This window comes from Paracoccus pacificus, from assembly GCF_042680785.1.
GTDB lineage: Bacteria > Pseudomonadota > Alphaproteobacteria > Rhodobacterales > Rhodobacteraceae > Paracoccus > Paracoccus pacificus.
Map to the genome: position 1 here is coordinate 1 of NZ_JBHUEN010000022.1, position 55545 is coordinate 55545.

A 55545-nucleotide genomic window follows, 5' to 3' on the forward strand; every position below is an offset into this window, starting at 1 on the left:
CCGTTTTAGATCTTGAATCAGAACTCAAACCCTATGGGAATCCCTTAAATGAAGACGCCCTCTAGGCGGCCGCCGGGCGACAGATCGGGCGGGTCCTGCATGGGCCCGCCCATTTGCATGTCAACGTCCGTCCGGTGCCCCCCGGTGCCCCCGATGCGGCGTCCGTGATCGGCGCTACTATGCCGGACGGGGGGAAAAGCGTGGCGCCGCTGCGCTTTACAGTTGAAAAATCCGCCCGTTCGCGAGACAAAAAGAAAAAAACGGGCAGTGCAGGCAAAACCAATGACACCTCAGACCTCACGGTCGCGGCTTGCCGCAACCGGCCTTGTCGCGCTTGTCGCGCTTGTCGCGCTTTCGGGATGTTCGGGCATTTCATCGGGTTCCTTCGGCGGCCGCAAAACCGCGCTTGAGTGCATGGAACGGGCGATGTTCTTCGAATCCAACCGCTCCAGCCGCGACGGATTGATCGCGGTGGGCAGCGTGGTGATGAACCGGGTCGAGTCCGAGAAGTTTCCGAACACGGTCTGCGGCGTTGTCGGTCAGAAGAACCAGTTCGCGCCGGGGGTGATGACCCGCAAGATGAACTCGAAGGCGCTGCCCGAGGTGCGCGAGGCCGCCCGGGCGGTGCTGGCCGGCGAACGTCATCCGCTGATCGGCAACGCCATGTTCTTCCACGCCCAGGGCTATCGGTTTTCCTATGACAACATGCACTATGTGCTCGTCGCCGGGGGCAACGCTTTCTATGAAAAGCGCAAGAATTACCTTGTGACCCAGCCGGTCCCGCCGCCGCCGATCGACGGCATCCGCTAAGGCGGGGGCAGGACCGGCCGTAACCGATCGGTCAGGCGCCGGTCAGGTGCTGAAACAGGATCGTTGCGCCCAGCCCGACCAGCGCGATACCGCCAAGCATCTCGGCGATGCGGCCAAGGCGTTTGCCGAGAAAACGGCCGGCCAGCATGCCGGTCGAGCTCATCACCATGGTGGCGACGCCGATGGCGACGGCGATCACGATGATGTTGACGTCAAGGAACGCAAGCGACACGCCGACCGCCATCGCGTCGATCGAGGTGCCGACGGCGGTGGCGACGGTCGCCCAAAGCGTCGCTGACGATGCGCCCTCATCCTTATCCCGGTTCTGCGCCGCCTGAAGCACCATGCGGATGCCCACCGCGGCCAGCAGCACGAAGGCGATCCAGTGGTCGATGGCGGCGACGGACTGGCTGGCGGCCATGCCCGCCGCCCAGCCGATCAGCGGCGTGACGGTTTCGACGATGCCGAAAATGGCCCCGGTGCGGATCGCGTTCCTGAAATTGGGGCGCCGTGCGCCGGCGCCTTTTCCGATCGAGGCGATGAAAGCGTCGACAGACATCGAGACGGCGATTACGCCGATGGAAATCGGTGACATGCGGTGTTCCTCTGGGCTGATCCGGGCGATGGATGGACCCCGCCCGCAGAGTCCCACCGCCACGGTCTCGCAAAGCCCTTCGGACCGGTCACGCCACGCGAGAAAACCGCCTCGCGAGTATGTTGACGCGCCTCCGCCATCGCTGGCGGTCGCTACTCCCCGATGGGTGTCTGGTACCGGGGAAAGCGGCGGAGTTCAAGAAAAAAGTCAATAAATACAATTGCAAATCATTCGCATGAAGCCTGCGCACAAGCCCGGATAAGAGGCCGAGCAAAGCCGTAACGAAATGATTTTGCCGCCTTTGCGGCATTGATGGCGTTCCTTCTCACTCGACCCTATCCGTCGCTTTGTCGCATCGGTATGATGGCTGAAACCATGGTGGAGGCGCGTTTGATCCGGACCGGTCCCGACCTGATGATCTGCCGCACGACGGCACGAATCGTGGCGCCCCGAATCGCGGCAGGCCGCCCCGATGGCGGTCGGGTCGTCACGCGGGCGGTTCCGGGACGACCCGCTTCCTTGCCGATTTTCTCAATTTTCGCTTACGGACCAGAAACCCATGTCGACTGAACCCTCCGCGCTTCGCCGTGATCCCCGCCATATCGTCGTGATGGGGGTGTCGGGCTCTGGCAAAAGCTCGGTCGGGCTGGCGCTGTCGCAGCGGATCGGGCTGCGCTATCGCGACGGGGACGACCTGCATCCGGCGCGCAACGTCGAAAAAATGCGCAATGGCCAGCCGCTGACCGATGATGATCGCTGGCCGTGGCTGGACCTGTGCGGGCAGGCGCTGCGCGACGCGTCCGAGGGGCTTATCCTTGGCTGTTCGGCGCTGCGCCGGGTCTATCGCGACCGGTTGCGCCATACCTCGGGGCACGCCGATCTGGCGTTCGTCTATCTGACCGGACCCGAGTCGCTGCTGCAATCGAGGATGCAGGCCCGCACCGCGCATTACATGCCGCCGGCGCTGTTGCAAAGCCAGCTTCAGACGCTGGAAGTGCCTGACGGCGATGAAAACGCCATCACCATCAGCATAGATCAGCCGGTCATGGCGATGGTCGATCAGATCGTCGCATTGCTGCATCTGTCCGGGCCACCGGGTGCCGATGGTAAGGGTCGCTGAACACGATGTCCTTCGATATGGGTGCGCCTTCCACCCGTCACGGCGGCCGGATTGACGAAAAGCGCCGCATCACGCATAGCGGTGAATACCGGGGATGCGACGGCTGCGTCTGCGCGCCGGATCGAAACCCGGTCCACATGCCGCGGATCTGTGTCGCGGAACAACTTATTGCCGGGGATCGGAACTAATTCATGGAAAACGCACCTCATTTCGGGCTGATCGGGCTTGGCACCATGGGCGGGGCGCTTGCGCTGAACATCGCCGAACACGGCTATCCGATCGCCGTGTTCAACCGGACCCCGGCGGTCACCGACAGTTTCATGCAAGAGGCCGGCCCGCTGGCCGCGCGGCTGGTGCCCACCAAGACGCTGGCCGAACTGGTCGCCGCCATCACGCCGCCGCGCGCCATCATCCTGATGGTGCCGGCGGGGCCGGTGGTCGATCAGCAGGTCAAGGCGCTGGCGCCGCTGTTGCAAAAGGGCGATCTGATCATTGATGCGGGCAACGCCAATTACACTGACACCGAACGCCGCGTCGCCGAGGCCAAGGATCAGCCCTATGATTTCATGGGCATCGGCGTCTCCGGGGGCGAAGACGGCGCGCGTCACGGGCCTTCGATCATGGCGGGCGGGACCGTGGCGCAATGGGATCGCGTGGGCGAAATGCTTCAGGCGATCTCGGCCAAATACGAGGGCGAGGCCTGTGCCGCGCTGATGGGTCCGGGCGGTGCGGGTCATTTCGTGAAGATGGTCCATAACGGCATCGAATACGCTGATATGGAGATGATCGCCGAAACCTATGCCCTGATGCGCGACGGCATGGGTTTCGACAGCACCGGGATTGCCGAGACCTTCGAGGCGTGGAACAAGGGGCCGCTCGCCTCATATCTGATCGAGATTTCCGGCAAGGTTGCCCGCGCCGTCGATCCGATCAGCGGCGGGCCGATGCTGGATCAGATCCTTGACGCCGCTGGACAGAAGGGCACCGGCCGCTGGACCGTGATCGAGGCGCAGAAGCTCGCCGTCGCGATCCCGGTGATCGAGGCGGCGGTCGTGGCGCGCAATCTTTCCGCGCAGGTCAAGGCGCGCAAGCACGGCGCCGAGGTTTTCGGACCGCAGCCGCAACCGCTGCCGAAAGGCGCGCTGGATACGACGGTGCTGGAGCAAGCCCTGATCGCGGGCAAGATCCTGTGCTATGCGCAAGGTTTCGACATGCTTTCGCGCGCGGCGGCCGAATTTTCCTGGGATCTGCCGATGCCCACCATCGCGAAAATCTGGCGGGCCGGCTGCATCATCCGCTCGGCCATGTTGAACGACATGGCGACCGCGCTGGAAAAAACGCCGGGAGAAAACCTGATCTTCGCGGCGCCCTTTACCGCGATGGTGAAACAGAACGAGGCCGCGCTGCGTCAGGTGGTGATCGCGGCCACGGCGGCAGGCATAGCGGTGCCGGCGCTGGCGGCGGGGCTGTCGTGGTTCGACAGCATGCGCACGCCGCGCGGTTCGGCCAACATGATACAGGCGCAGCGCGATTTCTTTGGCGCGCACGGCTATGAGCGGCTGGACGGCAAGGACGCGCCGCATGGGCCGTGGTGGACCAACCCGCAAGGCTGAGCAGGTTCGGGATTTCACGGCGCGCGGATCCCGACGATCCGCGCCCGGCACCGTGCCGGGGAAAACCCGGGGCCGATCCGATCCGGGTGCGGCAAAGGGGCGCACACGCGGCGCGCGCGGGGCGTTCCGGCCCTCATTCGCCGAAAGAAAATGCCCGGCTTTTGACCGGGCATCAGGCGTTTATGAGGGTAGGGCGTTCGCCCGCAGACTAGGCGTGGATCGCCCCGTCGCCACAGGCCAAAGCCGCCTCGCGCACCGCTTCCGAGGTGGTCGGGTGGGCGTGGCAGGTCATCGCGACATCCTCGGCCGCGGCGCCGAATTCCATTGCCACGCAAATTTCGTGGATCATCTCGCCCGCGTTCGGACCGATGATGTGGCAGCCGAGGATCCGGTCGGTATCGGCATCGGCGATCAGCTTCACGAAACCCTCGCTTTGGAACATGGCCTTGGCGCGGGCATTGCCGAGAAACGGGAATTTGCCGATCTTGATCTTCCGGCCGGATTCCTTGGCGGCTTCCTCGGTCAGGCCGACGCTGGCGACCTCGGGGGTGGTATAGATCACGCCGGGGATCACGTCATAGTTCACATGACCCTGCTTGCCGGCGATGACCTCGGCGGCGGCCATGCCCTCATCCTCGGCCTTATGGGCCAGCATCGGGCCGGGAACGCAGTCGCCGATGGCATAGATGCCGGGGACGTTCGTCTGCCAGTGATCGTCGATCTTGATCTGCCCGCGATCGGTCATGGCGACGCCCAGAGCCTCCAGCCCCAACCCGTCGACATAGGGGCGCCGGCCGGTGGCGACCAGAACCACATCGGCATCAAGGCTGTGTTCGCTGTCATCCTTGCGCAGCTTGTAGGTGACCTTGCCATTCGCCGCCGATTGAACGGCGGCGCCCATGATGAAGGTCAGACCCTGCTTGCTAAGGATTTTCTGGAACTGTTTCTGCACCTCGCCGTCCATGCCGGGGGTGATGTTGTCCAGATATTCGATCACGGTGACCTTGGTGCCAAGCCGCGCATAGGCCGAACCTAGCTCCAGCCCGATAACGCCGGCGCCGATCACGGCCATGGTTTTCGGAACCCGCGCCAATACCAGCGCGCCGGTCGAATCGACCACGGCGCCCTTGTCATTGTCGACCTCGACCCCTTTCAGCGGCGACGGCTCGGAGCCGGTGGCGATGACGATGGCCTTGGTGTCATAAACGGTGTCGCCGACCTTGACCTTGCCCGGCGCCTCGATCGTGGCCCAGCCCTTGATCCAGTCAATCTTGTTTTTCTTGAACAGGAATTCGATGCCCTTGGTGTTGGTGGTCACGGTTTCGGCCTTGTAGCCCTGCATGCCATCCCAATCGACATCTGGCGCATTGCCGATCAAGCCCATGCGGGCGAAATTGTGCTGGGCTTCGTGCAACATATGGCTTGCATGCAGAAGCGCCTTGGAGGGGATGCAGCCGACGTTCAGACAGGTTCCACCCAAGGTCTCGCGGCCCTCGACACAGGCGACCTTCAGGCCAAGCTGGGCGGCGCGGATTGCGCAGACATAGCCGCCGGGGCCGGAGCCGATCACGATAAGGTCATAGGTGGGCATTGCTTTCGTCCTCATTCAGGAAGTCGGTTGGCAGGATTGCACTGTCTCGAAAATCGTCCGGATCTGGGTCAGCGCAGGTTTGCCGGGGTTCTGCGCTTTGAATTCGTCACTGTCAAACCATACGTCTTCCCGACCCGGGCCGATGGTATTGCCAGACCACCATTCGTAGAAATCGCCACTGACCTGCCGCAACGTAACCTCGGTTTCGTCACGCGAGACCACCAGAAAACAGGCCTCTCCCTCGCCGGGTGAGGTACCGTTCATGAACCGTCGAAGGTCAGGATCCCAACGCTTGGTCTGACGCAGATAAGTTCCGGGGACCAGATCCGTATCGGCCTGCGCTGCATCGGCCCCTATCGCGAAGGCCGATAGGGCCAGCACCGTCGGTAACAGCGTACCCTGCATCAGAACAGCCCCGCAAGCAGCATGATCACGGTGGCCAGCGTCCCGACCCCCCAGATGACCGAGCGCCACGGCGACAGTCCAAAGGCATAGGCGGGCACATAGGCGATGCGCGCCAGAAGATAGACCCATGCGCAAGTCGCCGTCAGCCAGCTCTGGCTGTTCGAAAGCACCACCACCACAACGGCGATGGTGAACAGCAACAGCCCTTCGAAATGGTTGTCGACCGCGCGGCGCAGCCGCCCGGTCATGGGTGAAAATTCGGGTTGGGTATCGCGCGGCCCGGCATTCCAGTCCGCGCCCACATCCTTGTTCATTACCGCCGCCGCAAGGCCGATCTGGATCAGTTGCAACAGCGCCGCCAGCGCAAGAACGGTAAGCTCGGTCGTCATATGTCCTGACCCCTTATTTCGATCGGCGTTCCGTCCGGGACCAGCGCCCAGATTTCACGCATTTCAGCGTTGGTTACGGCGATGCAGCCATTCGTCCAGTCGACCAGACGATGCGCGCCGCCGATCCAGCCCCAGCCGTTCAGCATGCCGTGGATCATGATCGCGCCGCCGGGGTCGTCGCCCCGCGCCTTGGCGGCCGCCACATCCCGCGGTTCGGGATAGGATATATGCATCGACAGATGGGCGATCGAGCCCGCGTTGCGCCAGTCGATGCGATACAGGCCTTCGGGGGTGCGCTCGTCTCCGGCGCGGATCTTGTGGCCGGTGGGCGCGCCGCCGAGGCTGATCGCATAGCTGCGAATGACCTTGTCGCCGCGCGTCAACCGCATCAGCCGCGCCGGTTTGTCGACGATGATGCGGTCCGCCTGCTCGGCTGCCGGTGCCATCCCGGGCGCGGTGCCCGAATGGCTTCGCATGGCGCGCGTATAGCCGGCCGCCGCGACCGGCATCGCCACGGCCAGCACCACGCAAAGCAGGACGGCGCGCCGCATGGTCTCAGGCAGTTTCCAGCAGATGAACCTCGGTCGAGGTGACGCCGGCCTGGCTGTTGAACACGGCCGCCGCGCCGTCCAGATAGGCGCGGGCGCGGGCGCCGTTGCCAACCTGATACAACGCCCATGCCCGCGCATTGCCCTCGCGCCACAGTTGCAGCAGCGACAGACCGTTATTGCCGCGATCCTCGGCGTCATTGTCGAAGGCGGTCTTGAACGTGGCGAAATCGCCGATGTCATAGCGGACCAGCAACTGGTTCATCGAAAGCTCCTTTCAACTGGCCGTCATCGCGGCCCGGATTACATCTTGATCGTGGGTTGAGATCGGAAACAACCCCCTGCGCGCCAGCATCCCCCAGTTTCCCCGGGTGAACTCCAGCCTGTCAGTCAACGCGGCAATCGGCGTCTCGGTTGCAGGAAGCCATGCGACATCAATGCGATAGCCCATGCCGCCCGCGCCCATCTCGGCCTGATAGGGCGGCCGGTCGGCCACGGTGCCGATCGCGGTGAACGCCTTGAGAGACGCGCCATCGGGATAGCTGGTCTTGGGCGAGTAATAGATCAGGGTATCGCCGGGCGCGATGCGTTTCAGGGGCGCAAGCTTGCCGTGGTTCAGCATCGCGAAACCGCCCGCGACGCCGATAAGGACGTGTTCGCGGGAAACGACGCCGATCCAGTGGCGGGGGGCGGTCATGCGGGCGCCTTTTGCAGCGGCTCGATCGGGGTTCCCTGATGAAAGCGCAACCGCCATTCGCCCGATGACCGATCCCAGAGCGAACTGCGATTTGCCCACTCGGTACCCCGGTCATAGCGCACTTCGGAGACATAGGTTACCAGCGCGATCTGCGGCGAAAGCATATGGGTATCGATGTCGTGCAGAACGGTCACGACGCCGGGCTGTTGATCCATGCCCGACAGGATATCGTCGCGCGAATAGCGCCGCCCCGAGCGTCCGAGTTCAAAGAAATCGGGCGCCATAGTGGCCGACAGAAACGCGCGGTCGGCGCGAGATACGGCTTGCCAGACGGCCGGTTCCAGATCGGTGAAACTGGGGGACATCAGGTCGCACATTCCAGAAGTGGCGTTCTGTCTCGAGAAATCAGGGCAGCGACCGACCGCGGGTGGAAGCGAAGCGCCCGCCCGGGGGGGCGGTCGGGCGGGGCCGATCTCCAGAGGCCCTTATGAGCTAATTGACTTGGTGAAGGCTCCAAGTATGCCCCCAATAAGTTCGCCGATCTGTGAGAAAGAGCGTCCAGTCGAGACCTCTTTCACCGCAGCGCCTAGCGTTGTATTTTCTCCACCCAAACTTACGCCTTGTCCAAGAAGCCGAAAGCCGTACGCCGTGATCGCGGGGTTTGTTACGTAAATATGCCCATTTAACGTACGCGAAATATTCGTTGACCGTACGATACCCTCGGCTTCCAGCCAATCGTAACAGGCGACAAAAAAAGGCGCCATCTCGGCATCCAATTCCAATGTATCGTTAGTAAGTTCAGACGGTTGGAGCCCATTCTCAGCAACATGTGCCAAAATGCGCGCGATAACTGCTTCAGACTTTTGAAGATTATCCATCGCGCGCATCCTGTCTGTATTACAGATCCATCAGCAACCGCCGCGGATCCTCAAGCGCCTCTTTCACCCGCACAAGGAACGTCACCGCGCCCTTGCCGTCCACGATGCGGTGGTCATAGGACAGCGCCAGATACATCATCGGGCGGATGACGATCTCGCCGCCAACCACGACCGGGCGGTCCTGGATCTTGTGCATGCCCAGAATGCCCGACTGCGGCGGGTTCAGGATCGGCGAGGACATCAGCGAGCCATAGACGCCGCCGTTGGAGATGGTGAAGGTGCCGCCCTGCATTTCCGCCATGGTCAGCTTGCCGTCGCGGGCGCGCAGACCCAGTTCGGCGATTTCCTTTTCGATCTGCGCGAAGGATTTCTGATCGGCGTCGCGCACGACCGGAACCACCAGACCCTGCGGCGTGCCGACCGCGACGCCCATGTTGACGTAGTTTTTATAAACCACGTCGCCGCCGTCGATCTCGGCATTGACCTCGGGCACTTCCTTCAGCGCGTGGGTGCAGGCCTTCACGAAGAAGGACATGAAGCCCAGCTTGACCTTGTGCTTCTTCTCGAAGGCGTCCTTGTATTCGTTGCGCAGGTCCATGATCGCCTTCATGTCCGCCTCGTTATAGGTGGTCAGCATGGCGGCGGTGTTCTGGGCGTCTTTCAGGCGCCGGGCGATGGTGGCGCGCAGCCGGGTCATCTTGACCCGTTCCTCGCGCGCCGCGTCCTCGGCCGAGGAAGGGGCGCGGGGGATCGAAGCCGGGGCCGGCGGGTCGGACGAAGCGGCCGGTGCGGAAGCCGGCGCCGCGGCCGGGCGCGGCGCGGCCTTGGCGGCGGCCACGTCTTCCTTCATGATCCGGCCATCGCGGCCGGTGCCCTTGACCTCGCTGTCCTTCAGGCCGGCCTCGGCCATGGCCTTTTTGGCGGACGGCGCGTCTTCCACATCATCGCGCACCTTGACCTCTTCGGGGCCGGCGCCGGGCGAGCCGACATCCTCGGCCTTGACGCCATGGGCATCGCTGGTGTCCTCGGGGGCGGGGGTGTCGGGCTCGTCCCCGGCCTTCGGCTTGGCGCCGGATTTGGCGGGCGCGCCGGCGGATGCACCTTCGGTGATGATCGCCAGACGCGCGTTTGCGGCGACGGTTTCGCCTTCCTGCGCCAGAATCTCGGCCAGCACCCCCGAGGCCGGGGCGGGCACTTCGACCGATACCTTGTCGGTCTCAAGCTCGCACAGCATCTCGTCCTGGGTGACGGCATCGCCGACCTTCTTGAACCATGTGGCGACGGTTGCCTCGGTCACGCTTTCGCCCAGCGTGGGCACCATTACGTCGATGTTGTTTCCGCTCATTGCGCTGGTCTCGCTTTCAGTTTCTTCGGCCTTGGCCTTGCGGGGCGTCTGGGCTTTTCCGGTTTCGGCTGGTTCGGTGGAACGGTCGGGGGCAGAGGAGGCGGCAGCCGCCTTGGCCCCCTGTTCATCAAGCATGGCAAGCAAGCCGCCGGCCGCGACGGTCTGCCCTTCCGGCACGACGATTTCGGCAAGCACGCCGGCGCCGGGCGAGGGGACCTCGACGGTGACCTTGTCGGTTTCCAGCTCGCAAAGCATTTCATCGGCGGCGACGGTATCGCCCGGCTTCTTGAACCATGTCGCGACCGTCGCCTCGGTCACGCTTTCGCCCAGGGTCGGGACGCGGACCTCGATGCTCATGCCTTCTGCCTTTCAATGCCGAGCGCGTCGAACACAAGCTGCTCCTGCTCGGCCTTGTGGCGCGAGGCAAGGCCGGTCGCGACCGAGGCCGCCGCCGCGCGGCCGGCATAGCTGGCGCGGCTGTTCTTGGCGCCGATGCGGTTCAGGACCCATTCGATATTCGGCTCGACAAAGGACCATGCGCCCTGGTTCTTCGGCTCTTCCTGACACCAGATGAATTCGGCGTTCTTGAAGCGATCGAGTTCGCGCGACATCGACTGTGCCGGGAAGGGATAGAACTGCTCAAGCCGCAGCAGATAGACATCGTCCAGCCCGGCTTCGTCCCGCGCGGCCAGAAGATCATAATAGACCTTGCCCGAGCAGATGACGACGCGGCGGATTTCGGAATCCGGCTTCAGCGTGGTGGTCGATACGCCCTGTTGGGCATCGTCCCACAGCACCCGGTGGAACGTGCTGCCGGTCAGGAAATCCTTGGCCGTGCTAAGCGCCATCGGGTGGCGCAACAGTGATTTCGGCGTCATCAGCACCAAGGGCTTGCGGAAGCCGCGGCGCAATTGCCGGCGCAGGATGTGGAAATAGTTGGCCGGCGTGGTGCAATTGGCGACGATCCAGTTGTCTTCGGCCGACATCTGCAACCAGCGTTCCAGCCGGGCCGAGCTGTGTTCGGGGCCCTGACCCTCGTAACCGTGGGGCAGGAGCATCACCAGACCCGACATGCGCAGCCATTTCTTTTCGCCCGAGCTGATGAACTGGTCGAACATGATCTGGGCGCCGTTGGCGAAGTCGCCGAACTGCGCTTCCCACATCACCAGCGCATTGGGTTCGGCCAGCGAATAGCCGTATTCGAAGCCCAGCACCGCATATTCCGACAGCATCGAGTCGATGACCTCGTACCGGGCCTGACCGTCGCGGATGTGGTTCAGGGGATAATAGCGTTCCTCGGTGGTCTGGTCGATAAAGGCCGAATGGCGCTGGCTGAAGGTGCCCCGCGTGCTGTCCTGACCGGAGAGGCGCACCGGATTGCCTTCCAGCAACAGGCTTCCGAAAGCCAGCGCCTCGGCCGTGGCCCAGTCGAAACCCTCGCCGCTCTGGAACATCTTCTGCTTGGCTTCCAGAAGCCGCCCGACGGTCTTGTGCAGATCAAAGCCCGGCGGCGGCGTGGTCAGCGCCTGACCGATCTCGGTCATCGCCTTCTTGCTGATCCCGGTCTTGCCGGCGATATATTCCGCCCCTTCGCGCTCCAGCCCCGACCAGCGGCCGTCCAGCCAGTCGGCCTTGTTCGGCTTGAAGTTCTTGCCCATCTCGAACTCTTCGTTCAGATGCGCCTGAAAAGCGGCCTTCATATCCTCGATCTCGCCTTCGGGGATAAGCCCGTCGGCGACCAGCCGGTCGGTGTAAAGCTGCAACGTGGTCTTGTGGCCCTTGATGTTCTTGTACATCGCCGGGTTGGTGAACATCGGTTCGTCACCCTCGTTATGGCCGAAGCGGCGATAACAGAAGATGTCGATGACCACGTCCTTGTGAAATTTCTGCCGGAACTCGGTCGCCACCTTGGCGGCATGGACCACGGCTTCCGGGTCATCGCCGTTGACGTGGAAGATCGGCGCCTCGACCATCAGCGCGATGTCGGTCGGATAGGGCGACGAGCGGCTGAAGCTGGGCGCGGTGGTGAAGCCGATCTGGTTGTTCACCACGATATGGATAGTCCCGCCGGTACGGTGGCCGCGCAGGCCCGACAGGCCGAAACACTCGGCCACCACACCCTGACCGGCAAAGGCGGCATCGCCATGCAGCAGGATCGGCATGACGGCGGTCCGTTCGCGCTGGTCGCCAAGCTGGTCCTGCTTGGCGCGGGCCTTGCCCAGCACCACGGGGTCGGCGGCCTCGAGATGGCTGGGGTTCGCGGTCAGCGACAGGTGGACGATATTGCCGTCGAACTCGCGGTCCGAGGACGCGCCGAGGTGATATTTCACGTCGCCCGAGCCGTCCACGTCGTCGGGCTTGTAGCTGCCGCCCTGGAATTCGTGGAAGATGGCGCGGAAGGGTTTGTTCAGCACATTGGCCAGCACCGACAGGCGGCCCCGGTGGGGCATGCCGATGACCACGTCCTTCACGCCAAGCGCGCCACCGCGCTTGATGATCTGTTCCATCGCCGGGATCAGCGCCTCGCCGCCGTCAAGGCCGAAGCGCTTGGTGCCCATGAACTTGACGTGGCAGAATTTCTCGAATCCCTCGGCCTCGACCAGCTTGTTCAGGATCGCGCGGCGGCCTTCGCGGGTGAAGGCGATTTCCTTGCCGTAACCCTCGATCCGCTCTTTCAGCCATGCCGCCTGTTCGGGGTCCGAGATATGCATGAATTGCAGCGCGAAAGTGCCGCAATAGGTGCGCTTCATCAACTCGACAATCTGGCGGATCGAGGCGATCTGCAGGCCCAGCACATTGTCGATGAAGATCGGCCGGTCGATATCGGCGGCGGTGAAGCCATAGGTCGCCGGGTCCAGCTCGCCCAGCGGGGGCATTTCGCGCAGGCCCAGCGGATCGAGATCGGCGAACAGATGGCCGCGGATGCGATAGGCGCGGATCAGCATGATCGCCCGGATACTGTCCAGAACCGCGCGGCGAAGCTGTTCATCCGACAGGGTGATGCCCCGGGCCTCGGCCTTGCCCGCGATCTTGTCGATGGCGACCTGCGCCGCGGCGTTCGACGACATCGGCCATTCGCCGGTTAGCGCCGCGGTCTGTTCGTCCGAAGGCGCCGGCGGCCAGTCGGGGCGACGCCAGCTTGCGCCCTTCGCCTCGCGCTTGACGGTGCCGCCATCATCGCCGAGATCACTGAAGAATTCATCCCATGCCGCGTCCACCGACGCCGGATCATTGGCCCACTGGCCGTAAAGCTGTTCCACATAGGATGCGTTCGTGCCCTGAAGGAACGAACTGTCGCGGAAATCGGCGGTTTTCGGTTGCTCGGTCATTGTTGAACCTCGGAAGGGTTGGGTCCGTATTTGTTGGGGCCAGGTTGAGAAGGTTCTGCCATCTGGCTGAACAGGGCAGCGCCCCGGATCAGCCCGCGCAGGAAAATGGAAAGGCCGATCAGCACCATGACCGGCATGGTGATCAGGAACAGCCACATCGTGCCGAAACCGGCCGGCCCGTCGGCCGCGTTCAATGCGGCGTAAAGGCTGGTGCCGGTCATCCTGGTCAGCCAGACCCAACCGATAAGGCCGATCAGGTCCAGTGTCGGTTCGAGCGTCGCCGCGATCGTCGCCCCGGTATCAAGCGCGCGGCGCGAGGTCACCGCGACCAGCGGCAGAAGCGCCGCCAACCCGGCCACGATCGCGATCCCGACGCCGAAGCCAAGCGCGGTCACAGCCGTCATCGTCAGGGCGGGAAGCAGTAGCCCCACCGGCAGGAACAGCCAGTATTCGGCGCGGGTGGCGCGAGCTTTCCAGCGGAACGTGCCTGCGAAACCTGCGGTGATGGCGGAGGTGATGTTCATGCGCCGCTCATCCACAGAATATGTCGATCAGCCGGGTGCCGGGATCGTCGCCGGGCGCGGCCGAGGCGACGTGCTCGATCCGGTCGACCCGGCGGTTCTCCAGCCGGCACAGCGCGACCGCCGCCTGCTGATCCGCGTTCGCGGGGGCCGAACCGGGGTGATAGATCACCCGCCAGCCGAAATCCCGCCGCGCGACGGTTCGGATCGCCTGCGGCGGCAGGGACGACGCCCGGTGCAGATCGGTGCGGGCGGGAATGCCGCCGGGCAGCACGTCCTCGGTCGGGCGGCCGCCACGGCCACAGGCAGACACCAACAGCAACGACAAAACCGTGGCACCCGCCACGGCATGCCGCAAAACCCGCCCGCGCGCAGCGGGAGGTTTGTCGGTATCTATGCTGCCTAGCCGTTCCATCTCATATCCCGAACGCGGGCCGGAGGCATTTCGTTCACCTTTACTTGCCGATGGCTTTCAGAACCGCCTCGCCCAGACCGGCGGGGCTGTCGGCGACGATGATGCCGGCGGACTTCATCGCCTCGATCTTCGATTCCGCGTCGCCCTTGCCGCCCGACACGATCGCACCGGCGTGGCCCATGCGGCGCCCCTTGGGCGCGGTGCGGCCGGCGATGAAGCCGGCGGTGGGCTTCCAGACACCCTTTTTCTTCATCTCGGCCAGGAATTCGGCGGCTTCTTCCTCGGCCGAACCGCCGATTTCGCCGATCATGATGATCGATTCCGTTTCCGGGTCGTCAAGGAACAAGCGCAGCACGTCGATATGCTCCATCCCCTTGATCGGGTCGCCGCCGATACCGACGGCCGATGACTGGCCCAGACCCACATCCGAGGTCTGCTTCACCGCCTCATAGGTCAGCGTGCCCGAACGCGAGACCACGCCGACCGAGCCGCGCTTGAAGATATTGCCGGGCATGATGCCGATCTTGCATTCGTCGGGGGTCATGATGCCGGGGCAGTTCGGCCCGATCAGCGTCGATTTCGACCCTTCCAGCGCGCGCTTGACCTTCATCATGTCCAAGACCGGGATGCCCTCGGTGATGGCGACGATCAGCGGGATTTCGGCGTCGATGGCCTCGAGGATCGAATCCGCTGCGAAAGGCGGCGGCACATAGATCGCGGTCGCGGTGGCGCCGGTCTTGGCGACGGCTTCATGGACCGAGTTGAACACCGGCAACCCCAGATGCTCGGTCCCGCCCTTGCCGGGCGTCACGCCGCCGACCATCTTGGTGCCGTAGGCGATCGCCTGTTCGGTGTGGAAGGTGCCTTGGGATCCGGTGATCCCTTGAGTGATGACCTTGGTGTTCTTGTCTACGAGAATGGCCATTCGGTTGGCTCCTATTCGTATATGAGTGCGCTGACGAGATGCCAGCCGGTAAAGCAAAGGGCAGCAAGGGTAAGTACCCTCAGAACCCAGATTTGCGCGGTGAGTGAGGCGGGGTGTTGGCCAATACGCTCGATTGCCCCGAGACCGAGTTTGCTTGCGATCTGGCGGCGTCCGACCAGCAATGAACTGGCGTTGCGGGTTCGCCTTGTCGCCTCGGCCGCCAAGGTCAGGAATGCCACCCAGACGGTGACAGCAAAACCGACCACGGCAAGGGCAATCTGGGCGTTCATCTTACCCCTTCACCGCTTTCACGATCTTCTCGGCCGCGTCCGACAGGTTGTCGGCGGGGATCACGTTCAGCCCGCTTTCGCGGATGATGCGCTTGCCTTCCTCGACATTGGTGCCTTCCAGGCGCACGACCAGCGGAACCTTCAGGCCGACCTCTTTCACCGCGGCGACGATGCCCTCGGCGATGATGTCGTTGCGCATGATGCCACCGAAGATGTTCACGAGGATGCCTTTGACGTTCGGATCGCTGGTGATGATCTTGAACGCCTCGGTCACCTTTTCCTTGCTGGCGCCGCCGCCGACGTCCAGGAAGTTCGCGGGCTCCGCGCCATACAGCTTGATGATGTCCATGGTGGCCATGGCCAGACCGGCGCCGTTCACCATGCAGCCGATCTCGCCGTCCAGCGCGATATAGTTCAGATCGAACTTCGAGGCGGCGAGCTCCTTGGGATCCTCCTCGGTCTCGTCGCGCAGCGCCATGATCTCGGGCTGGCGATACAGCGCGTTATTATCAAAGCCCATCTTCGCGTCGAGGCATTTCAGGTTGCCGTCGGTGGTCACGATCAGCGGGTTGATCTCCAGCATCTCCATGTCCTTTTCGACGAACATGCGATACAGGTTGCGGATCAGCGCCACGCATTGCTTGACCTGCTGGCCTTCCAGCCCAAGGGCGAAGGCGACGCGGCGGCCGTGGAAATCGGACAGGCCCGAGGCCGGATCGACGCTGAAGCTGACGATCTTTTCGGGGGTCTTGGCGGCGACTTCCTCGATGTCCATGCCGCCCTCGGTCGAGGCGACGAAACTGATGCGCGAGGTGCCGCGATCGACCAGCAGCGCCAGATACAGTTCGCGTTCAATGTCGCTGCCGTCCTCGATATAGACGCGGTTGACCTGCTTGCCGGCGGGGCCGGTCTGATGCGTGATCAGGGTGCGGCCCAGAATCTGGCGGGTCAGTTCCTCGGCCTCGGTCGGGGATTTGGCCAGGCGCACGCCGCCTTTTTCACCGGCTTCCTTTTCGGCGAAATGACCCTTGCCGCGGCCGCCGGCGTGGATCTGCGCCTTGACGACCCACAGCGGCCCGTCGAGTTCGCCGGCGGCGCGCTTGGCCTCATCGGCCTTGAGCACGACGCGGCCATCCGATACCGGGGCACCGTATTGCTTGAGCAGCGCCTTGGCCTGGTATTCGTGAATATTCATTCACCCAATCCCCTTTCAGGTTCCTTTGCAGGCCGTTTTTGCATATCAGACCGGCCCGAAAAACCGAAATCCAACGATTGGGCAAAGATTTGCCGGTTTGTGATCACGCCCAGAATACGTGTGATCACAAGCTCACGTGCGCGCGAGCGACCCCTCGCCGGTTGAAACCGGAATGCCGTCAGTTTACCAATGCGGACGGGTAAAAGGCGCGGCGATATCGGGGACAAGATGACGGAAACCGGACCCAGTTGGGGGGTCGTCGCCCTGGTCGATGAGCCCGCCGCCCTGACCGCCGCCTTTGTCGCCCATCATCTGGTGCAGGGCGCCTCCGAGGTGCATGTCTGCCTTGATCGCCCGGACGCCGAAACGCAGGACCTTCTGGCCGGGGTCGGGGATGTGCGGGTCTGGATCGCCGGTCAGGACGGCTGGGCCGACAGCTGGCAGAACCAGCGCCCGCTGCGCCATCAGGGGCGGCAGAAATACATGGCGACCCACGCCTATCAGGCCAGCCGCGCCGACTGGATGCTGCATTGCGACGCCGACGAGTTTCTTCATCAGGTAAGACCGCTGCGCACCGATCTTGCCCATTCCGACCCCAACAAGCATTGGCGGCGGCTTCTGGTGCATGAGCGGGTTTTTCTAAGCCGGGAAACCCCCGCGCATATCTTCAGCGGCCAGTTTCGCAGCGACTGGAAAGACAGAGGCGACGCGGCCTTCGAGATATACGGCTTTGGCGCGCGCTATCTGAACCGGGGATTGACCGGCCATGTCGCGGGCAAAGCGATCACCCGCACCGGCCACCCCTATGCGCTGGGGGTGCATTTCCCGCTGCGCGATTATCACGTCACGGTCAACGATATTCCCTATGCGCCCTCGAAATCGGTGTTTCTGATGCATTTCGACGGGCTGACGCCGCTGCATTACGCGCTGAAGATGCTGCGCCGGGAAATGACCGTGGTGAAGGGGCCGCAGGTCGCCTATGGCGATTACCGCCGGGCGCAGTACAGCGACATGGCGGCGGCGGCCGGTGATCCAAACGCCGTGCGCGACATGCATTGGCTGTGTCAGGGGCTGTCGCACCGGCAGGTCCGGGCGTTGTCGCGAAAAAAGCTGTTGCATGACGACGCGCCCGACATTCCCGGCGCGGTGCGGCAGGTTTTCGGCGACAAGGTGGACCTGAGCCCCGCCGCGTTCGACCGCGCGTTGATCCGGCGCGAACCCGAGCTTATCGCCCGGGCCCGCGACCGTTATGGTTTCGACGCCGAGGCCGTCAGTTCAGCCACAGGCTGACCAGCATCCCGTTGCCATAGAACAGATCGCCAAAGCGCCGCGCCGCCTCGAAAGAGGCGATCTTGCCGGATTCGAGATAGGGCAGCGCGCCCGCACCCTGAAACCAGTCGATCAGGTCGATGGGGCGCGGATCGGTGAACATCCTGCCGACGTTGATCCCGAAATTGCCGCGCCAGAAGGGCAGCAAGGTCCTGCCGTTCAGGATATCCTCGCCCTCGGTCAGCACCGCCTGCCACATCTCGCCGGTTTCGGGGGGCAGCTCGATCCCCATCGCCGATTGCTGGCGGGCGTTCGGGATCCATTCGGCCTGATTGTCGGTCTCGGTCTCCACCCGCTTCCAGAACGACTTGTTGGCCGCGAACATGGCCAGAAACTCGGATTTGGCCCGGGTCGCCTTTTCGACATTCGGCTGACCGCGCAGCGAGCGGACGATGACGGCGGCGGCATCGACAAAATCAAGCGGCACGTACATGCCGTACATCTCGCCCGCGGTCATGTAGCCGAATTTCTTCCGCGCCTCGGTGACACGGGCGATGGCCTCGGTCGGATCATAGGCCTGCACGACCGAGGACACGCCTGAAAGCATGTGGGTATAGGCCAGAAGCCAATCCGCATCGGCGCGGTCGAACCGCACCACCGGCAGCGCCTGCGCCTGATCATCGACGCCGATACCGCCCATCAGCGACGTCAGGATCGGCATCAGCGATTCACTGTCGTCGCGCACCCCGTTGCTGTCGATATCGAACCACAGATCATCCAGCGCGATGGTCAGGCCGAAATCGTCTTTTCCAAGCGGAACCAGCGCTTTGCGGGCTTCGATCATGCTGTTGTCCACGGCTACGAACAGCTCTTTCACCGATTCCGGGCGGAACGGTTTCGGGTCCGGGTTGGGTGGCAGCGGCAGCCGCAGCAGCGGCAGGTCGGACACCTGCGTGCTCAGATCCATCTGCCAGCGCAGTTGCAGGGCGGATTCGACGCCGGACAGGAATTGAACCCCGGCAAGCGCGAACCGCTGGGCATCGGTCGGGTCGGGCAGGGCGGCCAGCGACTTCGCGGTCGCCTTCAGCCCCTCGCGGCCGATCTGGGCGGAAATCGGATCGGGTTCGGGGGCGGGCTCGGCCGGCGGTCCCGACGGCACGGTTTTATCGTCGGCGTCTTCCGTGGCCGCCGCGTCCGGATCCCGGGGCATGTCAGAGGCGGCATCATCGCTTGGCGCTTCCCCGGCTGGCGCTTCGGTGGCGGGCGCTTCGGTGGCGGGGGCCTCGACCGGCGCATTCTCGGTAACCGGAGCCTCCGCCGGTGCCTCGACCGGCTGATTCTGCGTGACCTGCGCCAACGATACCTGCGCACCGAACAGCAGCGACGCCACCGCCAGACCCGACACCAGCGCCGACCGCCGCAGCTTGCGGTCGGCAACCAAACCGTATTTCGTCATTTCAACCGTTACCTCTGACTACCTGTTGATGATCGGGGTCATCCTACAAACTGAAAGTCCGAGGCGTCGATAGCGGATCGTTGCGTATTTTCGATAATGATCGCGATATTCGACGAATTGATCAGCACGTCGTCGCCGTATTGCCGGATCGACAAATCCTCATAGGATTTCGAACCGTCGTAAAGGCGGATATGGTCGATACCGTCTTCGAAATCCGTGATCCTGTCGGTGCCGGCATTCCGATAGAAGACGAACTGGTCGGCGCCGGCACCGCCGGAAAGCGTATCACGACCCGCACCGCCTTGCAGAGTGTCGTTCCCGTCCCCGCCGGACAGGCTGTCAAAGCCGCCTTCGACATCATAAAGGCTATCATTCCCAGCCCCGCCGATCAGCGTATCGTTTCCGGCACCACCATTAAGTCCGTCATCCCCCGACCCACCGTCGAGCGTGTCGTTTCCTTCGCCGCCATAAAGGTAATCACCGCCGTTCTCGCCCGACAGGCGGTCATTGCCGTTGCCGCCGTCAAGCCTGTCATATCCGGTCCCGCCGTACAGCGTGTCGTCGCCGTCGCCGCCATGCAATCCATCGACGCCGGCACCGCCGAAGATCAGGTCGTTGCCGCCATCGCCGTACAATTCATCAATGGGGCCGGCGCCGCCCTTCAACGTGTCGTTTCCCTCACCTCCGTAAAGGAACTGCTTCCAGCCCGACGTCGGCGAATCGGGGCCGCCATCAAGATAGTCGTTTCCGTTACCGCCGTATAAGCTATCGTCGCCGTAGCCACCGTAAAGCTTATCGTTGCCGTCCCCGCCATCCAGCCGATTGTCGCCGGCATGGCCGTAAATCGTGGTATCCTTCCATCCGCCGGTAAGGTCGGGAACCGCCCATGTCGCATAAAGAACCGGCGCGGTCGACGTGGCCAGAACCCTGTAACCTCCGACACCTTCATTGGTCATCTGGACGTCGACAAACCAACGTTCATTGGTATTGGCGGTTAACGTCAGCGATGTAACATCAGAACCGGTCGCCGACGCGATGATCGCGCCATCTGCGTTGCGGACATTCACAAGCACGTCCGCATCGGGATAGTCAGAACTGATGTAGCCGGTCACGTCGAACTTATATGTCGTCCCGGCGACTGCCTGAAACTTGAACCAGTCGCTGTCACCCGGTGCTTCGATATCGTAGCTGACGGGGTCGTCGTAGCTAACAAAGGCAAGGGTCTGACCGTCAGCCAGCGTTTCGGCGGTCAGAGCGTCGCCTCTGATATCATCATAATCCGACAGGATATAATAATTGCCGGTCTGGCCTAGCGGGCCATTTCCTTCCACGTCCAGATAATACCGCCCACTCTCAGTCGCCTTATAAACGATGGTCGGCGTCGGGTTGGATGCGCTTGATACAACGGTCTCGGTAACTGCGTTTCCGGCCGCATCCCGCAACGTTACCTTGATGTCCTTGGCGCCTCCGAAGCGTGTCGGATCCACCACCCACGTGCTGATAAGGCCGGCCTTCAAATCCTGGGCATACCAATCGCTGTCGTTTGGCGAGTCTATCGTATAGGGCCAATTGGTCTGGTTGGAGTTCGGCACGTTGTAGCCCTTGTCATCCGATATCTGCGTCACCGTATAATCGCCGACCCCCCCGGTCGCGGTGCCGACCTTCACGAACAGCGCCGTGGGTGCGGTGGCCGTATAGGTCAGATATTGCGCGCCCGCCGCGTCTTTCTGGGCTTCCTGCACCACATTGCCGTTGATATCGACCAACTGAACCGTTGGCATGAAGCCGGTTACCGGATCGGGATCGACGCGCCATTGATAGTCAAGACCGGCCTTCACGTTGGCGCGGAACCAGTCGGCGTCGCCGGGAAGATCTATCCTGCTTTCAAAGGCGGTCTGCGGAGAATTCGACAAAATCTTGTCGGTCCACCTGTCGTTGCGGATGACGTCCTCAGCACTGAGCGTCAGTATATAGGTGCCGGTATCGCCGCCCGAGTCGAACACATCCGCGAAAATCGTCCCCGATCCTTTCGGCGTGAAGCTCAGATAGGTCGAGTTGAAATTGTCGTTGATGTATTGAAACTGGACGACGCCGGCCGCGTTGCGCAAGGCCAGATCGGGGTCGGGCAGCGTCTCTGCACTGCCGGTGCCGATGAAGCGGAAACCATAGGTGATACCGGCCGAGGCCGCGAGCCTAAACCAGTCATGATCGCCTGTGGTTTCAAGTGCGGATCTTACCGTCAGACCGGGAAATATGTTGGCCTCGGTCGTGTCGTCACCTGGAATATCCGGCATCGTCAAACCCTTCCGTCAAATGGCAGACGGGGGCAAATCGGGTCATGCGGCCCTTTGGCATCGGTCTTGCCTGTGCGCGACAAGCTATGCGGTCATCAAATTCCAGTGCCAGCAAGACGGTCACCCGAGCGACCCGTCCGGTTAATGGTCAACAAGGCCGGGGGCCGTCCCCGGCTAATGACCTATCCTAACCGGAAAAGGCGCCGGCTGTATAGCCGGCGCCGTCTCTTGTCTTGACCGGAACCGAAACCGGATAGGCGGCTCAGGCGAACAGGAAATCCGAGGCGTCGATCTGGGACCGCTGGGTATCGTCGATATAGATGACGAAATTCGACGACTGGATCACTACGTAATCATTGTATTGCTCGATCGACAGCTGGTCATAAGATCTCGCGCCGTCGTCGATGCGGATACGGTCGAAGCCATTTTCAAAATCGTCGATCCGGTCGACGCCGCCATTTGCGGCAAAGACGAACAGGTCGGCGCCGGAACCCCCAATAAGCGTATCCCGGCCCGCACCGCCCAGCAGCATGTCGTTTCCGCTGCCACCGAAGATGATGTCGCGGCCATCGCCTCCGTCGAGCCTGTCGTTTCCGGCCCCGCCGGCCAACCGATCATTTTCGAGGCCGGCGAATAGCTGGTCATCGCCATTGCCGCCGTCCAGCACGTCCCGTCCGTCCCGACCTTTCAGGGTATCGTTCCCGTCCCCGCCATAAAGCTCGTCCATCATGTAGGCTGGGCCAGAGCCGCCTTGGCCGCCATCGAGATAGTCATTGCCGATATTTCCGAACAGCGTGTCATAACCGGCGCCACCGTACAGGGTATCATTGCCGCCGCCGCCGTCGAGGACGTTGTTACGCGAATGACCATAGATCGTAGTATCAAGGCCGCCACCCCTCAGGTCGGGATAGTCCCAGGTTGCTCGCAGCTCAGGTGCGGTGGAAATGGCGTTCAGTCGGTATCCTCCGGTTCCGTCGCCCGCCATCTGGATGTCTATGAACCAGGTTTCGGTGGCGCCCGCCTGCAATTTTAGCGTTGCGAGCGAGTCGCTTGCGGAATTGCCGCTATCCGAAGCGATGATTGCGCCGCTGGCATCGCGTATATTCATCACCATCGCGCCGGTTTCATACGAGCTGATCGCATTAAACGTATATGTGATGCCCTCTGTCGCCTGAAACTTAAACCAGTCGCTGTCGCCCGCCATTTCGATCCTGCTGGAAAAGTATTTCGGATCGACGGTTGCGCCGTCGACCAGAGTTTTGGTCGTATAGATGTCGCCCCGGATATAATCGTCCCAATGCGAATACATGTAGCGGCCGGTTTGACCAACGGACCCGTTACCCTCTACGTCCAAATAATACCGGCCCGCCTCGGTGGGGGTATAGATATAGGTCACCGTGGGGCTGTCCGGGCTGTTTACAAGGGTTTCACCCACCGCGTTCCCTGCGGCATCGCGCAACGTTACCTTGATGGCTGTGAACCCGTCCCAGGCCGGCGTTATCGTGAATTTCGAGGTCAGGCCCGCGCTCAGGTTCTCTTGCAGCCAGTCACTGTCCTGCGGGGAATCGATCCTCGAACTGTACGCGTAATCGGTTTCCGAGTGAGGCACGTCGGGGACCTCGTCGTACGACACCTGTGTCACCGAATAATCGCCGGCCCCGTTGGCGTTGCCGACCTTCACGAACAGCGCCGTGGGTGCGGTGGCCGAATAGGTCAGATACTGGGCGCCGGTCGCTGCGTCGGTTTGGGCTTCCTGCACCACATTGCCGTTGATATCGACCAGCTGAACCTGCGGCACAAAGCCGGTTGCCGGATCGGCGTCGACCCGCCATTGATAGTCGTAGCCCGCCTTGACGTTGGCGCGGAACCAGTCGGTGTCGCCTGCAACTTCAATCCTGCCGTTAAAGGTGGTCAGCGGAGCATCCGACACAAGTTGGTCGGTCCACCTGTCACCGCGGATGACATCGGTGGCGATGAACTCCAGATTGTAAATGCCGGTATCGCCGCCCGAGTCGAATATATCCAAAAAAATCGGACCCGACCCCGAGGCAGTATAACTGAAAATTGTCGGGTTGAAGGTGTCATTGATCACCTGTCGCTGGACGGTGCCGGTAAAATTGCGCAGCGCCAGGTCAGGATCGGGCAGGGCGCTCGCGCTGCCGTCAGTGATGAAGCGGAAGCCATAGGTCAGGCCGCCCTGAAGAGAGACCTTCCACCAGTCATGATCGCCGGTCGTTTCAAGTGCAGAGCTTACCGTCTGATTAGGGCGAATTGCGGCGTCGGTCGTGAGGTCACCTGGAATATCTGGCATCGTCAAACCCTTCCGTCAAATGGCAGACGGCGGCAAATCGGGTGATGCGGCCCTTTGGCATTGGTCTTGCCTATGCGCGACAAGCTATGCGGTCATCAAATTCCAGTCCCAGCAGGACGTTCACCCGAGCGACCCGTCCGGTTAATGGTCAAAAAGGCCGGGGCCGTCCCCGGCTAATGACCTATCCTAACCGGAAACGGCGCCGGCTGTATAGCCGGCACCGTCGCTTATCTTGACCGGAACCGAAACCGGATCGGCGGCTCAGGTGAAGAGGAAATCCGAGGCGTCGATCTGGGACCGCTGGGTATCGTCGATATAGATGACGAAATTGCTGGATTTCACCACCACATCACTGCCGGCCTGCACGATGGACAGTTGATTGTAATTCGTCGCGCCATCGTCGATGCGAATGCGGTCCAGACCGTTCTGAAAATCGGCGATATGGTCGGTTCCGCCATTCTGGGCAAAGACAAAGACGTCCCGATCCGCGCCGCCGAACAGAATGTCATTGCCGGCCTCGCCACGCAGCTGGTCGGCGCCGGCGTCCCCGTACAGCCGGTCATTGCCGGCACCGCCCAGCAGCAAGTCGTTGCCGTTGCCGCCCAGCAGCGTGTCATTGCCCTGATCGCCATACACCTGATCATTGCCGCCGGCGCCGTTCAGCCGGTCATTGCCGGCAAGGCCGCGGATCACGGTGTTGTTGTTGCCGCCGGTCAGGTTGTCGGCATTGTTGGTGCCCTTCAGCAGCGGGCTGGTCGACACCACAGACAGGCCGAAATTACCGGCGTCGGATGCATAATCGCCGTTCACGTCCAGATAGACCCGCCCGGTCGTGGTCGCCTGCCATGTGATGATGCCGGACTCGCCGGGCGTGACGTCGCTGACATAGTCGATCTGGTTGCCGTTCGCGTCCCGCAGCACCAGATCGACCGACCCCGAGGGCTGGCTGCCGACGCCGGAGATGCGGAAGTTATAGGTGACGCCGGATTTCGCATCGAAATTGTACCAGTCCGAATCGGTGGCGACGTCGATCTTGCCGTTGATGCTGCCGCCGTCGGCCAGATGCGCGGTCGTCGCGACCGAATTCACGATCCGGTCGCTGCCATGGGCCTTGACCACGTAACCGCCGGTGCTCCCGCCGCTGTCGTGGACGTCCAGCGCATAGCTGCCGCCGCTGGTCGGCGTATAGGTGATGGTATTGCTGCTATAGGAATAATTCGTCCCGCTTACCAGCACGTTACCGTTCGAATCGACCAGATCCATGTCGGGGGTCGAGACGCTGTTCGAGGTGCCGTTGCCGCTGACCGTGAAGCCATAGGTCAGCCCGGCCTTCATCTGCACCTTGATCCAGTCGCTGTCCGACGAGGTGTCGAGCGCACTTGCCATCTGGCCGTTCGGGGTTACCCCGGCGGTGGTATAGAAGTTGCGCATGATGGTGTCGTTGCCGAGCCAGCGCAGCACGAACCCGCCGTCATCGGAATCGCCGATATCGACGTAATAGCTGGCCGTCCGGTCCGAGGTGTAGTTGACGGTGAACGCCGATGAGGAATAGTTCGAGCTGCCCGCCAGAGTGTTGCCCAGATTGTCGCGCAGATACAGGTCGGGCGTGTCGGCGGGATTGGACGAGCCGTCGCGCGATACCTGCCAGGCATAGTCCAGGCCGACCTTCAGATTGACCTTGTACCAGTCGTTGTCGCCGGCGACATCGACCATGCCGGTCTTGGTCTGGCCGATGGCCAGGGTCTGGTTGGTCGCGCGGTCGTCACGGACCACGTCATTTCCGACCCAGCGCAGCACGTAATTCCCCGCATCGGTGTCGCCCGCGCCTACATCGACATAAAAGAACGCGGTGGTTCCGGCGTGATAGGTCAGGGAGATGCTGGACCAGGAAGAGTTGCTTCCCCCCGCAAGCACATCGCCGAACTGGTCACGAAGCCGCAGGTCGGGCGTGGGCAGCGAATTGGCGCTGCCGTCGCCTGACAACACGAAGCCATAATCCAGCCCTTGAAGCAGTTTCGCGCGGTACCAGTCCGAATCATCGCCCGCCGTCAGGAAGGACCGTTTGATTTGGCCGACGCCTATGGTCGCGTTGGTCGAGGTATTACCGGGAATTGAAGACATACAATCGCTCCGAAATCACATAACATTTCTGTTGGGTTACGGCAAAACCTGGCACCTTTCCGGTGCCGTTCCGCCCAGCCTGCGTGATCAAATTAGCGGCATTCGATTCAATATGAAAGTGCCGGGTTCTCGTCTGAAAACCCGGCACGATCTTAATGGCTTGATCAGTGCAGCGGGATCTTATCCCAGCGTCGGATCAATCGCCTTGCAGGCTTCGACCAGCCCTTTGACGGCCGAGACCGACTTGTCGAACATCTCCTGCTCGGCCCGGTCCAGCTTGATGTCGATGACCTTCTCGACGCCCTTGGCGCCGATCACCGTCGGCACGCCCACATACAGACCCTTCAGGCCGTAAGCGCCCTTGACATAGGCGGCGCAGGGCAGAACCCGCTTTTGGTCCTTCAGATAGCTTTCCGCCATCTCGATGGCGCTGGTCGCCGGGGCATAGAAGGCGCTGCCGGTTTTCAGCAGGCCGACGATTTCGGCGCCGCCGTCACGGGTGCGCTGGATGATCGCATCCAGTTTTTCCTGCGTGGTCCAGCCCATGTCGACCAGATCCGGCAGCGGAATGCCCGCGACCGTCGAATAGCGCGACAGCGGCACCATGGTGTCGCCGTGGCCGCCCAGAACGAAGGCGGTGACATCGCGCATCGACACACCGAATTCCAGCGACAGGAAGTGGCGGAAGCGGGCCGAGTCGAGCACGCCCGCCATGCCGACCACGCGTTCCGTGGGCAGGCCGGAATATTGCTGAAGCGCCCAGACCATCGCGTCCAGCGGGTTGGTGATGCAGATGACGAAAGCCTTCGGCGCATGCGCCTTGATGCCTTCGCCGACCGATTTCATCACTTTCAGGTTGATGCCCAGCAGGTCGTCGCGGCTCATCCCCGGCTTGCGCGGCACGCCGGCGGTGACGATGCACACGTCGGCGCCCGCGATGTCCTTGTAATCATTGGTGCCTTTGAAGGTGCCATCGAAACCTTCGGACGGCCCCGCCTCGGCGATATCGAGCGCCTTGCCCTGCGGGATGCCCTCGGTGATGTCGAACAGGACGACATCGCCCAGTTCCTTGATGGCTGCCAGATGGGCGAGCGTGCCGCCGATCTGGCCTGCGCCGATAAGTGCGATCTTGGGTCTGGCCATGAGAACCTCCGCCTTGCTGTGATCCACGAACTTCGGGCCGAGGGGTTAAGCCCTTGCCTCCCGCTGTGCAAGGTGTGATGAGACGAGAAGTTTCCGATCCGCCGGTCCAGATGCGGCAGCCCGCGGCGACGGAGGACCGGTTCGCGGGGGCGGAACGTGACGGATATGACCGTAGCAGGGTGGGTTTTTGCGGTTCTCGCGGCGGTCGCGGTGGGCATGTCGAAAGGTGGCTTGGCCATGGTCGGCACGATTGCGGTGCCGATCATGGCGCTTGGCATGTCGCCGGTACAGGCCGCGGGGATTTTGCTGCCGGTCTATGTGATCTCGGACATCGGCGGACTGATCGCCTTTCGCCGCAGCTTCAACCGGCGGGTCATCATCTCGCTTTTGCCGGGGGCGCTGGTCGGAATCGCGCTTGGCTGGGCCACGGCGCATCTGGTGCCCGAAAACCGGATCGGCGCCGTCGTCGGGGTGATCGGGCTGGCCTTCGCGCTGAATGCGCTGATCCGGCCGCGGCTGGAGGCGGCGGCGCGGGCGCCCGATTTCCTGCGCGGCAGTTTCTGGGGCGTGCTGACCGGCTATACCAGCTTTGTCAGCCACTCCGGCGGGCCGCCGTATCAGGTCTATGTCCAGCCGCTGCGCCTGCCGTCGCTGGAATTCGCCGGCACGACCACGGTGTTCTTCGCCATCGTGAACGCCGTGAAGCTGATCCCCTATGCCGCGCTTGGACAATTGTCGGGCCACAACCTGATGATCGCCGCGCTGCTGGGTGTTCCCGCTTTCGCGTCGGTCTGGCTGGGGGTGTGGCTGGTGCGGGTGATGCCGCAGAAATTCTTTTATCAGTTCATCACATGGGCGCTGCTTCTGGTGTCGCTGCGGCTTATATGGCAGGGGATCTAGGTGCCGCGCCGGCGCCCGAAGCGAAGGAATCCGACATGACCACGATCTATCGCCTGCTGACCGAGGATGACACATCGGCGTTCTGTCACAAGGTCTCGGCCGCGCTGTCCAAGGGCTGGGTATTGCACGGCGCGCCAAGCATCACCTTTGACAGCGCGCGCGGTGTGGTGCGTTGCGCGCAGGCAGTGACAAAAGAAATCGACAGCCCTTATCATCCCGACATGAAATTGGGTCACCAATAGCGTGTAATGAATTGATCGACCGAAGGTAAACCGGCGATCGGCGGTTATCGGCGCGGGGGTTTGCACTTTGTCCCGCGACCGGCAACACTGCCGCGAAAGCCCCTATGCCGGGGGCCGTTCGCAGGAGTTCGATTCATGAAGCAGACCCTTTTCCGCGTGGCCGCTTTCGCCCTGATGGCGCTGCCGGTCTCGGCGCAGATGGCCGCCGCGCAGGATACCGCCTGTCCGCCCACCGAAGGCGCAGCGACGCCATTGCTTGAAAACGCGAAATCGCTTGTGATCGCGGGGAAATACGCCGAATTCTTCGCCGCAGTCGCGCCCGGCAGCGATCCCTCGTCCGAGCAGATGAAGAAGGCGCTTGAGGGGTTGCAGAAAATCGCCCCCGAAGGGTTCAAGACCTGCTCGACCCTGGTTCACCGGCAGGAGAACACCGGCCTTGTGCAAGAGGTCGTGTTCTTCGGGACCTCGGCGGCGCCGGCGCTGTCGCTTTACATTTCCTCGGCCGAAATCGACGGCACGCCGTCGGTGCTCAGCTTTCTCCTGTCCCCCGATTTCGAGAACGCGTTCGAGAAGTTGCGCTGAACCGGCTATGTGATCACAGGTTCAATTCTTGTGATCACGGCTTGCCGCAAAACGGTCCGAAAGGTAAAAAACTGGGCGAAACCCCCGTGACAGGGGCGCAAAATTCGGTATGACCGGATCATGCCAGCCGATCGGGCGAGCCGTACGCATGCCCATGGCCGGCCCGAGCGAAGGGATGACGATTATGGCTGACGTGAACCGGGGCAACCGGCCGCTTTCCCCCCATTTGCAGGTCTATCGGCTGCCGATCGCGGCGGTGACCTCGATCATGACCCGTATAACCGGGCACGGGATGCTGGCCGGCATCCTGCTGGTGGTCTGGTGGCTGGTCGCCGCCGCGACCAGCCCCGGCGCATTCGCCACCGCCGACTGGTTCCTGCGGTCGTGGCTCGGCTATCTGATCCTGCTGGGTTCGGTCTGGGCGCTGTGGTTCCATTTCTGCGCCGGTCTGCGGCATTTCTGGTACGACAGCGGCCGCGGGATGGAGATTGCCGAGGCAAGGAACCTGTCCTGGGCCGTGATCATCGCGTCAGGCGTGCTGACGCTGCTGACCGCGCTGATTTTCGTGATCGCGTAAGCGGAGGGACCGACATGCGCTACATTACCCCCCTCAAGGCCGCCGAAGGTCTTGGCGCGTCCCATACCGGCACGCAGCAGCATTGGATGCTGACCGTCACCGCCGTCGCGCTTGCGGTGCTGACGCCGTTTTTCCTTTGGGCCGTCGGTGGTGCCATCGGGCTTGACCACCCCGGGGTGGTCGCGCATTTCTCGCGGCCGTTCCCGTCGGTGGTCACCGGCCTGTTCATCGTGATCGGGCTTTTGCATTTCATTCTGGGCACCCGGATCATGATCGACGATTACCTGAAGGGCGGGGCGCGCAAGCTGGCCATCATCGCGTCGGTCGCGCTGTCGTGGCTGGTCATCGCGGTGACCGTCTTTGCCCTTGCCAAACTTGTCCTGAACTGAGGCCCGACGATGACCGAATATCCGTATCAGACACATGATTACGACGTCGTCGTCGTGGGCGCCGGCGGTGCTGGCCTGCGCGCCACGCTGGGCATGGCCGAACAGGGGCTGCGCACCGCCTGCGTGACCAAGGTCTTTCCGACCCGCAGCCATACCGTTGCCGCGCAGGGCGGCATCGCCGCCAGCCTTGGCAACATGGGGCCGGACAACTGGCAATGGCACCTTTACGACACCGTCAAGGGCTCGGACTGGCTGGGCGACACCGACGCCATGGAATATCTGGCGCGCGAGGCCCCGAAGGCGGTCTATGAGCTTGAACATTACGGCGTGCCGTTCAGCCGCACCGAGGAGGGCAAGATCTATCAGCGCCCCTTCGGCGGCCACACGACCGAGTTTGGTGAAGGCCCGCCCGTGCAGCGCACCTGCGCCGCCGCCGACCGTACCGGCCACGCCATCCTGCACACGCTCTATGGCCAGTCGCTGAAGGAAAAGGCCGAATTCTTCATCGAATATTTCGCAATCGACCTGTTGATCCATGACGGCCGCTGCACCGGCGTCGTGTGTTGGAAGCTGGACGACGGCACCATCCATGTGTTCAACGCCAAGATGACGGTGCTGGCGACCGGCGGCTATGGCCGTTCCTATTTCAGCGCCACCTCGGCCCATACCTGCACCGGCGACGGCGGCGGCATGGTGGCCCGCGCCGGCCTGCCGCTCGAGGATATGGAGTTCGTCCAGTTCCACCCGACCGGCATCTATGGCTCGGGCTGTCTGATCACCGAAGGCGCGCGCGGCGAGGGTGGCTATCTGACCAACTCGGAAGGCGAGCGGTTCATGGAACGCTATGCGCCGCATTACAAGGATCTGGCCAGCCGCGACGTGGTCAGCCGCTGCATGACGCTTGAAATCCGCGAGGGCAGGGGCGTCGGTCCGAAAAAGGACCATATCTTCCTGCATCTGTCGCATCTGCCGCCCGAGACGCTGCACGAACGGCTGCCGGGGATCAGTGAAAGCGCCCGGATCTTTGCCGGTGTCGACGTGACGCGCGAGCCGATCCCGGTGCTGCCCACGGTTCACTATAACATGGGCGGCATTCCGACCAATTACTGGGGCGAGGTGCTGAGCCCGACCGAGGATAACCCCGACCGGATTTTCCCCGGCCTGATGGCTGTCGGCGAAGCCGGCTGCGCCAGCGTCCACGGCGCGAACCGGCTTGGCTCGAACAGCCTGATCGACCTCGTGGTCTTTGGCCGCGCCGCCGCGATCCGCGCCGGGCAGATCGTCGAACGCGACACGCCGGTGCCCCCGACCTATACCGAGGGCGTGGACAAAGCGCTGGACCGCTTCGACCGGCTGCGCTTTGCCGACGGAACCATCCCGACCGCCGAGCTGCGCGACGAGATGCAGCGCACCATGCAAGAGGACGCGGCGGTGTTCCGCACCGACCAGTCGCTGGCCGAGGGCGTCAAGAAGATGGAAAAGATCGCCGCCAAGCTGAAGGACATCAAGGTCACCGACCGCAGCATGATCTGGAACAGCGACCTGATGGAGACGCTGGAACTGACCAACCTGATGCCGAACGCGCTGGCCACCGTGGTTTCGGCCGAGGCGCGCAAGGAATCGCGCGGCGCCCACGCCCATGAGGATTATCCCGACCGGGACGACGTCAACTGGCGCAAACACACGCTTGCCTGGGTCGATGGCGACAAGGTGCGGCTGGGCTATCGCCCGGTCCATGTCGATCCGACCCTGCCGCAGTCCGAAGGCGGCATCGACCCGGCGCGGATCGCGCCGAAGAAGCGGGTCTACTGATGCGGGGCCCGGCACTGATCATTCTGGCTGCGCTGGCGCTCGCGGGCTGCAACCAGCAGACCCCGCAGTTGCGCATGGGCGGCGAGTCGCTGCTGACGGATGCGGAAATCAGGTCTTGCGTTGACAGCATGGGCGGCGGCGGCAACTTTGATATCGCTGTCAGCTCGCGTCCCTTGCAGGTGCCGACGGCCGTCGTGACCGGCAAAGACGCCCGGTCGGCGGCCCGCGTTCCCGCGGTTCAGGCATGTGTGACCCAGGCGGCGCAGTCGTAAACCGGGCAGGTTCGCCCAATGTTAAAAAGGACGAGCATATGAACAAGGGTATTATCATCGCAGCAGGTGCCGCGCTTATGACGCTGGCGGGTTGTGTGCAGCCGATGGGGCAGGGCGTCGTGGTCGGCGCCCCCGGGGGCTCGACCCCCTCGGTCAGCCGTGAGGCGATGGCGCGCGACAGCGCCCGCGCCGCCATTTCGGCGCAGATGGCCTCGCGCCTGCCGGGCCGGAACACCGGGCCCTACACCGAATGCGTCATGAAGAACGCCACCACGGCCGAGCTGGTCAGCATCGCCGAAAGCCCGGCGATGGCGGCCTCGATCACCACCGGGATCGTTTCGCGTCCCGAAACGGCGGCCTGCATCGGCGCGCTGGCCCGTCAGGCATGACACGCCGCCGGCACCTGTGCGCGATCGCCGGGCTGACCGTCCTTGCGGCGGTCGGGCTTGCGGGCTGTGGACCGGTGCCGGTCGAACAGGCCGAGCGGCAATGTCTGGACACCGCCGATCGCGCCACCGGCCCGCGCGGCAAGGTCGGCATCGGCATGTCGACCGATGGTCACCGCACCCGCGTCGGCACCGGTCTGAGCTTCGAGATTTCAAGCGATTACGTCATGGGGCGGGACCCGGCCGATGCATTCAACCGCTGCGTGCTGAACCGCTCGGGGCGGATGCCGACGCGACCGCTGTACGAACAACCCGGCTGGCGGGGGCAGGGGGCACGATGATCCGGGCGCATCTGGCCACCTTTCCGCCACGACAGGCATTGGTGCCGAACGTCGTGCGTGCGATCCTGCCGCAGGTGGACCGGCTGTTTGTCGTGCTGAACGGCTATGACGAGATACCAGGGTATCTCGCGGATGAGGAAAAGGTCACCGCGATCATTCCCGATCGCGACGTGAAGGATGCCGGGAAATTCTGGTTCCGCCCCGACCCCGACGACATCGTTTTCCTGATCGACGACGATCTGGGTTATCCGCCCGATTACGTCAGCACCACCATCGCCGCGGCCGAGGCCATCGGCTGGGAATACGGCGCGTTCGGCCATATCGGCCTGATCTGGCGCGATGAGAAAATGAACGGCCTTGCCGGCTGGCAGCTTTTCCGGTTCCACCGCGAGAACCGCAAATCCAAGGGCATGGATCTTTTGTGCACGAATGCGACCGTGGCCCGCGGCGCGGCGATCCCGCCGATGGAGATGATCGAGCCCTTCGCCGGTTACGTCGACATCGGACTGGCCACCTATCTGCGCGATCTGGGGCTGGAGATGTGGTTGTTGCCGCATGGCGAAAGCTGGCTGACCAACGACCTTCCGCCCGAGCTGTTCGCCTCCAGCCTGCTGGCCACCCATGCCCATTCGCCGCCGCCCATGGTCAAACAGGCCATTCACCGGCTGATCGCCGACGCGCCGCCCAATCGCGGCATACCCGTTCACAAATTCACGCGCTCCGGCGCCGGAAAGCCAGCCCATCAGGAGTGAGCCATGGTTCAATTCACCCTTCCTAAAAACTCGCAGATCCGGGTGGGCAAGACCTGGCCGGTGCCGCAGGGCGCCACCAATCTGCGCAAGTTCAAGATCTATCGCTGGGATCCCGACAGCGGTGAAAACCCGCGTCTGGACACCTATCACGTCGATATGGATCGCTGCGGCCCGATGGTGCTGGACGCGCTGATCATGATCAAGAACGAGATCGACCCGACGCTGACCTTCCGCCGTTCCTGCCGCGAGGGGATCTGCGGCTCTTGCGCGATGAACATCGGTGGCGGCAATCATCTGGCCTGCATCTATGGCATCGACGAGATCGAGGGCGACATCGCCATCTATCCGCTGCCGCATATGTCGGTGGTCAAGGATCTGGTCCCGGATCTGACCATGTTCTATGCCCAGCATGCCTCGGTGAAACCCTATCTGATCACCGAAAGCCCGACGCCGCCCCGTGAATGGCGCCAGTCGATCGAGGATCGCAAACAGCTCGACGGGCTTTATGAATGCATCCTTTGCGCCTGCTGTTCGACCGCCTGTCCGTCCTATTGGTGGAACGGTGACCGCTATCTGGGCCCGGCCGCGCTTCTGGCCGCCAACCGCTGGATCACCGATTCGCGGGACGAGGCGACGGGCGAGCGGCTGGATGCGCTCGAGGATCCCTTCAAGCTGTATCGCTGCCACACCATCATGAATTGCACCAATACCTGCCCCAAGGGCCTCAATCCCGCCAAGGCGATCGCCGAGATCAAGCATTTGATGGTTGAACGGATCGTCTAGGGCGGCGACTATCTGCCCGGTCGTTTTGTAAGGGGTAGAAGATGTTGCAACGCACCGGGACCCGTTTCCTGATCGTCGGCCTTTTGGTCGTGCTCATGGCGCTGCCGCTGTTCATGATCGGCGCCATCGTCGACGGGCGGCTGAGCTATTCGCGCGACGTTCAGGAAAATGTCGGCCTCGAATGGGGCGGCCCGCAGATCGTGACCGGCCCCCGGCTGGTGATCCCGGTTTCGGGTCCGGTCACGCGGATGGTGACCGAGTCGGTGACGGATGCGACAACCGGCGCGGTGACGCAGGTCAATCGTGAAAAGACCGAGATCGGCGCGCAGGAACCCTTGGTCCTGCTGCCCGAGCGGCTGAATGCGACCGTCGGGACCACGACCGAGGAACGCCGTCGCGGCATATTCGAGGCGCCGGTCTATACCGCGCAGGTGGATCTGGATTTTGATTTCACCATGCCGAACGTCACCCCCATCATCGACAGCGGGGCGACGATCGAATGGGACAAGGCCAAGGTCATGCTGGGGCTTGAATCCAACCGTGGCCTGCGCGGCGAAACCAGCCTGACGCGTGGCGGCAAGACGTTGGCGATTGATCCGGCGTCTTCCGACGGCGCGGGGATTCAGGCCTTTGTCGGCGATCCCCGGCAGGGCGATCAGGGCTTCAAGCTCAGCATGTCGGTGAACGGGGCGCAATCCTTGCAACTGTCGCCGGTCGGGCGGCTGACCCATGCGGTGATGAAAGGCAACTGGCCGCACCCCAGCTTTACCGGCGCGTTCCTGCCCGACAGTTACACTGTTGCGGACAGCGGATTCGACGCGGAATGGACGATACCGCATCTGGCCCGGCCATTGCCGCAGGCGACGCGGGGCAGCATGGCCTTCGCCGAGCGTGAACAGGCCTTTGGGGTGAGCTTTTTCCAGCCCAATGATTTCTATCAGAAAGCCTATCGCGCCACGCGCTATTCCTTTCTGCTGATCGCGCTGACCTTCCTGACCGTGCTGCTGATCGAACGCGGTGTCACCGGCCGCCCGGCGCATCCAGTGCAATATATCCTGATCGGCATGGCGCAATCGGTATTCGTGCTGCTGATGGTCGCCTATGCCGAGCATATCGGTTTCGGGCCGGCCTATCTGGGCGCAAGCGTGGCGACGATCGCGCTCTTGACGCTGTTCGGCTGGATCGGCCTGAAGCTGGGCCGCAGGGTCTGGGTGCTGGCGGCGTTGCTGATCGTGCTTTACGCGATGCTGTATCTGATCCTGCAAAGCGCCGATTTCGCGTTGCTGGCCGGCGCGACGGTGGCCTTCCTTGCCATCGCCGCGACGATGATAGCCACCCGGAACGAGGACTGGTGGGGGCAGCCGTCGCCGCCACGTCCGTCCCGGCGCGCGCGTCAGGAGGAGGCAGCGCCCGCCGCGGGGGATGAGGACGCGGCGAAATGACCCAGCGTCGCACGGATGGAATTTCCGTGCGGCGCGCTTTATATAGCCGGGTAGGGAGGTTGACTTGACGAAAGTGACACCCATGCCGATCCGGAATTTCCCCAAGCAGGGCACCCCCGATAAATCCGCCCGCAAGGCCGCCGAGGCGCGCGCCGCGCTGGAACAGATGTTCGCCTATCACGAGCCTCAGCCGGTCCCGGTCGAAACGACCGAGCGCGCCGCCGCCTATGATTGTGCGGCCTGAGGCGATCCTCGGCGCCCGATCCCTGCCGCGCGCAGGATAAGATGGTCGGCGCAACCGTAATCGCGGCCTTGCCGGTCTGCGCGGCTGCCCCTAACATCCGGGCATGACACCCGATGCCGCGCCAGAAGAACCCGCAGATGCCGATCGCCGCCGCGCCGTGCGGCCGGTGATCTGCTATCCCGTGCAAACCCTGCCCGACCCGCGTCTGGACCAGATCCAGCCGCTGCGCGCCGGTGCCGCCAAGATCGCCGAAATCACGGTTCCGCCGCGCGAAGGGCGCTGTTTCCGCGCCTCTGCCGGCGATTTCTTCCGCATCTCAAGCGTCCTCGGGCCGCAGGTCGGCGATCTGAACATCTGGTCCGCCGCCAACCCGGCCGAACGGTTCTATTCCGGCAAGACCCGCGCGCTTCACGGCTCGCACCTGACCACCGGCGACCGGCTGTGGTCGGTGTTTCCCGACCTTCGCCCGATGGCGACGATCACCGCCGACACGCTGGGCTGGTACGGCATCGACGAATTCGGCGGGTCGGTTCACGACGTCATCGGCACCCGTTGCGACCCCTATACCCATCGGCTGCTCAGCGGCGGCGACTATCATCACTGCTGCCACTCGAACCTGACCAACGCGCTTGCGGCCGAGCTGGGGATCGAGCCGCGCGCGGCCGAGCCGCTGGTGCATGATGTGCTGAACGTGTTCATGTGCACCGGGTTTACCCGCGATACCGGCGAGTATTTCATGAAGGCAAGCCCGGTCCGGCCCGGCGACTACATCGAGTTTTACGCCGAGATCGACCTGATCGGCGGCCTGTCGGCCTGTCCGGGTGGCGATTGCGGGGCCGAGCATTCTTCGGATGCCGCCGCCTGCTATCCGCTGCTGGTCGAAGTGTTCCGGCCGGCGCAACCGCCTGTCGGTCGGGTGGCACCGGCGCCGAACGCCTATCGCTGGCCGGGATCCGCTGCGTCCTCGGACTGATCTCCGGTTGGGTCGTCGCCAAGGTCCGCGGCCATCTCGGCAAGCTCACGTTCCAGAAACCGCTCGAAATCGTCCAGATCGACCGGTTCGAACTGGCCAAAACCCTGCATCCAGACACTGGCGCGGCGCAGCCCGTCGGGGTTCAGCTTGCACCAAGTGATCCGTCCGCGCCGGTCCTGCTGGATCAGCCCGCATTGCGCCAGAACGCCCAGATGCTTCGATACCGCCGCAAGCGACATCTGAAAGGGTGCGGCGACATCACTTACCGCCATGTCGTCCTCCAGCAGCATCGAAAGGATCGCGCGGCGCGTCGGGTCGGCCAGCGCGGCGAAGATGCCGTCAAGGGGATCGGGGTGGTCGCTCATCGCCGCGACTATGGCGGCAAACCGCCGCAATGGTCAACCGCGCGGTTGATTGTCCGGATCGGGACATGGCGGTGCGGGACCGACGGGATCAGGCGAAAAATTGCGTTAAAGCAACATGTTGGCACGGCATCACGGGCTGTTGACATGGGCGGCGCCAGCCCATAGACACCGGGTCGGAAAGGCACGGGGATGTAAGCGATGGCGAATGACCCTGTGAGCGGCCCGGACGAGGATGATGCGACACGGCGGGAACGTCTGCGCAATCTGGAACGCCGGATCGCAGAGGCGCGCGGGGACCCGTCAGGGCCGCCGCGCGGGGAACAGCATTTCAGTCAGGCCAATCAGGCCTGGCGCATGGTGATCGAGTTGGTTGCGGGGCTGGGTATCGGCTTTGGCATCGGCTTCGGGCTCGATTACCTGTTCGGGACGATGCCCATCTTTCTGGTGGTTTTCGTTCTTCTGGGATTTGCGGCCGGCATCAACGTGATGCTGCGCACCGCAAAGGAAATCAGTGGCGGGCTGACGGCGGATGCCGACGGATCGCAGGCGGGAAAAACGTCCGGCAGCTCCCCGGCGGGGGCGGACGAAACAGAGGATGACGACGGTGGCAACTGAACAGAGCGGTGCGGAAAGCGGACTGTCGTTCCATCCGATGACTCAATTCGAGATCCACCCGCTGTTCGGCGCGGGGCCGGTAAGCTGGTATACGCCGACCAACGTCACGCTGTGGATGGCGCTGACCGTTCTTGCCATCACCGCGCTGCTGGCGTGGGGCACCCGCGGCCGCGCCATCGTTCCGAACCGCTTCCAGTCCATCGCCGAGCTTGCCTATGGCATGGTTCACAAGATGGTCGAGGATGTCACCGGCCGCGACGGTCTGAAGTATTTCCCCTATATCATGACGCTGTTCATGTTCATCGTCTTCTCGAACATGCTGGGCCTGCTGCCCAAGGCCTTCACCCCGACCTCGCATATCGCCGTCACCGGGGTCATGGCGCTCGCGGTGTTCATCAGCGTGACCGTGATCGGCTTCGTCAAGAACGGCGTCCATTTCCTTGGGCTGTTCTGGGTCACCTCGGCGCCCCTGGTGCTGCGTCCGATCCTGGCCGTGATCGAGATCATAAGCTATTTCGTCCGCCCGGTCAGCCATTCCATCCGACTTGCCGGCAACATGATGGCCGGCCACGCGGTGATCAAGGTTTTCGCCGGCTTCGCCGCCATCGCGCTGGTCTCGCCGCTGTCCATCGCCGCCGTGACCGCGATGTACGGGCTTGAGGTGCTGGTCGGCTTCATTCAGGCCTATGTGTTCACCATCCTGACCTGCGTCTATCTGAAAGACGCGCTGCATCCGGGGCACTGACGCCCCGCCGCATCCCCGGTCAGTCCACCCATTCACCACTTCCAACCGCAAGGAGAAAATACTCATGGAAGGGAATATCGCTGAAGTTGGCCAGTATATCGGTGCCGGTCTTGCTGCCATCGGTTCGGGCGCTGCCGCCATCGGTGTGGGCAACGTCGCAGGCAACTTCCTGTCTGGCGCGCTGCGCAACCCCTCGGCCGCTGCGTCGCAGACCGCCACGCTGTTCATCGGCATCGCCTTTGCGGAAGCCCTGGGGATCTTCGCGTTCCTCGTCGCGCTTCTGCTGATGTTCGCGGTCTGATCCTTCGCCATCCTTGCGGCGAGGCGGGCGCGTGAGAACCGTGCCCGCCTGCTGTTCCATCGAAGGCATGGGGTAGGATATGTTCAGCCTGACACAACAGACCACGACAGCGGTTGTGGAACATGGCGCGGCAGCGCAGGGCGCCGAGCCTGCCGCCAGCGCGCCCGGCATGCCGCAACTTGATTTCGCGCTTTTCCCGAACCAGATTTTCTGGCTGATCGTCTCGCTTTGCGCGATCTACTGGGTGCTGTCGCGCGTCGCGCTGCCACGCATCAGCGGGGTTATCGCCGACCGGCAGGGCGCGATCACCAGCGACCTGATGGCGGCCGAGGAATACAAGAAGAAGGCGCAGGAAGCCGAGGCCGCCTATGACAAGGCGCTGGCCGACGCGCGTGCCGAATCGCAAAAGATCATCGCCGCCAATCGGGCCGAGATTCAGGCCGAGCTGGACAAGGCCATCGCACATGCCGATGCCGAGATCGCGGCGCGTTCGGCCGAATCCGAACAGCGCATCGGCGAAATCCGCGCCGCTGCCGCCACCGACGCCCGTACGGTGGCGCGTGATGTCGCGAGTGAGATCATCCGCTCGTTCGGCGGTCGCGCCGACGAGGCCGCGATTGACCGCGCGCTGACCGCGCAGACGGAAAAAGGAAAGGGGCTGTGATGACGCGCACCACCGCAATCAGCGCCGTGTTCGCCGCCGCAGCCGCCCCGGCCTATGCCGCCGCCGGCCCGTTCTTTTCGCTGCGCAACACGGATTTCATCGTCACCATCGCCTTCATCCTGTTCATCGGGATCCTGCTGTACTTCCGGATCCCGAGCATCGTCGGCAATTTGCTGGACAAACGGGCCGAGGGGATCCGCGCCGATCTGGATGAGGCGCGTCGCCTGCGTGAAGAAGCGCAGGAGCTGTTCGCCAGCTATGAGCGGCGCCAGCGCGAGGTGAAGACTCAGGCCGACGACATCATCGCCAGCGCCCGGCGCGAGGCGAGCTCCGCCGCCGAAAAGGCAAAGCTTGATCTGCAAGCCTCGATCGCGCGTCGTCTGAAGGCGGCCGAGGATCAGATCGGCTCGGCCGAGGCCGATGCGGTTCGCCGCGTGCGCAACGAGGCCGTGCAGCTTGCCGTCGGCGCGGCCGGGCAGGTTCTGGCGGGGCAGGGCGACGCAAGCGGCCGCTCGGCCCAGATAGACGCCGCGATCAAAGAGGTTGCCGACCGTCTGCACTGACCGGTTCCGCCGAAAGGCACGCAATTGGCCCCGTCGCAGATGATGCGGCGGGGCGTTTCATTTCGGGCGCACCCTTGGTCGCGCGGGCGTTCGGTTGCGCGACGACGGCGGCGGCCAAAGCAAAAGGGCCGGGGATGAACCCGGCCCTTCCGCGTTTGCAGATGCGCGCGAAGTTACATCGGGCGGATAATCAGCTCGACCCGGCGGTTCTTCGCCCGGCCGCTGGCATCGGCGTTCGATGCGACCGGCTGCGATTCGCCCCGGCCGACGGCCGAAACCCGGCTTGTCGGCACACCGCCGGCGATCAGCACATTGGCGACGGCGCTGGCGCGGCGCTGCGACAGATCCTGGTTATAGGCGGCCGAACCGGTGTCATCGGTGTGGCCGATCACCTCGACGCGGGTGTTCGGATATTGCTGGAGGTTGCGGGCGACCGCGTAAAGGTCGGACTGGCTGGCCGAGCTGACGGCGGTGCTGTCGGTCGCGAACAGAACATCCTGCGGCATGGTCACGGTCAGATACTGGCCGTTGTTCACGACGCGGACGTTCGGGTTCTGGATCGACTGCTCCAATGCCCGGGCCTGATTGTCCATGATATTGCCGGCAAGCGCGCCGGCTGCGGCACCAAGGATCGCGCCACGGGCGGCGTCGCGGCCCTGATTGTTCTTGTCCTTGTCGCGGGTGCCGCCCAGCACCCCGCCAATCACGGCGCCGGCGATGGCGCCTTTCTGGGTATTCGACATGCCCGTGCCTCCGGCGGTGCCGACGGTGCCGGTCGCATAGGGATCGGTACAGGCGCCGAGCGCGATCAGGGCGGCAGCCCCGCCCAACAGGGAAATTCTGGCTTTCATGGTGAACCTTTCAGTTTGACGGTCATCTCGGCCCAAGGCCGACGCTGGTTCGATCAACGTTGCCGGGCTACCGGCTGCGAAACGCGCCAATCCTAGGGCGGGTTCCATGTTCTGGCCAGCCGAAAGCATCAGAACCCATTGATCACACGTCACATTAGCGAGATTAAACCGGATCGGCCCGCGTTCGCCGGGGCGCCATTCCTAGCCGTTGTCGCGTTCGGCGGCAAGCATTGCCCGCTTTATCGACAGGCCCCAGTGAAATCCGCCGCCCGACCCGTCGCCGCCGGCGCGGGTGACGCGATGGCAGGGCAGGACCCATGCGACGGGGTTCTGCCCGACGGCGCTGGCCACGGCGCGGACGGCGCGCGGCTGTCCGATCCGGTCGGCCAGTTGGCCATAGCTGATCCTTTGCCCATAGGGCACCTCGGCCAGCGCGCGCCAGACCCGTTGTTGAAAATCGCTGCCGGTCAGCACGACGCGCAGCTCACCCGCGCCGCGCAAAAGCGTGCTGAGAATGGGCTCCATCGCCTCGGGGGCCTCGACGATCCGCGCCATCGGCCAGCGCGCCGCCATATCCGCCATCGCGGCATCCTCACCGATCTCGGCACTTAGCGCGAGCCCCCACAGCGCGCCGCCCTCGCCCAACAGAAGAACCGGGCCGAAACGGGTCTGGAAACGGCCGAGGCACAGGGTCACCCCCTCGCCCCGGCGGCCAGCCGGCAGAACCGGGGTCACGCGAAAGCGGATGGTAAGGCCGCGATCCGGGGCGGCCGCGTCGGCGGCGCCTTGGACGGGCAGGCGGTCGGAGGACATGCGGGGCTCCTTCGGCGAAAATGGGCGGGTCAAGGCTAGCACCGACCATGACGGCCTTCCAGATCACCCCGGCAAGCCCGGGCGGGCAGCCGCATGGGCGGGCAAAATCAGCCGCGCGGCCCTTGCCCGGCCCGGAATTTGCCGCCATAGCAGGGGCATGGCCCGCGCTTTACCCTCTGCCCTGCCTTACGCCCAGCAACGGGCCGTATTCGCGCGCTTCCGAGAGGCGAACCCCGAACCCGTTTCCGATCTGAAATATACCAACGCCTTCACGCTTCTGGTGGCGGTCGCGCTTTCGGCGCAGGCCACCGACGCCGGGGTGAACCGCGCCACCCGCCCGCTTTTCGCCCGGGTTTCGACCCCGCAGCAGATGCTGGAACTGGGCGAGGAGGGGCTGGTCGACCATATCCGCACCATCGGCCTTTACCGCCAGAAGGCCGCCAATGTGATGCGCCTGTCGCGGATTCTGGTCGAGAATTACGGCGGCGAGGTGCCAAGCTCGCGTGCCGCGCTGCAATCCTTGCCGGGGGTGGGGCGCAAGACCGCGAATGTGGTGCTGAACGTCTGGTTCGGCCAGCCGACGCAGGCGGTCGACACCCATATTTTCCGCATCGCCAACCGCGTCCGCATTGCCCCCGGGGCCGATGTCGTCGCGGTCGAGCGCGGCATCGAGGATAACGTTCCGGCCGAATTTCAGCTTAAGGCCCATCACTGGATGATCCTGCACGGCCGTTATATCTGTCAGGCCCGGCGTCCGCGTTGCGCGCTGTGCATCATCAACGACCTGTGCCCCTATCCGGAGAAGACCGTATGAAGCGCCATGATGTCATCGGCATCGGCAATGCCATTATCGACGTTCTGGCGCCTTGCCCCGATGCGGTTCTGACCGAGCTCGGCGTCGAAAAGGGCATCATGCAACTGATCGAGCGTGACCGGGCCGAGTTCCTGACCGCCGCGCAATCCGCCCGCGGCCAGGTCCGGCTGGTGCCCGGCGGCTCGGTCGCCAACACGCTTGCCGGGATCGGCCGGCTGGGGCTGGCGACGGCCTTCATCGGGCGGGTGGCGGATGACGAGTTGGGCCGCAGCTATGTCGCGCAGACGGTCGCGGCCGGAACCGACTATCTCAACCCGGCGGTGGCGGGGGCGGCGCTGCCGACCTCGCGCTCGATCATCTTCGTGACCCCGGATGGCGAGCGGTCGATGAACACCTATCTCGGCATCTCGGCCGAACTGGGGGGGCCGGACGTTGACGAGGCGACCGTCGCGCGCGCCGGCTGGCTGTTTCTTGAGGGGTATCTGTTCGACAAACCGGCGGGAAAGGCGGCGTTTCTGACCGCTGCCGGCGCCTGTCACCGCGGCGGCGGCAAGGCCGGGATCGCGCTGTCCGATCCGTTCTGCGTCGATCGGCACCGCGACGATTTCCGCCGTCTTGTGCGCGAGCAGATGGATTACGTCATCGGCAATGTGCACGAATGGCAGGCGCTTTATCAGGTCGAGGATCTGGAAGAGGCGCTGCGCCTTGCCCGCGCCGATTGCGAGATGGTGATCTGCACCCGCTCGGGCGAGGATGCGATCCTGATCCGGGGCGACGAGCGGGTCACGGCGCCGGTGCAGCGGGTGGTTCCGATGGATGCGACCGGGGCGGGCGATCAGTTCGCGGCGGGGCTGATCTATGGGCTGGCCACGGGCAAGCCGCTGGCGGTCGCGGGCCGGATGGGCTGCATAGCCGCGGCCGAGGTAATCAGCCACATCGGCGCGCGGCCCGAAACGGATGTCGCCGCGCTGTTCCGGGCCGAGGGGCTGGAATAACCGGACGCGCCGCGACGTTCCCCGGCGCCCGGTGGCGCTTTATCGGCCCAGCTTGGCGTGAACCTCATCCAGGTCGATTTCCCCGGTCGGCATTTTGTTGTCGGGGTCGTCGAAGTCATAGCGGAACAACTGGAAATCGCGCTTGTAGATTTCCCAGACCAGATGGCGGGAAAGATCGTCGAAATAGGCGCTGATCGGATGGGCGCGCTTGGGGCCATGCCCCTCTGATTCGTTGAAGCGCGGCACTTTTTCGACATCGACATCGACCGGGGTCTCGACCGTGTCCAGCACGGCCTTCATGCCGTCGTTGAACTTTTCGGTGAAGAAGATCTGGTCATAGCGGCCGCCGTTCACGATGAAGGTCGAGATATGACCCGACATCGCCGACCAGTGGATGTCGGGATCCATCGGGCGGCGCCAGCGGATCGTGTCGCGGGCGAACAGCAGAAACCGGCGGAAGCTGGCGATCTGGTCGAATTCGAACCCGTTCTCGGGGCTGCCGACATCGACCCCGTATTTCTGCACGAGTTGCGGCACCAGATTGCCGCGATAGCGACGGCCGTTGCGCTGAATGCCGGCGATCTTGTCGAAGAACGACGACAGGATGCGGCCATAAGGGTTGCGTACGCAGGTGAATGTCCGGGCCTTGTGCGCCCGCACATTCGCCTCGATCAACGGCTGGCTTTCCGGCTGGGCCCATTTGTGCAGGCCGGTGGTCGAATCGTGGATGTCGCCGTCGAAGTACTGGCCATGGTCCGAGAAGAACATGATCTGGCCGATGGTCGAGCAAGCGCATTTCGGAACCACGCGATACACCATGCTTTCGCTTTCGGTCATCCAGGTGCCGGGGAAACTCATGCCTGCTTTACCTTTCGATATTGCCCGGCTTGCCGCCCGGGTAAAAATGGTCCACAACAGAAAGCAGATTGTTCAGGTATTTTCAACGTCCGACTTTGCGATCTGACGGACCAAAGCGAACTCAGTGCGAATAACGATGGCCCGCATCGCATTTATACTTCTGGCGCACAAGGATCCGGCGGGGGTGATTGCCCAGGCGGAGCGGCTGACCGAGGCGGGCGACTTCGTCGCGATCCATTTCGACGGCCGCTCACCGACGCCGGATTTTGAACGAATTCGTACGGCTTTGTCTGCAAATTCAAGGGTATGCTTCGCCAGGCGGCGGATAAAATGCGGCTGGGGCGGGTGGTCTCTGGTTGCCGCAACCTTGGCCGCGGTGCGGGCCGCGACCCAGGCGTTTCCGACCGCCACGCATTTTTACATGCTTTCGGGCGATTGCATGCCGACGAAATCGGCCAGATATGCGCATGATTTTCTGGATGCCAATGATGTCGATTATATCGAGAATGTGGATTTTTTCAACTCGGGGTGGATAAAAACCGGTTTTCGCGACGAACGTCTGATTTACCGGCATTGGTTTAATGAGCGTCGTCAAAAGAAACTGTTTTATATCAGCTATGAAATTCAGCGCCGTTTGGGGCTGACCCGGACCGTTCCGGCGGAACTGGATATCCGCATCGGGTCGCAATGGTGGTGCCTGCGCCGCCAGACGATCGAGTCGGTGCTGAATTTCGTCGACAGCCGCCCCGATATCATCCGGTTCTTTTCGACGACCTGGATCCCTGATGAGACGTTTTTCCAGACGCTCGTGCCGCATATCATACCGCGCGGACAAATTCGCAATCGCACCCTGACATTCCTGATGTTCACCGATTATGGCATGCCGGTGACGTTTTATAACGACCACTACGATCTGCTGATCGGGCAGGATTATCTGTTCGCCCGCAAGATAAGCGCCGAGGCGCTGGATCTGCGCGAACGGTTGGGGGCGCTGTGGAATTCGGATGAGACGTCGTTTGCAATCTCGAACGAGGGCAGGGGTCTTTACCGGTTTCTGACCGGCCGCGGCCGCGCCGGCCGGCGCTTCGCCCCCCGCTTCTGGGAGAAGGATTCCAGTGTCGGGCGCCAGAACCAGTTGATGATCGTGGTCTGCAAAAAATGGCATGTTGCCAAACGTCTGACCGCCGGCATCCGGGCGCGGTCCGATCTTCCGGCGGTGGATTTCCTGTTCAACGAATCCGGGTCGCATCTGCCCGATCTGGGGGGGATCGACCGGTCGCTGTCGAAGCTTCAGCGGCACCGCCGGGCGGCGGTGCGTATGCTGTTTGAACATTACGGCAAGTCGCGGCTGGTTATCTGTCTTGATACCTCCAACCTCGAACTGGTCCGCGACTTCATGGCGGATAAATCCAATACAAGGATCCTGTTGATCGATTCCGATTTCGACGACGACTATCTGCGCGGGCATTTGCAGCGCGTCGGGCTGGTCGGCGAGACCATTTCCGACAGCGCTTATCGCCGCCTGATTCCGATCATGCGGGCCGATCTGCAACATGAGGCCGAGCTTTTGAGCGATCTCGTCGGTCCGGCATTGTTCCAGATATCGCGGTACAAGTCGGATCTTGAGAATGCCGAGCAATTGTCCGGGTTCCTTGGAGTGGATAACAAGGTGGCGCTTGAACTGGCGCAAACCACGGATCTGTTCAGGGATTAACCAGAAAGGGGAACGCCATGCCGACCTATGACGATCAGAATATCTTCGCGCGCATCCTGCGCGGCGAGATGCCGAATGATACCGTCGCCGAAACGGACCACACGCTGGCTTTTCGCGACATTCGCCCGCAGGCGCCAGTGCATATTCTGGTGATCCCCAAGGGGAAATACGTCAGTTACGACGATTTCGCGGCCAATGCCCCGGATGCCGAGATCGTGGATTTCCACCGCACTCTGGCGCGGGTCGCCGCACAGGCGGGCGTGTCGCTGGATAAGGGCAAGGGCTTCCGCGCCATCACCAATGCGGGCGAAAACGGCGTGCAGGAAGTGCCGCATTTCCACATGCATATTCTGGGCGGCGCGCCGATGGGGCGGATGATCTGCCGCGACTGACGCGGCTGTCGCGGCTGGCAGGGCCGGCGCCGGTCGCGCCGCCGGATCAGCCCCGATCCTGCCGGGTCAGGCTGACAAAGACATCCTCCAGATCCGGTTCCTCGGTGGTCACGTCCAGCAACGGCTGACCGGCGGCGCGCAAGGCGTCGATCAACTGATCGGTCCGCAGCGCCGAGGGTCGATAGTTGATCGCAAGCAACCCGTTGTCCCGCCGCATGCCCTGCGCGCCGTCGGGCAGGTCGGGGACTGGCCCGGGGCCGCCGGTGTCAATCACCAGCGTTTTCGTGTCCGCCCGCCCCAGCAGCCCCGAGGTGCTTTCGCGCGCGATGACCTGACCATGGTTGATGATGGCGATTTCGTCGCACATCTCTTGTGCCTCTTCCAGATAATGCGTGGTCAGGATGATGGTCATGCCGTCGCGGTTCAGGCGGCGCACATTGTCCCAAAGCATGGCGCGCAGGTCGATGTCGACCCCGGCGGTCGGCTCATCGAGCACCAGTATCTGCGGCCGGTGAACCAGCGCCTTGGCCAGCAACAGCCGCCGTTTCATGCCGCCCGACAGGTTCCGGGCATAGCTGTCGGCCTGCGCGGTCAACCCGACCAGCGCCAGGATCTCATCCGTCCAGCGTTCCCTTGCGGGCACGCCATACAGACCCGCCTGCACCTCCAGACTGGCGCGGGGCGGCAGGAACGGGTCTATGTTCAGCTCTTGCGGCATGACACCGATGGCGGCGCGGGACTGGCGCGGATTGACGTCCTGATCGAAGCCCCAGATTTTGACATGGCCCGAGGTCTTGTTGACAAGACCGGCCAATATGTTGATGATCGTTGATTTTCCGGCACCGTTCGGACCAAGAAGCCCAAAGATCGAGCCGTTCGGAATGTCCAGATTGATGCCCTTCAGCGCCTCTTTGGGGGGTTGGTTTCCGGACGCGGCATAGATTTTGCGCAAGTCGCGGATTTCAATGGCGCTGGGGCTTGCGTTATCTGGCATCGGCTGGTTCTTCCCGCTAATATCGCACCCGACATAACCCCCGAAGCGGGGCCGCCACAAGATACAGGAGCCCGCCCTTGGCCAAGACGAAGCACGCAGAGCAGCCCGCGAAACACGCCCGCGAACCCGGTTATGCCGCCTCGGTCGGTGCCGCGATCGGCGCGGCCGAGATCGCCGCAACCCGGGCCGAGCTGGCGCGACCGGCTCCGCAGGTCGTGGTGGTGACCAGAACCCGCATCGCCTGCGACGGCGATCAGGCGCAGGCGCTGGGGCATCCGCGGGTCTGGCTGACCATTCCCGAGGCGGTCGGTTTCGTCGATTGCGGCTATTGCGATTGCCGGTATGAGCTTGACCCCAACGCCCATATCCACGACGACCACTGACCGCCGCGCCTTTGGGCGCGCGATCCGCCGTGCCGGTCTGAACCGGCGCCCGGCATAGCCATATCGCGCGGCCGTCCCCCCCCCCGGACGGCGTTCCCGTGGCGGCCCTTGGCCCTGCCGCGATGCTGTGGCAGAACGGTCGCACGCGGCCGCGAAAGACAGGGGATTCCACGCATGAGCAATTCCGGCACCAAACCCGGCAACGGCCAGCATCTGCACCTGATCGACGGATCGGCCTTCATTTTTCGCGCCTATCACGCGCTGCCGCCGCTGACCCGCAAATCCGACGGGCTGCCGGTTGGCGCGGTCGCGGGCTTTTGCAACATGCTGTGGAAATACATCGAAGATGCGCGCGGTGACGATGCACCCACCCATGCGGCGGTGATTTTCGACCATGGTTCGGTGACCTTCCGCAACAATATCTATGATCAGTACAAGTCGAACCGCCCCGATCTGCCCGAGGATCTTAAGCCGCAATTCCCCCTTACCCGCGAAGCGACGCTTGCCTTCAACGTCGCTTCGATCGAGGTGCCGGATTACGAGGCCGACGACATCATCGCCACCTTGTCCTGCCAGATGCGCGATGCGGGTGGCCGGGTGACGATCATCAGCAGCGACAAGGATCTGATGCAACTGGTCGGGGACGGGGTCGCGATGCTGGACCCGATCAAGAACAAGCTGATCGGCCGTGATGAGGTGTTCGAGAAATTCGGCGTCTATCCCGACCGGGTGGTCGACGTGCAATCCCTTGCCGGGGACGCCGTCGACAACGTGCCGGGTGCGCCTGGAATCGGGATCAAGACTGCCGCGCAACTTATTCAGGAATATGGCGATCTGGACAATTTGCTTGCCAGCGCCGAGCAGATCAAACAGCCCAAGCGCCGCCAGACCCTGATCGACAACGCCGAACAGATCCGTCTCTCGCGGCGGTTGGTGACGCTTGACTGCGAAACGCCGCTGGATTTCGGCCTGGACAAGCTGGAGGTCAGAACCCCGGACCCGGAAAACCTGATCTCTTTTCTGAACAAGATGGAATTTCGGACGCTGACCAAACGGGTTGCGGACCGTTTCGATGTGGACGCGCCGGCACCGTCGCCGGTTCCCGCGCCGATTCCGGGGTCCGCTACCACCGCGCCGGCGCGTGCGACGGCCGAGGCCCCCGCGGCGCCCGACATGCCGCCCATTGATCGCGGCGCCTATGTCACCATCAGTGACGAAGCAACGCTTGCCGCTTGGCTAGCCGAGATCACCGACAAGGGCGCGGTGGCGATCGACACCGAAACCACCGGACTTGATGAGATGCGGGCCGATCTGGTCGGGGTGTCGCTGTGCGTCGAGGCCGGCAGGGCGGCCTATATCCCGCTTGGCCATGTGCTGGGACAGGCCGATCTGTTCGGCGGCGGCGCCCGGGCCGAGGGGCAGATGGCGCTTGACCGGGCGCTGGCCCTGCTGAAGCCGGTGCTTGAGGATCCGGGCGTCCTGAAAATCCTGCATAACGCCAAGTATGACTGGAAGATCCTGGCGCGATACGGCATCCGCATGACGCCGGTCGATGACACCATGCTGATGTCCTATGCGCTGAACGCGGGGCGCCACAATCACGGCATGGACGAATTATCGGAAACCTACCTTCACCACAGCGCGCAGCCGATCAAGGATCTGATCGGCTCGGGCAAGGCGCAGATCACCTTTGACCGCGTCGCCATTGACGCCGCGACCGCCTATGCGGCCGAGGATGCCGATGTAACCTGGCGGCTGTGGCAGTTGTTCCGCCCGCAGCTTCCGGCCGAGGGTGTCGACACAGTCTATGAGACGCTGGAACGCCCGATGATCGAGGTGCTGGCCGGGATGGAGATGACCGGCGTCCGCATCGACCCCGATCACCTGCGCGCCATGTCGGGCAACTTCAGCCAGAAGATGGCCCAGCTTGAGCAAGAGGCAGAGAGTTTGGCCGGCACGCGTTTCAACCTTGGCTCACCCAAGCAGCTGGGCGAGATTCTTTTCGGCCAGATGAACCTGACCGGCAGCAAGACCGGCAAATCGGGCGCGATGTCGACCAGCGCCGACGTGCTTGAGGATCTGGCCGCCGAGGGGCATGATCTGCCGGCGCGGGTGCTGGACTGGCGGCAGGTCAGCAAGCTGAAATCGACCTATACCGACGCGCTGCCGCAGCATGTGAACCCTGAAACCGGGCGGGTTCACACCAGCTATTCCATCGCCGGGGCGCAGACTGGGCGTCTGGCCTCGACCGATCCCAACCTGCAGAACATCCCGGTGCGCAGCGAGGAAGGCCGCCGCATCCGCGAGGCTTTCGTGGCTGGTCCGGGCATGCGGCTGGTCAGCCTTGACTATAGCCAGATCGAGCTGCGCATTCTGGCCCATGTCGCCGATATTCCGGCGCTTCGGCAGGCGTTTCTGGACGGGCTCGACATTCACGCATTGACCGCCAGCCAGATGTTCAACGTCCCGATCGAGGGGATGGACCCGATGATCCGGCGCAGCGCGAAGGCGATCAACTTCGGGGTGATCTACGGCATTTCCGGCTTTGGGCTGGCGCGCAATCTGCGCATCCCCCGGGCCGAGGCGCAGGCTTTCATCGACACCTATTTCCAGCGGTTTCCCGAAATCCGCGCCTATATGGACCGCACCGTCGCGGATGCGAAGCGCGACGGTTTCGTGCGCACGCTGTTCGGCCGCCGCATTCACACCCCGGGCATTAACCAGTCGGGCCCGGCGGTCGGCGGCGCGCGCCGCGCGGCGATCAACGCACCCATTCAGGGCGCCGCCGCGGACATCATCCGCCGCGCGATGATCCGCATGCCCGAAGCGATCAGGGACATCCCCGCGAAAATGCTGTTGCAGGTGCATGACGAACTGGTCTTCGAGGTCGAGGAATCGGCGGTCGAGCCGCTGATCACGGCGGCGCGCGAGGTCATGGAAGGGGCGGCCGAGCCTGCGGTCAAGCTGTCCGTGCCGCTGCTGGTCGATGCGGGCGTCGGGGCGAGCTGGGCCGAGGCCCATTGATCCGGAACCCGCCGCCGGCGCCCGCGCCGGGCCGATGATCCGCAGCACGGCGGTCCGGGTCCGGTTCCGCCTCGCCGCCATATCCGGGCGCGTCCCGGTGGAGTAGTATCAGGGTCTCGCAGCCGCCCACAGCGCCGCCAGAGCCTCAAGCGGGTCGGGGGCGGCCCAGATTTCGGGGCCGATGGCGATGAAATCGGTGATCGGGGTCAGTGTTCGGATCAGTTCGGCGGTAAGGGCGCCCTGGGCTACGACCGGCACCTCGATCATCTCGGACCACCAGGCCAGCAGATCGGGGTCGATCGGCCCCTCGCGGCCCAGACCGCTGTCGCCGACCGGTCCAAAGGCGACGTAATCCGCCCCCGCCTCGGCCGCGTTCATCCCGTCATGGCGCGATCCGCCGCAGAAAGCGCCGACGATTCCATCGGCGCCGAGTTCCTTGCGGGCGGCGCGGACACCGCGCGCGCCATCGGTTAGATGCACCCCGTCCAGGCCATGGACCTGCGCCAGCCGCAGATGGTCGTCGATCACCACGGCCACGTCGCGGGCATGCGCGGCCTCGCGGCAGACATCGGCCAGACGGCCAAGCGCGGCCTCATCCCCGGCGCCGTTGATTCGCAGGCACGCCACCGGAAAGCGGTCCAACACATCGCCCAGCATCGGCCCGAAGGCGGCCGCATCGGCGCCGGCCGGGGTTTCCAGATAAAGCTGCGGGCCGGTGGCCGTCGGTTCGGTCTGTCTGGTTCTGTCGGTCATGGCTGCCCCCGGTCTGGTCCTGCTGAGTAACCCATACCCACCCGGATTGCCAAGATCGTCTACGGCGGCTATGCCCGCGCCTATGTCGCGCCATGCCGTTCCCGCCGACCCGCAGCAGCCGGTCATCATCCTTGTACGTCCGCAGATGGCCGCCAATATCGGCGCCGCCGCCCGGGCGATGCTGAACTTCGGCCTGACCGAGATGCGTCTGGTCGCACCCCGCGACGGCTGGCCGAACCCGGATGCGGTGGCGATGGCTTCGGGCGCGGCGGGGCAGGTTCTGGACCGCGCGCAGGTGTTTCCGACGCTGGCCGAAGCCCTTGCAGGCATCGACTTTACCTGGGCCACCACCGCGCGGGGCCGCGAGTTGACGAAACCGGTCCGCACGCCCGAGACCGCGATGAAAGCCGCCCGCGCCATGGTGGCCGGGGGGCGGCGCGTCGGCGTCATCTTCGGGCCGGAACGCGCGGGGCTGGAAAACGCCGATGTCGCCCGCGCCTCCGAGATCGTGACGGTCCCGGTCAATCCCCAGTTCGCCAGCATCAATCTGGCGCAGGCGGTGCTGCTCATCGGGTATGAATGGGGCAGGGATCACCTGCCGCCCGAGCCCGCGCCGCCCGGGCGCCGCCCGCCGGGCGAGATCCCCGCGACCGGGGTCGAGATCGAAAAACTGGGCGACCATGCGCAGGAACGGCTGGAGGCGGCCGGGTTCTTCTTCCCGCCCGAGAAGGCGCCGGGAATGCAACTGACGCTGCGCAACATGTGGTCGCGTTTGCCCTTGACGCGCGGCGACGTGCAATTGTTCCATGGCATGTTGCGGCAACTGGCCCGGAAAGACCGCGCACCGGGTGAATAAGCCGCAGCCGGTGCTGCTTGCGGCCCGCGTGCGGCGCGCCTAGTGTCGCGCCAGCCTGAACAGGGGCGCATGCCATGGCTGCCGCGCCCGCCAGAAGAAGGGAATGACCAATGGCCCGACGCCCGATCTTTCAAGAGGTCAGCGACACCCAGCCCGCGCCGCAACCGCCCTCGGGCGGGATGATCGACGCCGCGCCAAAGGGCGACCGGCGGGGAATCCGCATCTGGCTGATCGTGCTTTACGTCATGCTGGTGGCGATGATCATGCTGGGCGGCGCGACCCGGCTGACCGATGCCGGTCTTTCGATCACCGAATGGAAACCGGTGACCGGCGCGATCCCGCCGCTGGATCAAGCCGCGTGGGAGGCCGAGTTTCAGAAATACCAGCAGATCCCGCAGTTCAGGGAAGTGAACCCCGACATGGATCTGGCCGGGTTCAAGGCGATCTATTACTGGGAATGGGCGCACCGGCTGCTGGGCCGGCTGATCGGTCTGGTCTGGGCGGCGGGCTTCCTGTTCTTCCTCGCGACCCGGCGGATCCCGACCGGCTGGACGGGACGGTTGCTTCTGCCGGGCCTTCTCGGCGCGGTGCAGGGGGCGATCGGCTGGTGGATGGTGTCCTCGGGGCTGACTGGCACGCTGACCAGCGTGGCGAGCTATCGGCTGGCCATTCACCTGGGCCTGGCCTTCGCCATCCTCGGGCTGATCGTCTGGTACGTCCTGCAACTGTCGCGCAGCGAGGCCGCGCTGATGCGTGCCCGCCGGGCGGGGGAACCGAAGCTGTTCGGCATGGCGACGGGGCTGATGCATCTGGCGTTCCTGCAAATCCTTGTCGGGGCGCTGGTCGCGGGGCTGGATGCGGGGCGGATGTATACCGGCTGGCCGACGATGGGCGGCGAATGGTTTCCCGCGGCGGCCTTCGACATGACGCCGATCTGGCATAATTTCTTTGAAAACCCGGCGTTGGTGCAGTTCATTCACCGCATGCTCGGCTATCTTCTGGCGATCTACGGGCTGGTGGTGTTCCTGAAATCCCGCCGCAGCCCGCATCCGGTGACGCGCGGCGCCTTTTCCGCGATGATCGTCATGATGGTCATTCAGGTCGGGCTGGGGATCATGAACGTGATCCTCGCCTCGCCGCTCCATGCGGCGCTGACCCATCAACTGGGCGCCGTGGTGCTGTTCAGCCTGATCATCCGCGCGCGGCACAACGCGCGCTATCCTTACGAAACCTCGGTGCGGGGGACCATCCGATGAAGGCTTTCGACGAACTTCTTGCGCATCGCAGGGTGACCGAGGCGCTGTCCTCGGTCGCCGAACGGCTGAGCTGGGATCAGGAAACGGTGATGCCGCGCGGCGCGACCGAGCAGCGGGCCGAGGAAATGGCAGCGATGGAATCGGTCCTGCACGAACGCCGCACCGATCCGCGTATCGGCGAATGGCTTGATCGCGCCGAGCCGCAGGATGATGAGGATGCCCGCATCATCGAACTGATCGGCCGCGATTTTTCCCGCGCCTCGAAGATCCCGGCGCGGCTGGCGACGGAACTTGCGCGGATCACCTCGCTTGGACAGGGGATCTGGGCATCGGCCCGGGCCAATGAGGCGCCGGAGGAATTTTTGCCGACGCTGAACGAGATCCTGACCCTGAAGCGTGAGGAAGCCTCTGCGCTGGCCGACGGCGCCACCGGCGCGACCGAGCTTTACGACGCGCTTCTGGACGATTACGAGCCCGATACGAAATCGGCCGACATCGCGGCGATCTTTGACCGGATGCGGCCGCGTCTGGTCGCGCTGCGCGAAGAGATCCTTGGCGCCGACCATCAGCCCGCCGCGCTGACCGGCGCGTTTTCACATGACGCGCAATTCCGTCTGGCGCGGACCTGCGCGACCGCCTTCGGTTATGACTGGAGCCGGGGGCGCATGGATCTGGCGGTGCACCCGTTCAGCTCGGGCCGCTGGCAGGACAGCCGGATCACCACCCGCGTGGTCGAGGCCGAACCCTTCAACTGCATCTATTCCACCATCCACGAGGTCGGGCACAGTTGTTATGAGCTTGGCATCGACAGCGATTATGCGTTCACGCCGCTGGGCCGCGGCGTCTCGATGGGCGTTCACGAAAGCCAAAGCCGGATGTTCGAGAACCAGATGGGCCGCTCGCGCGCCTTCACCGAATGGCTGTATCATCGTCTGGTCGAAATCTTCGGCCCGCTCAGCACCCCGGACGCGACGGCTTTTTATGAAACCGTCAACCGCGTCGCCCCGGGCTATATCCGCACCGAGGCCGACGAGGTGCAGTATAACCTGCACATCATGCTGCGCTTTGATCTGGAACGTGACCTGATCGCGGGGCGGCTTGATACCGACGATCTGACCGAGGCGTGGAACACCCGCTTCCAGAAGGATTTCGGCCTGGCCGTGGACCGGCCCTCGAACGGGGTCCTGCAGGATGTGCATTGGTCGGTGGGGCTGTTCGGTTATTTCCCCACCTATACGCTGGGGAATGTCTATGCCGGCTGTCTGAACCGCGCGATGCGGGCCGAGGTGCCGGATCTGGACGCGGGTCTGACGCGCGGCGATGCGACCGCCGGAACCGAATGGCTGCGCGAAAACGTCCAGCGCCACGGCGCGCTGTTGCCGCCGCGCGCACTGGTCGAGCAGGCGACCGGAGAGCCGATCTCCGAAGTGCCTTTGCTGGATTATCTGGAGCGGAAATTCGGCGAGATCTACCGGCTGTAACGGGTACGGCTGGCGGGTCGCGGTCCGATCCGGGTGCGGATGCGGCGTGCAAATGCGGGCAACCCGACAGCGGGGATAAGCCTGCACGCTAGAGCGGGATCATTTCAGGCGGAATCTGGATTCACAGATTTGCTGGGATGTGATTCACCCTTC

59 protein-coding genes are annotated in these 55545 nt (G+C 63.7%); 32 read left to right on the forward strand and 27 right to left on the reverse strand.

The window, feature by feature from the left end; genetic code table 11:
• Positions 1–282 precede the first annotated feature (282 nt).
• Positions 283–810 carry a cell wall hydrolase gene (locus tag ACFSCT_RS09555; protein WP_379142243.1) on the forward strand — a complete coding sequence of 176 codons (528 nt, stop codon included), beginning with the start codon at positions 283–285 and terminating at the stop codon, positions 808–810.
• 31 nt (positions 811–841) lie between these two features.
• On the opposite strand, the gene ACFSCT_RS09560 is transcribed toward ACFSCT_RS09555, so the two are convergent.
• Positions 842–1405: a manganese efflux pump MntP gene (locus ACFSCT_RS09560; protein WP_379142244.1), complete on the reverse strand. Its 564-nt coding sequence runs from the start codon at positions 1403–1405 to the stop codon at positions 842–844.
• Between the two features lie 559 nt (positions 1406–1964).
• Here ACFSCT_RS09560 and ACFSCT_RS09565 point away from each other — a divergent pair.
• On the forward strand, positions 1965–2525 hold the full coding sequence (locus ACFSCT_RS09565) for a gluconokinase (protein WP_379142245.1): 561 nt from the start codon (positions 1965–1967) through the stop codon (positions 2523–2525).
• Between the two features lie 191 nt (positions 2526–2716).
• Positions 2717–4138 carry an NADP-dependent phosphogluconate dehydrogenase gene (gene gndA / locus ACFSCT_RS09570; RefSeq protein WP_379142247.1) on the forward strand — a complete coding sequence of 474 codons (1422 nt, stop codon included), beginning with the start codon at positions 2717–2719 and terminating at the stop codon, positions 4136–4138.
• Between the two features lie 208 nt (positions 4139–4346).
• On the opposite strand, the gene lpdA is transcribed toward gndA, so the two are convergent.
• The 15 genes from lpdA to sucC form a co-directional block, all read right to left on the reverse strand.
• Positions 4347–5729, reverse strand: a complete 1383-nt coding sequence (gene lpdA / locus ACFSCT_RS09575; RefSeq protein ID WP_379142249.1) for a dihydrolipoyl dehydrogenase — start codon at positions 5727–5729, stop codon at positions 4347–4349.
• 15 nt (positions 5730–5744) lie between these two features.
• Positions 5745–6134 (reverse strand): hypothetical protein, encoded by a 390-nt coding sequence (locus ACFSCT_RS09580; RefSeq protein ID WP_379142251.1) that lies wholly within the window; start codon positions 6132–6134, stop codon positions 5745–5747.
• Positions 6134–6523, reverse strand: coding sequence for an MAPEG family protein (locus ACFSCT_RS09585; protein WP_379142253.1), 390 nt, complete (start codon positions 6521–6523; stop codon positions 6134–6136). The genes ACFSCT_RS09580 and ACFSCT_RS09585 overlap by 1 nt, the downstream gene beginning before the upstream one ends.
• Entirely contained in the window at positions 6520–7074 is a 555-nt protein-coding gene (locus ACFSCT_RS09590; RefSeq protein ID WP_379142254.1) for a L,D-transpeptidase family protein, read from the reverse strand. Before ACFSCT_RS09590 ends, ACFSCT_RS09585 begins: the two co-directional genes overlap by 4 nt.
• 4 nt (positions 7075–7078) lie before the next feature.
• Positions 7079–7336: a hypothetical protein gene (locus ACFSCT_RS09595; RefSeq protein ID WP_379142256.1), complete on the reverse strand. Its 258-nt coding sequence runs from the start codon at positions 7334–7336 to the stop codon at positions 7079–7081.
• Positions 7337–7348: 12 nt separating this feature from the next.
• Entirely contained in the window at positions 7349–7768 is a 420-nt protein-coding gene (locus ACFSCT_RS09600; RefSeq protein ID WP_379142257.1) for an EVE domain-containing protein, read from the reverse strand.
• Positions 7765–8133 carry a nuclear transport factor 2 family protein gene (locus ACFSCT_RS09605; protein WP_379142259.1) on the reverse strand — a complete coding sequence of 123 codons (369 nt, stop codon included), beginning with the start codon at positions 8131–8133 and terminating at the stop codon, positions 7765–7767. Before ACFSCT_RS09605 ends, ACFSCT_RS09600 begins: the two co-directional genes overlap by 4 nt.
• Positions 8134–8253: 120 nt before the next feature.
• Positions 8254–8646 carry a hypothetical protein gene (locus ACFSCT_RS09610; protein WP_379142260.1) on the reverse strand — a complete coding sequence of 131 codons (393 nt, stop codon included), beginning with the start codon at positions 8644–8646 and terminating at the stop codon, positions 8254–8256.
• A 19-nt stretch (positions 8647–8665) separates the two neighbouring features.
• Entirely contained in the window at positions 8666–10348 is a 1683-nt protein-coding gene (odhB, locus tag ACFSCT_RS09615) for a 2-oxoglutarate dehydrogenase complex dihydrolipoyllysine-residue succinyltransferase (RefSeq protein WP_379142262.1), read from the reverse strand.
• On the reverse strand, positions 10345–13320 hold the full coding sequence (locus tag ACFSCT_RS09620; RefSeq protein ID WP_379142264.1) for a 2-oxoglutarate dehydrogenase E1 component: 2976 nt from the start codon (positions 13318–13320) through the stop codon (positions 10345–10347). Before ACFSCT_RS09620 ends, odhB begins: the two co-directional genes overlap by 4 nt.
• Positions 13317–13844 (reverse strand): DUF805 domain-containing protein, encoded by a 528-nt coding sequence (locus ACFSCT_RS09625; protein ID WP_379142266.1) that lies wholly within the window; start codon positions 13842–13844, stop codon positions 13317–13319. Before ACFSCT_RS09625 ends, ACFSCT_RS09620 begins: the two co-directional genes overlap by 4 nt.
• A 7-nt stretch (positions 13845–13851) precedes the next feature.
• Complete coding sequence (locus ACFSCT_RS09630) at positions 13852–14256, reverse strand: hypothetical protein (protein ID WP_379142268.1); 405 nt, start codon at positions 14254–14256, stop codon at positions 13852–13854.
• Positions 14257–14296: 40 nt separating this feature from the next.
• Positions 14297–15181, reverse strand: a complete 885-nt coding sequence (sucD, locus tag ACFSCT_RS09635) for a succinate--CoA ligase subunit alpha (RefSeq protein ID WP_379142269.1) — start codon at positions 15179–15181, stop codon at positions 14297–14299.
• 11 nt (positions 15182–15192) lie between these two features.
• Complete coding sequence (locus ACFSCT_RS09640) at positions 15193–15471, reverse strand: hypothetical protein (RefSeq protein WP_379142270.1); 279 nt, start codon at positions 15469–15471, stop codon at positions 15193–15195.
• A 1-nt stretch (position 15472) separates the two neighbouring features.
• The gene (sucC, locus tag ACFSCT_RS09645; protein ID WP_379142271.1) at positions 15473–16666 is read right to left on the reverse strand and encodes an ADP-forming succinate--CoA ligase subunit beta; all 1194 of its coding nucleotides are present in this window, start codon (positions 16664–16666) and stop codon (positions 15473–15475) included.
• Positions 16667–16894: 228 nt separating this feature from the next.
• Between sucC and ACFSCT_RS09650 the strand changes: the two genes are divergently transcribed.
• Positions 16895–17956, forward strand: coding sequence for a glycosyltransferase family 2 protein (locus ACFSCT_RS09650; RefSeq protein ID WP_379142273.1), 1062 nt, complete (start codon positions 16895–16897; stop codon positions 17954–17956).
• On the opposite strand, the gene ACFSCT_RS09655 is transcribed toward ACFSCT_RS09650, so the two are convergent.
• The 5 genes from ACFSCT_RS09655 to mdh all read right to left on the reverse strand — a co-directional run bounded on the left by ACFSCT_RS09655 (position 17937) and on the right by mdh (position 27260).
• Positions 17937–19391 carry a hypothetical protein gene (locus ACFSCT_RS09655; RefSeq protein WP_379142274.1) on the reverse strand — a complete coding sequence of 485 codons (1455 nt, stop codon included), beginning with the start codon at positions 19389–19391 and terminating at the stop codon, positions 17937–17939. The two genes, ACFSCT_RS09650 and ACFSCT_RS09655, sit on opposite strands and share 20 nt — an antisense overlap.
• Before the next feature lie 38 nt (positions 19392–19429).
• Positions 19430–21685 carry a calcium-binding protein gene (locus ACFSCT_RS09660; protein WP_379142276.1) on the reverse strand — a complete coding sequence of 752 codons (2256 nt, stop codon included), beginning with the start codon at positions 21683–21685 and terminating at the stop codon, positions 19430–19432.
• Between the two features lie 262 nt (positions 21686–21947).
• Entirely contained in the window at positions 21948–23996 is a 2049-nt protein-coding gene (locus ACFSCT_RS09665) for a calcium-binding protein (RefSeq protein WP_379142278.1), read from the reverse strand.
• Between the two features lie 261 nt (positions 23997–24257).
• Positions 24258–26117, reverse strand: coding sequence for a calcium-binding protein (locus tag ACFSCT_RS09670; RefSeq protein WP_379142279.1), 1860 nt, complete (start codon positions 26115–26117; stop codon positions 24258–24260).
• 180 nt (positions 26118–26297) lie between these two features.
• Positions 26298–27260 carry a malate dehydrogenase gene (gene mdh / locus ACFSCT_RS09675; protein ID WP_379142280.1) on the reverse strand — a complete coding sequence of 321 codons (963 nt, stop codon included), beginning with the start codon at positions 27258–27260 and terminating at the stop codon, positions 26298–26300.
• A gap of 165 nt (positions 27261–27425) precedes the next feature.
• On the opposite strand from mdh, the gene ACFSCT_RS09680 reads away from it, so the two are divergent.
• From ACFSCT_RS09680 to ACFSCT_RS09745, 14 genes are all read left to right on the forward strand, one after another.
• On the forward strand, positions 27426–28160 hold the full coding sequence (locus ACFSCT_RS09680; protein WP_379142282.1) for a sulfite exporter TauE/SafE family protein: 735 nt from the start codon (positions 27426–27428) through the stop codon (positions 28158–28160).
• A 35-nt stretch (positions 28161–28195) separates the two neighbouring features.
• Positions 28196–28402 carry a DUF1737 domain-containing protein gene (locus ACFSCT_RS09685; protein ID WP_379142284.1) on the forward strand — a complete coding sequence of 69 codons (207 nt, stop codon included), beginning with the start codon at positions 28196–28198 and terminating at the stop codon, positions 28400–28402.
• 135 nt (positions 28403–28537) lie between these two features.
• A complete protein-coding gene (locus ACFSCT_RS09690; protein ID WP_379142286.1) occupies positions 28538–28984 on the forward strand; it encodes a hypothetical protein in 447 nt (148 codons plus the stop codon).
• A 184-nt stretch (positions 28985–29168) separates the two neighbouring features.
• Positions 29169–29561, forward strand: a complete 393-nt coding sequence (gene sdhC, locus ACFSCT_RS09695) for a succinate dehydrogenase, cytochrome b556 subunit (protein WP_379142288.1) — start codon at positions 29169–29171, stop codon at positions 29559–29561.
• A gap of 14 nt (positions 29562–29575) precedes the next feature.
• A complete protein-coding gene (gene sdhD / locus ACFSCT_RS09700; RefSeq protein ID WP_379142290.1) occupies positions 29576–29950 on the forward strand; it encodes a succinate dehydrogenase, hydrophobic membrane anchor protein in 375 nt (124 codons plus the stop codon).
• Positions 29951–29959: 9 nt separating this feature from the next.
• Positions 29960–31762 (forward strand): succinate dehydrogenase flavoprotein subunit, encoded by a 1803-nt coding sequence (sdhA, locus tag ACFSCT_RS09705; protein WP_379142292.1) that lies wholly within the window; start codon positions 29960–29962, stop codon positions 31760–31762.
• Positions 31762–32034, forward strand: coding sequence for a hypothetical protein (locus tag ACFSCT_RS09710; RefSeq protein ID WP_379142293.1), 273 nt, complete (start codon positions 31762–31764; stop codon positions 32032–32034). The genes sdhA and ACFSCT_RS09710 overlap by 1 nt, the downstream gene beginning before the upstream one ends.
• 38 nt (positions 32035–32072) lie before the next feature.
• A complete protein-coding gene (locus ACFSCT_RS09715; protein ID WP_379142295.1) occupies positions 32073–32423 on the forward strand; it encodes a hypothetical protein in 351 nt (116 codons plus the stop codon).
• Positions 32420–32761 (forward strand): hypothetical protein, encoded by a 342-nt coding sequence (locus ACFSCT_RS09720; RefSeq protein ID WP_379142296.1) that lies wholly within the window; start codon positions 32420–32422, stop codon positions 32759–32761. The genes ACFSCT_RS09715 and ACFSCT_RS09720 overlap by 4 nt, the downstream gene beginning before the upstream one ends.
• Positions 32758–33513: a hypothetical protein gene (locus tag ACFSCT_RS09725; RefSeq protein ID WP_379142298.1), complete on the forward strand. Its 756-nt coding sequence runs from the start codon at positions 32758–32760 to the stop codon at positions 33511–33513. The genes ACFSCT_RS09720 and ACFSCT_RS09725 overlap by 4 nt, the downstream gene beginning before the upstream one ends.
• Positions 33514–33516: 3 nt before the next feature.
• Positions 33517–34296, forward strand: coding sequence for a succinate dehydrogenase iron-sulfur subunit (locus ACFSCT_RS09730; RefSeq protein WP_379142299.1), 780 nt, complete (start codon positions 33517–33519; stop codon positions 34294–34296).
• 41 nt (positions 34297–34337) lie between these two features.
• Positions 34338–35738 (forward strand): cell envelope integrity protein CreD, encoded by a 1401-nt coding sequence (gene creD, locus ACFSCT_RS09735; protein ID WP_379142302.1) that lies wholly within the window; start codon positions 34338–34340, stop codon positions 35736–35738.
• A gap of 64 nt (positions 35739–35802) precedes the next feature.
• Positions 35803–35982, forward strand: coding sequence for a hypothetical protein (locus ACFSCT_RS09740; RefSeq protein ID WP_379142303.1), 180 nt, complete (start codon positions 35803–35805; stop codon positions 35980–35982).
• A gap of 103 nt (positions 35983–36085) precedes the next feature.
• Positions 36086–36955: an urea carboxylase-associated family protein gene (locus ACFSCT_RS09745; protein ID WP_379142304.1), complete on the forward strand. Its 870-nt coding sequence runs from the start codon at positions 36086–36088 to the stop codon at positions 36953–36955.
• Here ACFSCT_RS09745 and ACFSCT_RS09750 read toward each other — a convergent pair.
• Entirely contained in the window at positions 36919–37320 is a 402-nt protein-coding gene (locus ACFSCT_RS09750) for an ArsR/SmtB family transcription factor (RefSeq protein ID WP_379142306.1), read from the reverse strand. The two genes, ACFSCT_RS09745 and ACFSCT_RS09750, sit on opposite strands and share 37 nt — an antisense overlap.
• 198 nt (positions 37321–37518) lie before the next feature.
• Between ACFSCT_RS09750 and ACFSCT_RS09755 the strand changes: the two genes are divergently transcribed.
• The 5 genes from ACFSCT_RS09755 (at position 37519) to ACFSCT_RS09775 (ending at position 40208) form a co-directional block, all read left to right on the forward strand.
• Entirely contained in the window at positions 37519–37935 is a 417-nt protein-coding gene (locus tag ACFSCT_RS09755; protein ID WP_379142308.1) for an AtpZ/AtpI family protein, read from the forward strand.
• Positions 37916–38680: a F0F1 ATP synthase subunit A gene (locus tag ACFSCT_RS09760; protein ID WP_379142311.1), complete on the forward strand. Its 765-nt coding sequence runs from the start codon at positions 37916–37918 to the stop codon at positions 38678–38680. Before ACFSCT_RS09755 ends, ACFSCT_RS09760 begins: the two co-directional genes overlap by 20 nt.
• Positions 38681–38744: 64 nt before the next feature.
• On the forward strand, positions 38745–38981 hold the full coding sequence (locus tag ACFSCT_RS09765) for a F0F1 ATP synthase subunit C (RefSeq protein WP_379142313.1): 237 nt from the start codon (positions 38745–38747) through the stop codon (positions 38979–38981).
• Between the two features lie 79 nt (positions 38982–39060).
• Positions 39061–39645, forward strand: a complete 585-nt coding sequence (locus ACFSCT_RS09770) for a F0F1 ATP synthase subunit B' (protein ID WP_379142315.1) — start codon at positions 39061–39063, stop codon at positions 39643–39645.
• Entirely contained in the window at positions 39645–40208 is a 564-nt protein-coding gene (locus ACFSCT_RS09775; protein WP_379142317.1) for a F0F1 ATP synthase subunit B, read from the forward strand. Before ACFSCT_RS09770 ends, ACFSCT_RS09775 begins: the two co-directional genes overlap by 1 nt.
• 173 nt (positions 40209–40381) lie before the next feature.
• Here ACFSCT_RS09775 and ACFSCT_RS09780 read toward each other — a convergent pair whose 3' ends face one another.
• Positions 40382–41059: a YiaD family glycine zipper/OmpA-like lipoprotein gene (locus tag ACFSCT_RS09780; RefSeq protein ID WP_379142319.1), complete on the reverse strand. Its 678-nt coding sequence runs from the start codon at positions 41057–41059 to the stop codon at positions 40382–40384.
• A 201-nt stretch (positions 41060–41260) separates the two neighbouring features.
• Positions 41261–41872: a methylated-DNA--[protein]-cysteine S-methyltransferase gene (locus ACFSCT_RS09785; RefSeq protein WP_379142322.1), complete on the reverse strand. Its 612-nt coding sequence runs from the start codon at positions 41870–41872 to the stop codon at positions 41261–41263.
• A gap of 157 nt (positions 41873–42029) precedes the next feature.
• Between ACFSCT_RS09785 and nth the strand changes: the two genes are divergently transcribed.
• Positions 42030–42686, forward strand: coding sequence for an endonuclease III (gene nth, locus ACFSCT_RS09790; RefSeq protein ID WP_379142325.1), 657 nt, complete (start codon positions 42030–42032; stop codon positions 42684–42686).
• Entirely contained in the window at positions 42683–43681 is a 999-nt protein-coding gene (locus tag ACFSCT_RS09795) for an adenosine kinase (protein ID WP_379142328.1), read from the forward strand. Before nth ends, ACFSCT_RS09795 begins: the two co-directional genes overlap by 4 nt.
• A gap of 39 nt (positions 43682–43720) precedes the next feature.
• On the opposite strand, the gene ACFSCT_RS09800 is transcribed toward ACFSCT_RS09795, so the two are convergent.
• Positions 43721–44539 carry a sulfotransferase family protein gene (locus ACFSCT_RS09800; RefSeq protein WP_379142330.1) on the reverse strand — a complete coding sequence of 273 codons (819 nt, stop codon included), beginning with the start codon at positions 44537–44539 and terminating at the stop codon, positions 43721–43723.
• 136 nt (positions 44540–44675) lie between these two features.
• Between ACFSCT_RS09800 and ACFSCT_RS09805 the strand changes: the two genes are divergently transcribed.
• On the forward strand, positions 44676–46253 hold the full coding sequence (locus ACFSCT_RS09805; RefSeq protein ID WP_379142332.1) for a DUF5928 domain-containing protein: 1578 nt from the start codon (positions 44676–44678) through the stop codon (positions 46251–46253).
• Between the two features lie 17 nt (positions 46254–46270).
• On the forward strand, positions 46271–46645 hold the full coding sequence (locus tag ACFSCT_RS09810) for an HIT domain-containing protein (protein WP_379142335.1): 375 nt from the start codon (positions 46271–46273) through the stop codon (positions 46643–46645).
• A gap of 46 nt (positions 46646–46691) precedes the next feature.
• On the opposite strand, the gene ACFSCT_RS09815 is transcribed toward ACFSCT_RS09810, so the two are convergent.
• Positions 46692–47639: an ABC transporter ATP-binding protein gene (locus tag ACFSCT_RS09815; protein ID WP_379142336.1), complete on the reverse strand. Its 948-nt coding sequence runs from the start codon at positions 47637–47639 to the stop codon at positions 46692–46694.
• Between the two features lie 191 nt (positions 47640–47830).
• Between ACFSCT_RS09815 and ACFSCT_RS09820 the strand changes: the two genes are divergently transcribed.
• Together ACFSCT_RS09820 and polA are read left to right on the forward strand one after the other, a co-directional pair.
• Entirely contained in the window at positions 47831–48022 is a 192-nt protein-coding gene (locus ACFSCT_RS09820; protein WP_379142350.1) for a zinc-finger domain-containing protein, read from the forward strand.
• 174 nt (positions 48023–48196) lie between these two features.
• Positions 48197–51046 (forward strand): DNA polymerase I, encoded by a 2850-nt coding sequence (polA, locus tag ACFSCT_RS09825; RefSeq protein WP_379142338.1) that lies wholly within the window; start codon positions 48197–48199, stop codon positions 51044–51046.
• A 108-nt stretch (positions 51047–51154) separates the two neighbouring features.
• Here the strand turns inward: polA and ACFSCT_RS09830 are convergent, their stop codons facing one another.
• Positions 51155–51799 (reverse strand): thiamine phosphate synthase, encoded by a 645-nt coding sequence (locus tag ACFSCT_RS09830; protein WP_379142341.1) that lies wholly within the window; start codon positions 51797–51799, stop codon positions 51155–51157.
• 70 nt (positions 51800–51869) lie between these two features.
• Between ACFSCT_RS09830 and ACFSCT_RS09835 the strand changes: the two genes are divergently transcribed.
• From ACFSCT_RS09835 to ACFSCT_RS09845, 3 genes are all read left to right on the forward strand, one after another.
• Entirely contained in the window at positions 51870–52655 is a 786-nt protein-coding gene (locus ACFSCT_RS09835; protein WP_379142343.1) for an RNA methyltransferase, read from the forward strand.
• Positions 52656–52765: 110 nt separating this feature from the next.
• Complete coding sequence (ctaA, locus tag ACFSCT_RS09840) at positions 52766–53911, forward strand: heme A synthase (protein ID WP_379142346.1); 1146 nt, start codon at positions 52766–52768, stop codon at positions 53909–53911.
• Complete coding sequence (locus ACFSCT_RS09845; RefSeq protein ID WP_379142348.1) at positions 53908–55392, forward strand: carboxypeptidase M32; 1485 nt, start codon at positions 53908–53910, stop codon at positions 55390–55392. The genes ctaA and ACFSCT_RS09845 overlap by 4 nt, the downstream gene beginning before the upstream one ends.
• Positions 55393–55545: the final 153 nt, after the last annotated feature.

Coding starts and splice junctions, on each gene's coding strand:
- ACFSCT_RS09555 (WP_379142243.1), top strand. CDS start 283: ATGACACCTCAGACCTCACGGTCGCGGCTTGCCGCAACCGGCCTTGTC.
- ACFSCT_RS09560 (WP_379142244.1), bottom strand. CDS start 1,405: ATGTCACCGATTTCCATCGGCGTAATCGCCGTCTCGATGTCTGTCGAC.
- ACFSCT_RS09565 (WP_379142245.1), top strand. CDS start 1,965: ATGTCGACTGAACCCTCCGCGCTTCGCCGTGATCCCCGCCATATCGTC.
- gndA (WP_379142247.1), top strand. CDS start 2,717: ATGGAAAACGCACCTCATTTCGGGCTGATCGGGCTTGGCACCATGGGC.
- lpdA (WP_379142249.1), bottom strand. CDS start 5,729: ATGCCCACCTATGACCTTATCGTGATCGGCTCCGGCCCCGGCGGCTAT.
- ACFSCT_RS09580 (WP_379142251.1), bottom strand. CDS start 6,134: ATGCAGGGTACGCTGTTACCGACGGTGCTGGCCCTATCGGCCTTCGCG.
- ACFSCT_RS09585 (WP_379142253.1), bottom strand. CDS start 6,523: ATGACGACCGAGCTTACCGTTCTTGCGCTGGCGGCGCTGTTGCAACTG.
- ACFSCT_RS09590 (WP_379142254.1), bottom strand. CDS start 7,074: ATGCGGCGCGCCGTCCTGCTTTGCGTGGTGCTGGCCGTGGCGATGCCG.
- ACFSCT_RS09595 (WP_379142256.1), bottom strand. CDS start 7,336: ATGAACCAGTTGCTGGTCCGCTATGACATCGGCGATTTCGCCACGTTC.
- ACFSCT_RS09600 (WP_379142257.1), bottom strand. CDS start 7,768: ATGACCGCCCCCCGCCACTGGATCGGCGTCGTTTCCCGCGAACACGTC.
- ACFSCT_RS09605 (WP_379142259.1), bottom strand. CDS start 8,133: ATGTCCCCCAGTTTCACCGATCTGGAACCGGCCGTCTGGCAAGCCGTA.
- ACFSCT_RS09610 (WP_379142260.1), bottom strand. CDS start 8,646: ATGGATAATCTTCAAAAGTCTGAAGCAGTTATCGCGCGCATTTTGGCA.
- odhB (WP_379142262.1), bottom strand. CDS start 10,348: ATGAGCATCGAGGTCCGCGTCCCGACCCTGGGCGAAAGCGTGACCGAG.
- ACFSCT_RS09620 (WP_379142264.1), bottom strand. CDS start 13,320: ATGACCGAGCAACCGAAAACCGCCGATTTCCGCGACAGTTCGTTCCTT.
- ACFSCT_RS09625 (WP_379142266.1), bottom strand. CDS start 13,844: ATGAACATCACCTCCGCCATCACCGCAGGTTTCGCAGGCACGTTCCGC.
- ACFSCT_RS09630 (WP_379142268.1), bottom strand. CDS start 14,256: ATGGAACGGCTAGGCAGCATAGATACCGACAAACCTCCCGCTGCGCGC.
- sucD (WP_379142269.1), bottom strand. CDS start 15,181: ATGGCCATTCTCGTAGACAAGAACACCAAGGTCATCACTCAAGGGATC.
- ACFSCT_RS09640 (WP_379142270.1), bottom strand. CDS start 15,471: ATGAACGCCCAGATTGCCCTTGCCGTGGTCGGTTTTGCTGTCACCGTC.
- sucC (WP_379142271.1), bottom strand. CDS start 16,666: ATGAATATTCACGAATACCAGGCCAAGGCGCTGCTCAAGCAATACGGT.
- ACFSCT_RS09650 (WP_379142273.1), top strand. CDS start 16,895: ATGACGGAAACCGGACCCAGTTGGGGGGTCGTCGCCCTGGTCGATGAG.
- ACFSCT_RS09655 (WP_379142274.1), bottom strand. CDS start 19,391: ATGACGAAATACGGTTTGGTTGCCGACCGCAAGCTGCGGCGGTCGGCG.
- ACFSCT_RS09660 (WP_379142276.1), bottom strand. CDS start 21,685: ATGCCGGATATTCCAGGTGACGACACGACCGAGGCCAACATATTTCCC.
- ACFSCT_RS09665 (WP_379142278.1), bottom strand. CDS start 23,996: ATGCCAGATATTCCAGGTGACCTCACGACCGACGCCGCAATTCGCCCT.
- ACFSCT_RS09670 (WP_379142279.1), bottom strand. CDS start 26,117: ATGTCTTCAATTCCCGGTAATACCTCGACCAACGCGACCATAGGCGTC.
- mdh (WP_379142280.1), bottom strand. CDS start 27,260: ATGGCCAGACCCAAGATCGCACTTATCGGCGCAGGCCAGATCGGCGGC.
- ACFSCT_RS09680 (WP_379142282.1), top strand. CDS start 27,426: ATGACCGTAGCAGGGTGGGTTTTTGCGGTTCTCGCGGCGGTCGCGGTG.
- ACFSCT_RS09685 (WP_379142284.1), top strand. CDS start 28,196: ATGACCACGATCTATCGCCTGCTGACCGAGGATGACACATCGGCGTTC.
- ACFSCT_RS09690 (WP_379142286.1), top strand. CDS start 28,538: ATGAAGCAGACCCTTTTCCGCGTGGCCGCTTTCGCCCTGATGGCGCTG.
- sdhC (WP_379142288.1), top strand. CDS start 29,169: ATGGCTGACGTGAACCGGGGCAACCGGCCGCTTTCCCCCCATTTGCAG.
- sdhD (WP_379142290.1), top strand. CDS start 29,576: ATGCGCTACATTACCCCCCTCAAGGCCGCCGAAGGTCTTGGCGCGTCC.
- sdhA (WP_379142292.1), top strand. CDS start 29,960: ATGACCGAATATCCGTATCAGACACATGATTACGACGTCGTCGTCGTG.
- ACFSCT_RS09710 (WP_379142293.1), top strand. CDS start 31,762: ATGCGGGGCCCGGCACTGATCATTCTGGCTGCGCTGGCGCTCGCGGGC.
- ACFSCT_RS09715 (WP_379142295.1), top strand. CDS start 32,073: ATGAACAAGGGTATTATCATCGCAGCAGGTGCCGCGCTTATGACGCTG.
- ACFSCT_RS09720 (WP_379142296.1), top strand. CDS start 32,420: ATGACACGCCGCCGGCACCTGTGCGCGATCGCCGGGCTGACCGTCCTT.
- ACFSCT_RS09725 (WP_379142298.1), top strand. CDS start 32,758: ATGATCCGGGCGCATCTGGCCACCTTTCCGCCACGACAGGCATTGGTG.
- ACFSCT_RS09730 (WP_379142299.1), top strand. CDS start 33,517: ATGGTTCAATTCACCCTTCCTAAAAACTCGCAGATCCGGGTGGGCAAG.
- creD (WP_379142302.1), top strand. CDS start 34,338: ATGTTGCAACGCACCGGGACCCGTTTCCTGATCGTCGGCCTTTTGGTC.
- ACFSCT_RS09745 (WP_379142304.1), top strand. CDS start 36,086: ATGACACCCGATGCCGCGCCAGAAGAACCCGCAGATGCCGATCGCCGC.
- ACFSCT_RS09750 (WP_379142306.1), bottom strand. CDS start 37,320: ATGAGCGACCACCCCGATCCCCTTGACGGCATCTTCGCCGCGCTGGCC.
- ACFSCT_RS09755 (WP_379142308.1), top strand. CDS start 37,519: ATGGCGAATGACCCTGTGAGCGGCCCGGACGAGGATGATGCGACACGG.
- ACFSCT_RS09760 (WP_379142311.1), top strand. CDS start 37,916: ATGACGACGGTGGCAACTGAACAGAGCGGTGCGGAAAGCGGACTGTCG.
- ACFSCT_RS09765 (WP_379142313.1), top strand. CDS start 38,745: ATGGAAGGGAATATCGCTGAAGTTGGCCAGTATATCGGTGCCGGTCTT.
- ACFSCT_RS09770 (WP_379142315.1), top strand. CDS start 39,061: ATGTTCAGCCTGACACAACAGACCACGACAGCGGTTGTGGAACATGGC.
- ACFSCT_RS09775 (WP_379142317.1), top strand. CDS start 39,645: ATGACGCGCACCACCGCAATCAGCGCCGTGTTCGCCGCCGCAGCCGCC.
- ACFSCT_RS09780 (WP_379142319.1), bottom strand. CDS start 41,059: ATGAAAGCCAGAATTTCCCTGTTGGGCGGGGCTGCCGCCCTGATCGCG.
- ACFSCT_RS09785 (WP_379142322.1), bottom strand. CDS start 41,872: ATGTCCTCCGACCGCCTGCCCGTCCAAGGCGCCGCCGACGCGGCCGCC.
- nth (WP_379142325.1), top strand. CDS start 42,030: ATGGCCCGCGCTTTACCCTCTGCCCTGCCTTACGCCCAGCAACGGGCC.
- ACFSCT_RS09795 (WP_379142328.1), top strand. CDS start 42,683: ATGAAGCGCCATGATGTCATCGGCATCGGCAATGCCATTATCGACGTT.
- ACFSCT_RS09800 (WP_379142330.1), bottom strand. CDS start 44,539: ATGAGTTTCCCCGGCACCTGGATGACCGAAAGCGAAAGCATGGTGTAT.
- ACFSCT_RS09805 (WP_379142332.1), top strand. CDS start 44,676: ATGGCCCGCATCGCATTTATACTTCTGGCGCACAAGGATCCGGCGGGG.
- ACFSCT_RS09810 (WP_379142335.1), top strand. CDS start 46,271: ATGCCGACCTATGACGATCAGAATATCTTCGCGCGCATCCTGCGCGGC.
- ACFSCT_RS09815 (WP_379142336.1), bottom strand. CDS start 47,639: ATGCCAGATAACGCAAGCCCCAGCGCCATTGAAATCCGCGACTTGCGC.
- polA (WP_379142338.1), top strand. CDS start 48,197: ATGAGCAATTCCGGCACCAAACCCGGCAACGGCCAGCATCTGCACCTG.
- ACFSCT_RS09830 (WP_379142341.1), bottom strand. CDS start 51,799: ATGACCGACAGAACCAGACAGACCGAACCGACGGCCACCGGCCCGCAG.
- ACFSCT_RS09835 (WP_379142343.1), top strand. CDS start 51,870: ATGCCCGCGCCTATGTCGCGCCATGCCGTTCCCGCCGACCCGCAGCAG.
- ctaA (WP_379142346.1), top strand. CDS start 52,766: ATGGCCCGACGCCCGATCTTTCAAGAGGTCAGCGACACCCAGCCCGCG.
- ACFSCT_RS09845 (WP_379142348.1), top strand. CDS start 53,908: ATGAAGGCTTTCGACGAACTTCTTGCGCATCGCAGGGTGACCGAGGCG.